The organism is Andreprevotia chitinilytica DSM 18519, assembly GCF_000711875.1.
GTDB lineage: Bacteria > Pseudomonadota > Gammaproteobacteria > Burkholderiales > Chitinibacteraceae > Andreprevotia > Andreprevotia chitinilytica.
Window position 1 is genome coordinate 57672 of the sequence record NZ_JONM01000006.1, and the last position, 56785, is coordinate 114456.

Sequence of the window (56785 nt, forward strand, 5' to 3'; positions counted from 1 at the left end):
TGGAACTGGAAGTGACCGAATCGGCGCTGCTGGAAGACCCGGAGAAGGCATTGGCCCGGCTCACGCGCATCCACGGCCTGGGCGTGACCTTGGCGATTGACGACTTCGGCACCGGCTATTCGTCGCTGGCCTATCTAAAGCGCTTGCCGGTGCAGGTGCTCAAGATCGACCGCACCTTCGTCGCACCGATGACCTCTAGCCAGCCAGACACGCTCATCGTGCAATCGACCATCGGCCTCGCGCACAGCTTCGGCCTACGCGTGGTGGCCGAAGGCGTAGAGGATGGGGCAACGCTCAACGCCCTGGCCGCGCTGGGGTGTGATCTGGTGCAGGGCTATTTCATCTCGCGGCCCCAGCCACCGGCAGAGCTGGAACATTGGTTGCGGGAGCGGTTGGCGGTGGTTTGATGGCGCTTATGTAGCCCGGACGCATTCTGCGGCCGGGGTTTCCGCCACGTGAGCCATTGCCGCCCCGGCCGCAAAAAACGCGTCCGGGCTACGTTCAACCCATCCGACGAATCTTGAGCCACGTAGGTTGGGTTGAGCATAGCGAAGCCCAATATATCGCAGCGTCACCCATGTTGGGCTTCATTTCATTCAACCCAACCTACGGATCACCAAGACTGTCTTTGGAACTTATGGAACCCACCCCCGACCCCGTCACCATCCGCTTTGTCGATGCGGCTGGCGTGCTGGTCACGCAAGCGCTGGCCGAGCGCGGCAGTCGCCTGATCGACCTGGTGCGCGCCCTGACGCGTGACGGCGAACTGGCCTTGTCATGGCGCTGCGCCCAAGGCACCTGTGGCGCGTGTGTCGTCTATCTGGGCAGCGATGGGGATGGCAGCGGCGATGAGGGTGGGCAGGTTGAACTCCCCGCCATCGAACGCAATGTGCTGGTGCGGCGGGAACTGCTGCCGGTGGATGCGCCGAGGTGGCAAATCGATTCGCCGACGCTACCGCGCTTGGCGTGTCATGTCCGCTGCACGGCGGATTTGTTTGTTTATATCTAAAAAGTATAAAATTCTAATTAGATATTATTTATAGTGCATAAGCACTGCTGGCAGACTCCGACTCATTGATCCCAATGCATAACGGAAACCGCCATGTCTGACCGCTCCTCGCCCTACCGCAAATTGTTCTGGAACGGCATTGCCGCCCTTGCCCTGACCGCAGCCGCCTCGTCGACTTGGGCTGCCACGGTTGAGCTGCTCAACGTCTCCTACGATCCGACCCGCGAGTTTTATCAGGACTACAACAAGGCTTTTGCCAAGTACTGGAAGGCCAAGACCGGCGACGATGTGGTGGTCAAGCAATCGCATGGCGGCTCGGGCAAGCAGGCGCGCTCGGTGCTCGATGGCCTGCAGGCCGATGTGGTGACGCTGGCGCTGGCCTATGACATCGACGAGCTCTCGACCAAGGGCAAGCTCTTGGGCGCGGACTGGCAGAAGAAGTACCCGGACAACGCCTCCCCCTATACCTCGACCATTGTGTTCCTGGTGCGCAAGGGCAATCCGAAGGGCATCAAAGACTGGAACGATCTGGTCCGCGCCGACGTAAAGGTGATCACGCCGAACCCGAAGACCTCCGGCGGCGCGCGCTGGAACTTCCTCGCCGCATGGGCATGGGCCAAACACACCTATGGTTCGGACCAGAAAGCGCGTGAATACGTGCAGAAGCTGTATGCCAACGTGCCGGTGCTGGATTCCGGCGCTCGTGGCGCAACCGTGACATTCACCGAGCGCGGTCAGGGCGACGTGCTGCTGGCGTGGGAAAACGAAGCGGTGCTGTCGGTGAAGGAATTCGGCCCGGACAAGTTCGATATCGTCGCCCCGAGCATCTCGATCAAGGCTGAACCGCCGGTCGCCGTGGTCGACAAAGTGGTCGACAAGCGGGGCACCCGCAAGGTGGCCGAAGCCTATCTGCAATATCTATACAGCAGGGAGGGCCAGGAAATCGCCGCGCAAAACTACTACCGCCCGATCGACAAGGACATCTACGCCAAGTACGCCAAGCAGTTCCCGAACGTGAAGCTGTTCGATATCGATGATGTGTTCGGTGGCTGGACCAAGGCGCAAGTGGCTTACTTCAATGACGGCGGGGTGTTCGATCAGTTGCAGGCTGCCATCGCGCTGGCCCGGAAATAACATAGCTGTAAAAGACGCGCGAAAAGTCATCTTCATATAGCCATACTGTGCGGGTGCGTCGCCCGGGTGGGCGATGCCTCGGAACCTGTTTACGATCTTGCTGCGAGGCCCTGATCGGGGCTCATGCGCTGCTCAAAATCCTCATGTACAAAAGTACACTCCGGTTTTTGCGCTGCTCTTCACCCCGCTGAGGGCCTCTCGCGACAGATCGTAAACAGGTTCTCAATACCAACGAACAAGGAGTCACACCATGAGCTTGCGTCTTGGCGATACCGCCCCGGATTTCACCCAGCAATCCTCCGAAGGCGAAATTCGCTTCCATGAATGGGCCGGCGATCACTGGATCGTGCTGTTCTCGCATCCGGCCGATTTCACCCCGGTGTGCACCACCGAACTGGGTTTCACGGCCAAGCTGGCCGACGAGTTCAAGAAGCGCAATGTGAAGCCGCTGGCAGTCAGCGTCGATCCGGTCGATTCCCACCACAAGTGGATTGCCGACATCAACGAAACGCAGAACACCCGCGTCAACTTCCCGATCATTGCCGATGCCGACCGCAAGGTGGCCGAGCTGTACGACATGATCCACCCGAACTCGCTGGCGAACCTGACCGTACGCACGGTGTTCATCATCGATCCGGCCAAGAAGATCCGCACCACGTTTACCTACCCGGCCAGCACCGGTCGCAATTTCAACGAAATCCTGCGCGTGATCGATTCGCTGCAACTGACCGATGGCTACAAGGTGGCAACGCCCGCCAACTGGCAAGACGGCGATGAAGTGGTGATCGTGCCGTCGCTGCAGGACGAAGCCGAAATCGCCCAGCGCTTCCCGAAGGGCTACCGCGCCGTGCGTCCGTATCTGCGTTTGACGCCGCAGCCGAACCGCTGATTGGTTCGACCTGGATCGCTTGAGCGATTCGGGTCGAGGCGGGGAAAAGGCCGGGGCGATGCTCCGGCTTTTTTGTCGCCTTAAATGCGGCTTCTGGGAGCTTTTAGTTCCCTCGCCCACTTGTGGGAGAGGGTTAGGGAGAGGGTGCTTGCAAGGAACGCGACACTTTGCACGACCCTCTCCCCCCACCCCTCTCCCACTGTCCCTGAACAAGGCAAAGCCTTGCACGGGATGTGAGAGGGGAGAAGACCACAACAACAACGAGAGAGAAAATGAGCTTCACGACCGAAGGCCTCGCCGAGAGGCTGCCTCTGCCGGTGCCCTTGCCGACGCTGGAAGACTGGCCCAACGCCGAATTCCACGTCGACCCGGCACGGGGCATTACCGTCAAGGCGCTGGGGCTGAGCCTGTCCAGCGCCTTCCAGCCGATTTTCGACGCACAAGGCCGCGTGGTGGGCGAGGAAGCCTTGCTGCGTGCGTTGACTCGCGGCAAGCCGCTGCCGCCCTTGCAAGCTTTTGCATGCGCAGCCGATCAGCAGCTGGTGGCCTTCGATCGTTTATGCCGCACCTTGCACCTGTTGAATTTCGCGACCTTCCAGCATGCCGCCTTCAAGCAGGATGCCGCGCGGCTGTTCCTGAACGTGCACCCGCAATTGCTGGTGCAGGTGGAATCACGCCACGGCGAGGCGTTCGGGCGGATTCTCGATAGCCTGGCGTGGTCGCCCAGGCAGATCGTGCTGGAGATCACCGAAGACGCCATTCCTGATTCGCGCGTCGGCCAGGTGCGTGCCGCCATCGAGAGCTACCGTGCACGCGGCTATGCCATCGCTATCGATGACTTCGGCTCGCGGCATGCCAATCTCGACCGGCTTTGGGTGTTTGAGCCCGATATCGTCAAGCTCGACCGCGAGCTGATTTTCCAGGCCGAACAGTCGCCACGCCTGCGCCGAGCGCTTCCCAAAGTGGTCGAGCTGCTGCACGAGCTGGAGGCGGAAGTGGTCGTCGAAGGGATTGAAACCGAGGTGCAGCAACAGATTGCGCTGGATGCCGGCGCGGATGCATTGCAAGGCTACCTGCTGGGCGAGCCACGCTTTTTTGGTTCATCTGGAGGAACGCGATGATGGACGTGATCGAACGTTGGCTGAGCGAAGGCAACAGCATCGTGATTGCGCCGGGCTGGCGCGATTCGGGCGATGAGCACTGGCAGACGCGTTGGTGCGCGCAATACCCGCAGTTCGTACGGGTGGCACAGCAAGATTGGGAAGAGCCGCGCGCGGTGGATTGGGTGCGCGGGTTGGAGGCCGCCGTTGCGGGCGCTGCCGGCCACGTCGTCCTCGTGGCGCATAGCCTGGGCTGCGTGACGGCCGGGCACTGGGCCGCGTTGTCCGCGCATCGGCACAAGATCGCTTCGGCGCTGTTGGTTGCACCGGCCGATGTCGCCCGCGAAGACGCTCCGCCCAGTTTCACCAGCTTCCTGCCGCTGCCGATCAACCGCTTGCCCTTCCCGGCGCTGCTGGTGGCCAGCGATAACGACTACGCATGTTCATTCGAGCGGGCGACGATGCTGGCCGAGAGCTGGGGCGGGCAGCTGCATACCATCGAGGGCGCAGGCCACATCAACGTGGAATCCGGCTATGGCGACTGGCCGGAGGGTTTGAAATTGCTTCGCACCTTGCTGCGGCGCTATCCGCGCTGACCCGCTCTCGTACCCCTGATGGATTGCAGACGCGCTATCGAGTGCTGGCTCGGCCTGCCGATTTCCGGGCCGCTGTCTGCGGACTCGCTATGTTTCAGCTAATTCTGCCAACGGGCGTTTGTGTAAAGATTTCGAAATTTTTTCACAAACAAACACAATTGCGTTTGCTGCTTTGATTTAAATTCTCGGTCGAGTCATCAATTTTCTTACAAATGACTGAGTCGGTGTTGAAGGCATCTTCGCCAGTCGATCATCGTGTTTGCCGGTCCGACGCAGCACACAAACTGATCCGACCTGGCCGATTTGCGGCTGCAGGCTTGCTGGTATGTGTCTGTCATATAACGGAAAACCGGATTGCGAGTGCGGGTGAACGCCTGACATTTGCTTGGCGTTGACGCGCTTTGCCTAACTTGTTTGTTACTGAATGTAAATCCCCGAAGAAACCGTCAACAAAACACGGCATCATCACGCCCGTGAGCTTTTTCGATTTCTTAACAAATACGTAGCACTTACTAAAATGATCGTTTTCTTATGAACTCGCCCCGCGAAATCCAGAAGCTGCAAGCGCTATTGCAACAGCAAAGCGCGCTTCAGCTCGGGTTCGGACTCTTGCTGGTCGGCGCGCTCTATTACTTCCTGCCGGGCCTGATTGGCCACGACCCGTGGAAGCAGGATGAAACCTATACCTTCAGCATGATCCTGCACCTGCTGCAGGACGGCGATTGGGTCGTGATGCGGGTGGCTGGCGAGCCCTTCATGGAAAAGCCGCCGCTCTATTACTGGAGCGCGGCGCTGATGGCGCGCCTCTTCGGCGGCTGGTTGCCGCTGCATGATGCGGCCCGGCTGACCAGTGGCTTGTACATGGTGGGTGCATTCGCTGCCGTGGCTACGGCTGTGCGCCACGCATGGGGACGCCACGCTGCACCGGTGTCTTGCCTCGCCTTGGCCGCTTGCCCGGCGCTGATGCTGCACGGGCACGGCATGATCACCGATGTCGCCCAGTTTTTCGGTGCAACCCTCGCGATATGCGGACTGATGCGCCTGCACGAGCCTGCCGTGCGTGGCAGCGTGATGCTGGGCGTTGGCTTGCTGGCAGCGTTTTTGTCCAAGGGCTTGTTGATTCCCGGCGTGCTCGGCGTGACCGGGGTGCTGTTGCCCGTCCTGTCATCGCAATGGCGTACGCGGGCTTATGCCACGCAATGGGCGCGTGCACTACTGATCGCCATCCCGCTGGGCCTGATCTGGCCGACCATGCTGTATCTGCGTGCGCCGGATTTGTTCACCGAATGGTTCTGGCTGAACAACATCGGCCGCTTCCTCGGCTTTGCAGTGCCGGTGCTGGGGGCGGGTACTGAACCCGGTTATTTCTTCAAGTCGATTCCCGGTTTTGCCTTTCCGGTGTTGCCGCTGGCGCTGTGGTCGCTCTGGTTGTGGCGCAAGCGTTGGCATGCGCCGCAGATCCTGGTGCCGGCGTTGTTTGCGCTGGTGTTGTTCGGCACCTTGTCGAGCTCGGCATCCGCACGGGCGCTGTATGCGCTGCCGATCCTCTCGCCGTTGGCGATGCTGGCCTATCCGGCGCTCATCGAGCACTCTGGTCGTGCCGATCGAGTGGTTCGCTACATCAGTCTGGCGTTGTTTGGTGGGTTGGCCGCTTTCGTCATCGGGGTATGGGGGCAGGGGCTCGTGACCGGGCATATGCCGACGTGGGCATGGCTTGCCCGCATGCTGCCGAGCGATTTCAAGCCTGAGTTGCAGCCAGTGGCTGGCGTGGTCGCAGCTGTGGCGATCGGTTTCTGGATCTATGTCGCCAAGGTATCGCGCGATCGTCTGGTTGGTGGTCTGATGTGCTGGACGACCGGGCTGATGCTGTTGTGGACGCTGGCAATGACACTCTGGTTGCCTTGGTTGAACGAGGCCAAGAGCTATCGCCAGGTCATGGAAGGCGTGCGGACCTCGCTGGCGGCCGAGCAAGGCTGCATCACGAGCGTGGGGCTGGGTGAGTCCGAGCGGGCGATGCTGCATTACTTCGGCAACAGGCTGACCGACCGGGTGGAGCTTGGCCACAAGCAGCAGTGCAATTACCTGTTGATCGAAGACTCCGCCAGCACCCCGACTCTGCTGCCGGCCGGCAACTGGCTGCCAATCTGGCGCGGCAATCGCGCTGGCGACAACGACGAACGCTTTCGTCTGTTCGAATCCGGCGAAACGGGCACGGCGTCGTTGATGCATCCGTTGTCACCCAAGGGCTGAGGCCGGGAAAGAAAGAACCGTAGCTGAGCGCTACTGTTCCTGCCTCACGCCTCCGCCGGCCGACGCAAGGCCGAGAATGCGGCAGGCTCCCACTCCCGCATCGCAATCAGCATGCCGGTGCCGCGCCGGAACGATAACGGCACGGCCAGACTATCGCGGTGCAGATCAGCAAACTCCTGCTTCAGCCGACGTAGCTTCTGCCGGAATTGCATCGCGGCAGCGGGCGTCAGCATGCCGTGCAGGAACAACATCGTCTCATCCGCCGCAGCAAAATTCGCATCCAGAAAATCCGGCCGGCCCTTATCCCGGAAAAACCCACGAATCGGCCCATCCGGCAGCCAATCGAAATCACGCGCAACCAGCAGGCGGATGCGATTGCCCGGCATGAGTGCAATCAGCCCGAGTTTGTCGAGGCGCAGCAGCTTTTGTACGCAGACTGTCTCACTCAGCGCATAGACGGTGATGATCTGTTCCACTGCCCAATGGTTGAGCGCACATACCGCCACCAGCAGCAGGTGAATATCTGCCACCAACTCCTGTTCCTGCTCGCCGTTCAAATGGTGCAACGACGGTTCGGCGAGGCTTTCTGCCGCCAGCTCTGCCAAGGTGAGATCAGCCAGCGCTGCCAATTCGCACAGGCGCTGCAGCGACATGTTGCCGGTGGAAAACAGCCGCTTGATGCTGGGCTCGGATAACCCAAGGGCGTCGCCGGCTTGGCGATAGGTCAGCCCGCGTGCCTTGAAACGGCGTTTGAGCGTGGCGAGCAATTGACGTGTTTCATTCATTTCTTGAAGTTGGGTATCAAAATTCGATACCGGTTAGCGTATTCAAGGCCACCAATACAATCAAGGTTTCTCTATCCGATTCTTGTTGGCATGCTTCATGCCATACAAATAAAGGAGCTGCCGATGAAACGCTTGCCGAACTATCTGCCCACCGTGCTGACCGTGGCCATCGCCATCGGGTTGCTGATCTATGGGCCGATTCCACAACTCGCGCACTACCACGAGTTCGCTGACCGCCGGCTCTGGCTCGGTATCCCGAACGCGGCGGATGTGTTGTCCAATACCGGGTTTGCGCTGATCGGGCTATGGGGATTGTGGCGGCTGTGGCCGTTGCGGCACCACCCGGCGCTGGCGGTAGGCTGGCCGGGGTGGTGTCTGTTCCTGGTGTCGTTGATCGCGACAGCCATCGGCTCCAGTTACTACCACCTTGCGCCGGATGATCTGCGTCTGGTCTGGGATCGCCTGCCGATTGCCTTTGCCTGCGCCGGCCTGCTCTCCGCCGTGCATGCGGAAGCGCGTGGCAAGGAGGCCGGGATGACTGCGGTGCTTCTGTCTGTCGCTGCTGTAGCGAGCGTGTTGTGGTGGCAAACCACTGCCGACCTCCGCCCCTACTTGCTGCTGCAGGGGCTGCCGCTGTTGCTGGTGCCACTCTGGCAGGCCGACGCGCCCAGCAAGGATCGCGTCGCCTTTGCCGTCGCGATTGGTCTCTATGTTGCGGCCAAGCTGGCGGAGTTGAGTGACCATCAGCTGTTGCATGTATTGGGTTTCGTCAGCGGGCATACGCTGAAACATCTGCTTGCCGTTGCCGCTGCAGTGGTCATCGTGACTCGGCTCAAGCAACGGGTCATGCCGGCCAGGCAGAATCAACCGGGCTTGGGCTATCCGAAGGCGCATTTGCAGGAGTGAGTGGTTGCAAGATAAAAAAGGGCGGGTCGGGATGAATGTCCCGCCCGCCCTTTGGCGATTTGGCCGCTTGATTACATCTTGAAGCGTGCTGCCGTCGCACGCAGGTCTTGCGCTAGCGTATCCAGCTTTTGCACCGCGCCGTGGGCGGCACTGACGGACATATCCGACTCTTCGACCATCCGCGCAATTTGCTCCACGTTGGTGGCGATGGCGTTGCTGGCCTGACTTTGCTCATGCGTGGCGCTGGCCACTTCGCGAATCTTGCCCAGCGTATCGGCCGCATGGCTGCGAATTTCTCGTAGCGCTTCGGCAGCGCGCTCGGTCAGCGAGACCCCGGTGTTTACCTGCGCGCTCACATCGTTGATCTTGCCGACGGCCAGATTGGTGTCGTTCTGCACCGCCTGAATGGTGCGGGTGATGTCCTGGGTGGCGCTGGCGGTGCGCTCAGCGAGCTTGCGCACTTCATCCGCCACCACCGCAAAGCCGCGCCCTTGCTCGCCGGCACGGGCCGCTTCGATGGCGGCATTCAGCGCCAGCAGATTGGTCTGGTTGGCGATGTCGTTGATGACTGCTGCGATACCGCCAATTTCCTGCGAGCGTTCCACCAGGCTGTGGATCAGCGAGGCCGCTTCGGTGATATCGCTGGAAATGCGCTTGATCTCGCCTGCGGCCTCAACGGCCATGTTTTCACCATCGACTGCCACGGTTGAGGCGCGTTGCGACTGCTCGGCGCTCTCGCCGGCGCTGCCGGAAACATGGCTGATGCTGACGGTCATTTCTTCGATGGCGGCGGCCGTGGACGAGGTCGCCTCCGACGAGCGTCGTGCGCCTTGGCTGATCTGCGTCATCTGCTCCTTGAGCGATGCGGCGGAATCCGCCAGCTGCATGGCGGCGCTGTTGAAGCGGCCGGCCATGTCGCGCAGGCTGGTCTGCATGCGCTGCATGGCGCCAAGCAGGCTGTCCGGCGGCCCGGAGAGCTTGATGGTCTGGGACAGGTCGCCGGCGGCGATATCGTTGGCGATGGATGCCGCGTAGGCTGGCTCGCCACCAAGCTGGCGCAAGATGTTCCGCGCCATTTGCAGGCCCAGCCCGGCCACGACGACCAATACGGCGATGCCGATACCGAGGAACAACACGGCGCGTTCCCAGAACGCTGCATTGATGTCGTCGATAAAGAAGCCCGTGCCGATGACCCATTGCCACGGCTCAAACGACAGCACGCCGTTGAGCTTGGGCAAGTCGACCTTGCCGCCCGGTTTGGAGGTCTGGATTTCCACGATGCCGATGTGACCTTTGGAGAGCGCTTCGGCATAGATCTCTGTGGCGTAGCGGCCGTCAGCGCCCTTGGTGCCTTTGTCGACCTTGCCGACGCGTTCGGTTTTCGGGTGGACGACCAGGATATTGCCGGGCGCACGGGCGAAGAAATAGACATCGCCATCGCGCAGATTCGCCAGCGCATCGGCAGCGCGCGTTTGCGCTTCTTCATGGGTGAGCTTGCCGCTGGTTTCGAGCTGCTGGTAGTGCTTCAGCATGTTCTCGGCTTCAACCAGCAACCGTGTGATCTGGCTCTCGCGTTCCTGCATCATGGTGTGGCGCAGGCTGACGAGCCCCACCGCTGAAATGATCACCATCCCCAGCATGGCCGCCGCGATGATGACCCAGACTCTGGTTGCCAGTTTCATTGTTTTTCCTTGTTGACCAGATGCGCACCCAGCTCCATCGCCGAATGGTGATGTCAGTGTATTACGGCGTAAGCATGGCCGGACATAGACTGAAGCACTAATACTGGGCGAGTTTGGCTCCCGCACGGGGCAGCGTTGCTTACGACCGGTCTTCTTGAATATGGCCGAACAAATGCCGCCGTGCAGCGGTATTGAAGACCATCAGCCCAGCCAGGGCGATGGCTGAGCCAACCAGCACATCCACCAGTCGGATGCGCAGCAAGCTGAGATCGCCGCCATTCGGCAGCCAGGCGATATCAAGCAGGATCATCACCATTGCCGTGATTGCCGCAGCATGTGCCCAATAGTTGCGTGCCATGCCTAGCGGGCGGAGGAAAGCGAATACGAGCACCCAAGCCAGCAGGTGGACAGGTTCATGGCTGAAACGCACCACCAGCCATGCCAGTGGCACACCGACGAGCGTCCCGACGGCGTATTGCAACAGGCGGCGCAGGCTATCCGCGCCGTCCGGGCGCAACACAAACAGCGTCACGGCGGTCAGCCAGGCCGGGCGCTGGAAGCCGAGCACTAACGCGATCCAGAGCGCAGCGGTACACGTCACCATGAAGCACAGCGCATGCAGCCAACCCGCGTTGCGCCCGGCCATGATGCGCAACATGCCCCGTTTCAGCCCGCGATGATCGCCTTCGTTTTTCCAGATCAGGCTGTCGACGCCGACCACGATCTGGCCGATCAGGAAGCCAACCAGCACGTAGGGCAGCAGGGGGAGCGGCAGGCCCGGCGTATAGGCGCATACCAGCAGGATCAGTGCCGCGAGGCGGAAGATGATCTCCAGCGCGGTGTCGTTGCCGTCGGTCCAGCCAATGGCGAAGGTCAACAACGCCAGCAATGGCAGGATCCAGGTAGCGTGATGGCCTAGATACAGCCCGAACGCGCCACAGCCAAAGATCAGTACCGCGCCAGCTAGTTGCGTGGTCAAGCGATAGCGGAAGGTACCGCCGAAATCAACCAGCGTGGCGTACATGCCGCCCAGCGTGGCGAACAGAATCCCGCCCGGTTGATGCAAGGCCAGTGCCAGCAGGGCGGGAATCCCGATCGCGAGCGCCGAACACCATGCCTTGCGCCACGGGTGATCGCCGGGTTTGAGTTCAAGCAGATGGAAGGGCAAGCGCATGGGAGATTGTGTCAGCCTTGAGGATCAGTCCGCGAACTGCACCGCATGCATCTGGCTATATGCGCCACCTTGGGCGATCAACTCGGTGTGCTTGCCGGTCTCGACGATGCGGCCTTGCTTCATCACCACGATACGGTTGGCGTTTTCGATGGTGGAGAGTCGATGCGCAATGACGAGGGTGGTGCGGTCTTGCATCAGGTTCTCCAGCGCGGCTTGCACCTTGCGCTCGGATTCCGTATCCAGCGCGCTGGTTGCCTCGTCCAGAATCAGGATCGGCGCGTTCTTGTAGACGGCACGGGCAATGGCGAGGCGCTGGCGCTGGCCGCCGGACAACCGCACGCCGTTTTCGCCCAGCATGGTGTCGAAGCCTTCCGGCATGGTTTCGATGAAGTCCGTGGCAAAGGCCGCTTCGGCCGCTTGGCGCACGCGGGCTGGGTCGGGCTCCGCATCGCCGTAGGCAATGTTGGCGGCGACGGTATCGTTGAACAGCACCACGTCTTGGCTGACCACGGCGAACTGGCGGCGCAGATCGGCCAGCTTGTAGTCCGGCAGGGGCACGCCATCGAGGCGGATCGAGCCGCCACTGGGTTCATAGAAACGTGGCAACAGATTGGCGAGCGTGGTCTTGCCGCTGCCGGAGCTGCCAACCAGCGCCACCGTTTCGCCCCGTGCAACATTGAGAGTGATACCCGACAACGCCAGCTGACTGGCTTCGCCGTAGTGGAAGTCAACGTGGTCGAACTCGATCCGCCCTTCGCTGCGGCCCAACGGCTTGCCGCCGCCGTCGTCCTCGATTTCCTCATCGAGCACGGCGAACACGGATTCCGCTGCCGCCAGACCACGATGCATCACCTGATTGATCTTGGTGATGTTCTTGATCGGTTGCTGCAGCGCCATCATCGCCGTCATGAAGACGATGAAGGCCCCGGCCGTCAAACCGCCGGACTGAGCACGCAGGCTGGCGAAGTAGACGATGACCGCCAAAGTCACGCCGATCAGCAGCATGATCAAGCCGGAGTTGAGTGCAGAGGTCGCGGCCTGCTTGGTGGTGAGGTTTTTTACGCCCCGGTTGCGGCTGGAAAAGCGACCTTCCTCATAGCTCGTTCCGCCGAACAGCTTCACCACACGCTGGCCGGCGAGGCTCTCGTCGAGAATGCGCGTCATCTCGCCCATTGCCGCCTGCGTTTCCCGCGAGATGCGCCGCTGGCGTTTGCCGACGATCGAGATCGACAGCGCCACGCCCGGCAGTAGGATCACGCACAGCATGGTGAGCCGCCAGTCGTTGAGTAGCATGATCGTGAGATAAACCGCCAGCGAGAGCGAATCGCGGCACAGCACGGTCAGCGTTTGCACGCCGGCTTCCATGATCTGGTTCACGTCGTAGGTCACGCGCGACAGCAGCACGCCAGTCGACGACTGATCGTAATAGCGCGTCGGTAGCCGCATATAGCGGGCGAACATTTTCTCCCGCAGATCGTGCATCACGCGGGCCGATAGCCACGTGCTGGTGTATTCGTTGCCGAAGTTGGATGCCAGTCGCAGCACAGCCAGCGCCAGGATTTGCGCCGGCAGAATCCACATGGCGCTCCGTACCAGCGCATCTTTGGACAGATTCTCGTCGACCAGCGGCTTGAGCAAGGAGAGCAGCGCACCGTCGACCAAGGCCGCAACAGCCATGCAGACAATGGTGATCAGGGCGATGGGCCAATAGGGTTTGATCTCGCCCAGCAGGCGAAGGTAAAGCGTGCGGCTGTTCATGCAGACTCGAAACAGGAGAGGGTGGCCGGATTATAACGGGCCGGATGGCTCCGCTCCTGCTTGGGGAAAATCATTCCCCGTTGGCTGCATCGTTGCGAACCGTGGACAGTTGCTTCAACAACGCCGGCAAAGCGGTCTGCACCGTATCCCATACCACTTCAAGGTTGATATCGAAGTAGCCGTGAGCGATGCGGTTACGCATGCCCCGCATGTTGCGCCACGGCAACTCAGAGTACGCTTGGGTGAACTCTGCGTAACCATCCATCACCTTCGTCGCCGCCTCGCCAATGATGATGAGGCTCATGATGACGGCTTGCTGCGTGCGCTTGTCCTGAAGGAAAGCATCCTTGTCCAAACCATCAACAAAGCTGCACGCATCCGTTGCGGCCTGCTGCATGTGGTCGAGATAGTCTGGAAGACGGCTCTCGCTCATACAGGCTGCGCCTCTGCGAGTACTTGGGCCCGAAACTTCTTGGGGAGGTCGTCGGGGGTCAACAGATCAACGTGGACGCCGAGCAAGGATTCCAGCTCGTCTTGCAGGCCACCCAGATCGAACAGCGTTGTGCCTGGGAGCGCATCGACCAATAGATCGAGGTCGCTGCCGTCCTGATCGGTGCCGTGCAGCACCGAGCCGAAGATGCGCGGGTTTGCCGTGCGAAAGCGGCTTGCCGCTTCACGGACGGCACTTCGCTTGAGGTCAAGCGCGAGTGAGGGTCGCATGAGCACCTGTCATTATCGAAACACATTGAAATGCATGAATGATTGAGCGTGGCATTTCAAGAATTTATCAATAATCGCCGTAACGCGCCTGCAGGATCGCGGCGATGGCCGGGCCGGCGGTTTCCGTGCGCAGAATGCGCGGGCCGAGGATCAGCGGCGTAAAGCCAGCGGCGCGTGCAGCGGCTTCTTCGGTTTCCGACAAGCCGCCTTCCGGGCCGACCAGCACGGCAGCGCTTTTCGCCTCAAGAGGCAGGCCGCCCGCACGGATCGCGCCGACTGGCGACAGCAGCAGCTTGAGGTCAGCTGTTTTGAGATCGGCGGGGGGGCTGGCGAGCAGCTTATCCAGTGCAATGACCGGTGCAATCTCCGGCACTCGCGTGCGTTCGCATTGTTCGCACGCGGCTTGTGCCACTGCCTGCCAATGTGTCAGCCGCTTTTCGGCCCGCTCGCCTGAGAGCCGCTGCTGACAATACTGGCTATACACCGGCACGATGCGGGCCACGCCCAGTTCGGTGGCTTTCTGAATGGTGTAATCCATCCGCTCCGACGCTGACACGCTCTGTATCAAGGTGATCTCGAACGGCGATTCGCGATCCGCCGCATCGAAGGCGTCGAGGGTTACATCGACATTCCGCTTGCCCATCGCGGTGATCGTGGCTTGGTACTCGCCACCACGCCCATTGAACAAGGTAATCGCCTCGCCCGGCTGCATGCGCAGCACTTGCACGTGACGGGCAACGCCTTCCGGCAAGGTGAGCGCGGTGCCAATGGCAAGGTCGGCATCCAGATAGAAACGCGGCATCAGTGCTCCAGGCGGTCGACCGCGAGGCCGATGAACATGATCAACAACGCGCCAAGCACGATGAAAATCGTCCAGCGGATCAGACGTAGCCAGTAACGATCACGCGTGCGCTGGTATTTGAATGTGCCGAAGCCGATGACGAGGACGGCGAGCAGGAAGAGAAGGCGGATCAACAGGAACATCGGATCGGCGAATCAGATCGAGAGCGGCGGCAATTCATGAAACGAACTCGGCACATCCTCGCGCCGGGTGAATGTCACCCGCTCAAAGCTCGATTCATCTGCCAGCAGCGCCCGCAACAGCTTGTTGTTCATGGCATGGCCGGATTTATAGCCGGAGAACGCGCCGATCAGCGGCTGACCGAGGATGTAGAGGTCACCAATTGCATCGAGCACTTTGTGGCGTACGAATTCGTCTTCGAAGCGCAGGCCGCCTTCGTTCAGCACGCGGTATTCGTCGATCACGATGGCGTTTTCCATGCTGCCGCCCCGGGCGAGGCCGTGCATGCGCATGTATTCCACTTCGTGGATAAAGCCGAAGGTGCGGGCGCGGGAGATTTCGGAGACGTAATTGGTATCGGCAAAATCGAGCGCAACGGTTTGCGCTGATTTCTTGAAGGCCGGGTGCTGAAAGTCGATGGTGAGGGCGATCTTGTAGCCGTTGTGCGGCTCCAGCTTCACCCATTTGTCGCCGTCACGCACTTCGACGGTCTTGAGGACGCGCACGAAATGCTTGGGGGCATCCTGGTCGATGATGCCGGCGGACTGGATCAGGTAGATAAAGGGCGCGGAGGAGCCATCCATGATCGGCATCTCGGGCGCATCGACTTCCACCAGCACGTTGTCGATGCCCAGGCCGGCAAAGGCGGACATCAAGTGCTCGATGGTGCCGACGCGGACATCGCCATCAACCAGCGTTGAGGAGAGACGCGTGTCGTTGACGAGTTCCGGCCCGACCTTGAAGAGCCGCGAGCCGGGCAGGTCGCTGCGGACGAACACGATGCCGTGATCGACCGGGGCCGGCTTCATGACAAGCGTGACGCGCTCGCCCGAATGCAGGCCGACCCCAACCGCGCGGACCGCGCTCTTCAATGTGCGTTGCGAAAACATGGTGTCCCACCTTCAATCATGAACTGCTTAGAACTTGTCCATCGTCTTGCTGCTCGGCCCTGATCGGAGCTCATGCGCTGCTCGGAATCCTCATGTACGTTCGTACACTCCGGTTCCTGCGCTGCTCTTTACTCCGCTGAGGGCCGCTCGCGACAGACGCTGAACACGTTCTTACGATTTTAGCAGCCGCGGGTCATCGACTGGATTGATCGTTGCAATGTTCGCGATTGGGCGGCTTTATCTACCTGTGCGACAGTCCACCGATCCCGTTGATCGGGAAGGCGGCCGTAGCGAGCCTGTGCGGGGCGCGAAGCGGAGCGGGCGAGGCACCGGAATGGACTTGATGTCCATGAGGATGCCGAACCCGTTTCGCGACAAAGCCATGCGCAGGCGCAGTAGGCCGAGGCCCGATCAATCCGCCTGACGACGCAGGAACGCCGGAATATCCATATCCACGTTCGAAATCGCCGGACGAACCGCTTGCTCCGTCTGTGCAGCTGCGCCGCGGCGCGAGCGCCAGATGGCCGGCGTGTCGTAGTCTTCGGCATTGAAGCCGGCTGCGTTGTCGGTGCCGGTTTTCAGCGTTTGCGTTTGCACGACGGACAGCTCGGGCTTGCCCTTGCTGTTCAGGCCGGTGGCGACCAGCGTGACGCGAATCGAATCGCCCAGGCTTTCGTCGTACACCACACCGTGCTTGACCAGCGCGCCGTCGGCCACGCCCGCTTCGATGATTTCCAGCGCCTGGCGGATTTCCGACTTCTTGAGCGTGGCACGGCTGGCGGAGAAGTTCACCAGCACGCCGCGTGCGCCCTTGAAGTTGATGTTGTCCAGCAGCGGGCAACGGATCGCTTCTTCGGTCGCCACGGTGGCGCGGTCTGCGCCGGATGCGTGGGCGGAGCCCATCATCGCCATGCCCATTTCGCGCATCACGGTCTTCACGTCGGCAAAGTCGACGTTGATCAGGCCCGGGTAGTTGATGATCTCAACGATGGAGCCGACCGCGTTGCGCAGCACGTCATCGGCGGCGCGGAACGCTTCGTCGATGGTCACGTCTTCGCCCAGCACTTCTTCCAGCTTCTGGTTGGAGACGACGATCAGCGAATCCACGTAGCGAGACAACTCATCGATGCCCTGTTGCGCGACTTTCTGGCGGTTGCCTTCGTCCAGCCCCGGCTTGGTGACGACACCGACGGTCAGGATGCCTTTCTCACGCGCCACTTGCGCGATCACAGGGGCTGCACCTGTGCCGGTGCCGCCACCCATGCCGGCGGTGATGAAGAGCAGGTCCGCGCCGTCGATCAACTCGGAGAGATGATCGCGATCTTCTTCGGCGGCGGCACGGCCGATATCCGGGTTGCAACCGGCGCCAAAGCCCTTGGTGAGTTCATGGCCGAGTTGCACCACGTCCTGCGCCTTGGAAAGCTTCAACACCTGGGCATCGGTATTGGCCGAGATGAACTGAACACCGTTCATCGCGTGCTCGATCATGTTGTTGATTGCGTTGCACCCTGCACCGCCAACACCGATGACCTTGATGTTGACGTGATGGGCGACCTCTTGAACTTCGATAGTGAGTGCCATGCTGTTTCTCCTCTTGACCCGTTACTGCACTTGCAACTGAGTTGATGAACTTGATAAATGAATGACTGAAACTGAATCACTGAACCGGTATTAAAAATTGTTCTGGAACCACGATCTCATGCGGCCCAGGATGTCGCCGAACGATCCATCCCTCTGTCGTCCGGTCGGATTTTTCTGGTACTGCTCATGCGCCAGCAGCAACAAACCCACTGCCGTTGAATAACGCGGATTCTTGACCACCTCTGCCAGACCGCCGACGTACTTCGGCAGGCCGATACGCACGGGCATGTGGAAAATCTCTTCCGCCAGGCTGGTCATGCCCGGCATCAGGGCTGCGCCGCCAGTGATGACCACACCACTCGACAGGCGATCTTCGAATCCGAAACGGCGCAGTTCTGCTTGCACCAATCCATACAGTTCTTCCACGCGTGGCTCGATCACTTCGGCCAGCGTGTGGCGGCTCATTTGCCGCGCACCGCGCTCGCCCACGCCGGGGACTTCGATCATGGCCTGCGGGTCGGTCATGTGGCGCTGGGCCACGCCGTGCTGCAGCTTGATCGTTTCCGCTTCCGACGTTGGCGTACGCAACGCCATCGCAATGTCGTTGGTGATCTGGTCGCCGGCAATCGGGATCACGGCCGTGTGGCGGATCGCACCGTTGATGAACACCGAGATATCCGTGGTGCCGCCGCCGATATCGACCAGACACACGCCCAGGTCTTTCTCGTCCTCGGTCAGCACCGCGTTGGCCGATGCCAGCGGCTGCAGGATCACTTCGGCGATTTCCAGTCCGCAGCGGCGTACGCATTTGGTGATGTTCTGCACCGCCGATACTGCGCCGGAGACGATGTGCACGTTCACGTGCAGCCGCACGCCGGACATGCCCAGCGGCTCTTTCACGCCTTCCTGGCCGTCGATCATGTATTCCTGCGCCAGGATGTGCAGCACCTGGTGATCGGTCGGGATGTTCACCGCGCTGGCAGTTTCGATCGCGCGGTCGACGTCGGCCTGCGTGACTTCCTTGTCCTTGATCGCAACCATGCCGTCCGAGTTGATGCCCTTGATGTGGCTGCCGGCCACACCGGTGAACACCTCGCGGATCTTGCAGTCCGCCATCAATTCGGCCTCGCCCAGTGCGCTCTGGATCGCGCTGACTGTCTTTTCGATGTCGACGACGACCCCGCGCTTCAACCCGCGCGACGCGGCCGAGCCGAGCCCCACCACGTTGAGCGTGCCGTCGTCCTGCACCTCGGCCACGACGGCCACGACCTTGGACGTCCCGATGTCGAGCCCGACGATGAGATTTTTTGCGTCTCTAGTCACTGACAGCCTCTTTACAATACTTGATATTTTGCTTGAAAAAACACAGATAACCTACTGGTTTTAAGTGCTTTCTCGATTCAATTGATTTCAATTCGTTCAATTTGAAATCTTGTTTAAGCCTTTCCGGGCTTCTTTTTCCCTTCGCCGGCTGGCTGATAACCCGGCAAGCGCACTGCAAATCCGTTCGGATAACGCAAATCCACGTATTCGAATGGGTGCTTTTCTGCGATCAATGCCAATGAATTCGGATAGGCATCGACAAACCGTTCCACCCGCGCCATGGCATCATCGCGACCCACTTCCACCGTCAACTGGTGGTCCAGCTCAAGCCGCCATGCGCGGCGCGGCGATAACCACAAATGCGTCGCCGCTTTCTTCAGCGGCAGCAAAATGCCCTGCAATTGGCGGTAGCCATCCACCATCTTTTTCTCGGTGCCTTCCGGGCCTTCCAGCACCGGCAACGCCTCATTGCTGGCGGCGTCGAAACGCTCGCCATAGGTATTCAACAGTGCGATCGATCCCCAACGGGCGATCGCTTTATGTTCTTCAACACTCACTTCCAGCCGATCCGGCCAGCGGCGGCGCACGCTCACCTGGCGCACCCACGGCAGCTTCTCGAACGCTTGCCGGGTCTTGTCCAGATCCAGCGTGAAAAATGTGCCCTTCAACTCGTTCTTGATCACGTACTGCAGCTGCTCGCGCGTCACATGCGTCAGCTCGCCATCGACCTTGATCGCGCGCACCGGGAACAGCGGCGAATGCACGCCCAGAAAGACGACCGAATAGAACAGCAGCAACACGGCCAGTGCCGTGAGCAGGTTTGCAAACCAAAGTAACAGTTGCGGCTTATCCCACATTCGAACCTCGCCAGAGCTACTGCGCGACCGCGATACTGCGTCGCGCGCTGCTCGCCATCCTCACGTACTCAGGTACGTTCCGGTGGCTGTGCTGCTGACTCCTTGTCTCGCGCCCGCTCGCTACGCTCTGACAAGGTTCTCTCATCGCTTTATTCATGCTTCCTTTGTTCAGATCGCTCAAAGCGTCGTATCCAGCACTTTCAGCACGAGGTCTTCGTAACTGATGCCGACTGCACGTGCTGCCATGGGGAACAGGCTATGGCTGGTCATCCCCGGCGCGGTGTTCACTTCCAGCAGGTAATGCTTGCCGGCTTCATCCATCAGGAAGTCGACGCGGCCCCAGCTCTTGCCGCCGATGACCCAGAACGCTTTCTTCACGTCGGCCACGATCTGTTCGGTCGTGGCGGCAGGCAGATCGGGCGGGCAGCGGTAGACCGTGTCGTCGCGGATGTATTTGGCTTCGTAGTCGTAGAACTCGGTGGCCGGCTCGATCTTGATCATCGGCAACACGTTGTCGCCCAGCATGGCGGCGGTGTATTCGCCACCACCGACGAATTGCTCGGCGATCACGAGCGGATCGAAACGGTTCGCCTCTTCAAAGGCTGCCTTGAGGCCGCCAGCTTCTTTCACCTTGATCACGCCAACGCTGGAGCCTTCGGTCGCCGGTTTCACGAACAGCGGCAGGCCGAGTTTTTTCTCGACGGCGGCAAAGTCGCTCTTGGCGTCGATCAGCTCGAAGGCCGGAATCGGCAGGCCGACCGCTTGCCACAGCAGCTTGGTACGCAATTTGTCCAGGCCCACGGCCGAGGCCATCACGCCGCAGCCGGTGTAGGGAATGCCGAGCACTTCCAGCGCGCCTTGCACGGTGCCGTCTTCGCCGAACGGGCCGTGCAGGATCAGGAAGACGCGGTCGAATTGTTCCGACTTCAGTGCGGAGAGCGGTTTCTCGCTCGGGTCGAACGGATGGGCGTCAACGCCGCGATCCAGCAGCGCGGTCAGCACGCCACTGCCGCTCATCAACGACACTTCGCGCTCGCTGGAGGTGCCGCCCATCAGGACGGCAACTTTGCCGTATTTCTGCTTCATATCCACTTGTTCCACTTCACGCACCCCCGGCCAGTTTTGCGGGGATGCTGCCAATCGTGCCGGCACCCATGGTGATCACCACATCGCCGTCTTGCGCGGCGGCGAAAACGGCGGCCGGCATGTCGGCGATGTCTTCAACGAACACCGGCTCGACCTTGCCAGCCACGCGCACGGCGCGGGCCAATGCCCGAGCATCGGCCGCGATGATCGGTGCTTCGCCGGCGGCATAGACTTCGCCCAGCAGTAGGCCATCAACGGTGTTGAGCACCTTCACGAAGTCTTCGAAGCAATCGCGGGTGCGGGTATAGCGGTGCGGCTGGAATGCCAGCAGCAGGCGGCGGCCGGGGAACGCGCCCCGTGCCGCGGCGAGCGTGGCGGCCATTTCGACCGGGTGGTGACCGTAGTCATCCACCAGCGTGAAACTGCCACCGGCTTGCAGGGCAATTTCGCCATAACGCTGGAAGCGTCGACCAACGCCCTGGAAGCCTGCCAGCGCTTGCTGGATCGCGGCTTCGGATGCGCCGACCTCGAGCGCGATGCCAATGGCGGCCAGTGCGTTCAGCACGTTGTGCATGCCAGGCATATTGAGCACGACCGGAATGCGGCGGGTCTCGCCGTTTTCCCACACCGCGTCGAACTGCATCTGGCCGTTGGCGGCGACGATGTTCTCGGCGCGCAGCATGGCGTCTTCCGACGTGCCATAGGTGGTGATCGGGCTGGTCACTTGCGGCAGGATCGCACGCACGTTCGGGTCATCCACGCACAGCACGGCACGGCCGTAGAACGGCAGGTGATAGAGGAACTCGACGAACGCCTGCTTGAGCTTCTCGAAATCATGGCCGTAGGTGTCCATGTGGTCGGCATCGATATTCGTCACCACCGAAATCACCGGGGTCAGCAGCAGGAAGGAGGCATCGCTCTCGTCCGCCTCGGCAACGAGGAAATCGCCGTGGCCCAAGCGGGCATTCGAGCCCGCGGCATGCAGCTTGCCGCCAATCACGAAGGTTGGATCAAGGCCGGCGGCTTCCAGAATCGAGGCAGTCAGGCTGGTGGTGGTGGTCTTGCCGTGCGTGCCGGCGATGGCGATGCCTTGCTTCAGGCGCATCAGCTCGGCCAGCATCATGGCGCGTGGCACCACCGGGATCTTGCGGCTGCGCGCTTCGATCACTTCCGGGTTGTCTTCCTTCACCGCGCTGGAAATCACCACCACGTCGGCGTTCTGCACGTATTCCGCACCATGCCCTTGATGGACGACCGCGCCCGCCGCAGCCAGACGCTGCGTGGTCGCGTTGCTGCCCAGATCGGTGCCGGAGACTTCAAAGCCGAGGTTGAGCAATACCTCGGCAATGCCGCTCATGCCGACGCCGCCGATGCCAACGAAATGGATGCGTTTTACTTTGTGTTTCATCTGGCTGTGAGGAGTGAGGTGAGAGGGGTTAGGGGTAACACCTTGCTCATTCGCTCCGTTTCCTCATGTGTATCCGTGTTCAAACAAATTTATTAAGAGGAGGGCTTTGACGCCTCTTCCGGTCTTCATTTCAAAGCGAGTCGTTCATGGATTGGCGGGTTTTCACCTCACACCTAACCCCTCACGCCTCACTCAACGATTCAATCACCGCCACGACCCGTTCGGTCGCGTCGGGTTTGGCAAGCAGCCGGGCCTTTTCGGCCATATCGAGGCAGCTTGCGCGATTCGTTTGTTGCAGCAGCGCGGCGAAACGCTCGGCGCTGAATTGGGTTTGCGGCAGCAGGATGCCTGCGCCGGCGTCAGACAGATATTTGGCGTTGCCCGTCTGGTGGTCGTCCACGGCAGACGGGAACGGCACCAGCACGCTGGCCGCACCGACGCAGGCGATTTCCGACACCGTGAGCGCGCCAGCGCGGCACAGCACCAGATCGGTATCGGCGTAGGCTTTGGCCATGTCGCCGATGAAGGCGACGCATTCGGCATTGACGCCCGCAGCGGCGTAGTTCGCCTTCAAGGCTTCGATATGCTTTTCCCCTGCTTGGTGAATCACCTGCGGGCGTTCGTTCTCCGGCAGCATGGCGAGCGCTTTGGGCACTTGTTCGTTGAAGACCAGCGCGCCGAGGCTGCCGCCGACGACCAGCAATTTCAGCGGGCCGCTGCGGTTGGCGAAGCGCTCGATCGGCGGCGCAATGGCGGTGATTTCGTCCCGCACCGGGTTGCCCACACAGCCGTTGCGACCGGGGAAGGCGCTCGGGAAGGCGAACAGCACGCGGCTGGCGATCTTCGCCAGCACCTTGTTGGTCAAGCCAGCGACCGAGTTTTGTTCATGGATGACCAGCGGTTCCCACAACAAGCGGGCGGCCAGCCCACCAGGGAAGCCGGTAAAGCCGCCGAAGCCGATGGTGACGTCCGGGCGGTAACGGAAGATGACGTTGAAGGCCATGCACAGCGCCTTGAACTGCACCCACGGCTGGGCCAGTTTTTTCAGCAAGCCCTTGCCGCGCACGCCGGTAATGGCGAGGGTTTCCAGCGTGATGCCGTGCTGCGGCACGATGCGCGTTTCCATCGCATCTTTCGCACCTAGCCAGACCACGTCCCAACCCTTGGCACGCACGGCATTTGCCACCGCCAGTGCCGGGAAGATGTGACCGCCAGTACCACCGGCCATGACCAGAAGGGTGCGGCGAGTCATTGGCCGTATCCTCTAATCAACTGACGATTTTCATAGTCGATCCGCAGCAGCACGCCCAGCGCCAGCAGGTTCGCCACGATGCCGGAGCCGCCGAACGATAGCAGTGGCAGCGTCAGGCCCTTGGTCGGCAACACGCCCATGTTTACGCCGATGTTGATCACGCTTTGCACGCCAATCCAGATGGCGATGCCTTGGGCCACGAGCGCCTGATAGGCGCGGTCGAGCTTGGCGGCTTGCACGCCGATCATGAAGGCGCGGAACACGATAAAGGCGAACGCGGCCACGACGCCGGCCACGCCGATAAAGCCGAGTTCTTCGGCAATGATCGCCATCAGGAAGTCGGTATGCGCTTCCGGCAGGTAAGAAAGTTTCTCGACGCTGGCACCCAGGCCCACACCATGCAATTCGCCCCGGCCGAATGCGATCAGCGAGTGCGATAGCTGATAGCCCTTGCCATACGGGTCTTGCCACGGATCAAGGAAGCCGAGCACGCGGGCGCGGCGATACGGCGAGCTGGCGATCAGGCCGACAAAGCCGATGGCGAGGAACACGATCAGGCCGGCGAACAAGCGCCAGTTGAAGCCGCCAAGGAACAGCAGCCCCATGGTGATGGCGGTGATGACCGCGAATGCGCCGAAGTCCGGCTCCAGCAGCAGCAGGCCGCCGACCACCAGCATCACTACCAGCATGGGTAGCAGGCCCTTGGTGATGCTTTCCATGAAGTCGCCGCCCATGAATGCGGCCTTGCGCACCGTGTAGTCGGCGGCGTAGATGCAAGCCACGAACTTCATCAGTTCGGACGGCTGCAGGTTGATCACGAACAGGCTCAGCCAGCGCTTGGAGCCGTTCACTTCCTTGCCGACGTGCGGCACCAGCACCAGCGTCAACAGGATGACGGCGAGGATGAACAGGGTCGGCGCATATTGCTGCCATGCCTTGGTCGGCACCGTGAACGCGGCGAAGCCCGCCGCCAAGCCCACGGTGAGGAAGGCGGCGTGGCGGATCAGGAAGTAGGTGGCGCGGTAGCCGGAGCTCTTGTCCACTTCGGCCATCGCGATCGAGGCCGAGTACACCATCACCAAGCCAAAGGCGAGCAGCAGCAGCACGCACCACAGCAGCGCCCGATCGTAGGGCTGCATGGTGGGGCGGGCGCGCTTGAGGGCCTGGTAGAAGAGCTGCTTCACGCTGCCAGCTCCTTCACCGCTTTGATGAATACTTCAGCGCGGTGATGATAGTTGCGGAACATGTCGAGGCTGGCGCAAGCCGGCGAGAGCAGCACCACATCACCGGCTTCGGCCAGATTCGCCGCCATCTGCACGGCCATTTCCAGCGTCGGCACTTGCAACACCGGCAGGAACGCTTCGTCTTCGTCGTTGGCGTCGACCAACTCGGATTGGGCATCGTTGAGCACTTCGGCGATCAGCGGGCCATCGCGGCCGATCAGGACGACGGCGCGGCAGATGCGCTCGCAAGCGGCAAGTAGTGGGCGGAAATCCTGGCCCTTGCCATCGCCACCGGCGATCAGCACCACCGGCCGGGTCATGCCCTTAAGCGCGGCTTCGGTTGCGCCGACGTTGGTGCCTTTCGAGTCGTCGTAGTAGGCAATGCCGTTCACTTCAGCGACGAATTCGACCCGATGTGGCAAGCCCTTGAAGGACTTGAGCGCGCCGACCAATGGGCCGGTCGGCAGGCCGATGGCCTTGCACAAGGCAATCGCGGACAGCGCGTTGACGGCGTTATGCAAGCCAGCGAGCGGTAGTTCGGATGCTTTTAACAGCTCGAAATCGCCGAGCCGCAGGCTGACATCATCGCCAACCGGCACGAGACCATATTCGCTGCCATTGCGCGGCGCATCCTGACCGAACCACGCCAAGTCACGGCCGGCTTGGGCCATGCCACGGCAATAGCCGTCTTCACGATTGAGCACCATCACGCCCAGACCGTTGAAAATGCGCGCCTTGGCCGCGGCGTAGCCCTTCATGCCGTCGTAGCGGTCGAGGTGGTCTTCGGAAACGTTGAGCACCGTCGCGGCGTGCGGCGTGAGCGAGTGGGTGGTTTCGAGCTGGAAGCTGGAGAGTTCGAGCACGAACACGTCAGCGTCCGGGCTTTGCGTCAGTGCATCGAGTACCGGCAGGCCGATATTGCCGGCGACGACGGTCTTGAGGCCGGCGGCTTCGCACATCTGGCCGACCATGGTGGTTACCGTGGATTTGCCGTTGCTGCCGGTGATGGCGATGACTTTGGCCGCTTTTCCGGCCAGGGCGCGGGCGAGCAGCTCCACGTCGCCGGCATAGGGCACGCCACGTGCAATGGCGGCGGCGATGGCCGGCGTGGCAATGGGTACGCCGGGGCTGACCACCAAGAGGTCAGCGTCAGCGAAGGTGTTGGCGTCGAACGCACCGGCACGCACCGCCACATCCGGCAACTCCGATTTCAGCGTATCGAGATTCGGCGGTGTAGCGCGGCTATCGGCCACGGTCACGCGCGCGCCTTGCTTCACCAGCCAGCGCGCGGCCGAAAGCCCGGTTTCCCCGAGGCCGACGACGATGATGTGTTGTCCCGCGTAACCCATGATTCCTCAGCGCAACTTCAACGTGGCAAGACCGAACAGCACCAGCAGCATGGTGATGATCCAGAACCGGACCACCACCTGCGTTTCCTTCCAGCCTTTCAGTTCGTAGTGGTGATGCAGCGGCGCCATGCGGAACACGCGCTTGCCGGTCATTTTGAAACTGGCGACCTGGATCATCACCGACAGCGCTTCGACCACGAACACGCCGCCCATGATGAACAGCACGATTTCCTGCCGGACCACCACGGCCACGATGCCAAGGCCCGCGCCGAGTGCCAGCGCGCCGACGTCGCCCATGAACACTTCGGCCGGATAGGCGTTGAACCAGAGGAATCCCAGCCCGGCCCCCGCCATTGCGGCGCAGAAGATCACCAGCTCACCTGCGCCCGGCACATGCGGTATGCCGAGGTAGGTGGCGAATTTCACGTTACCGGCCACATAGGCAAAGATGCAGAACGCGCCGGAGACCAGCACGGTCGGCATGATGGCGAGGCCATCCAGCCCGTCGGTGAGGTTGACGGCGTTGCTGGTGCCGACGATCACGAAATAGGTCAGCACGCAAAAGCCGATCGCCCCGAACGGATAAATGATTTCCTTGTAGAACGGGATGATGAAGCCGGTATGCGACGGCAACTGGCCGGCGTTCACCAGGAACAGGCCCGCGCCGATGGCGATGGCCGATTGCCAGAACATCTTGGCCTTGGCGGACAGGCCTTTCGGGTTCTTGAGCGCGACTTTCTTGTAGTCGTCGACGAAGCCGATGATGCCGGTCGCCATGGTGACGATCAGCACCAGCCACACGTACTTGTTGCGCAGGTCGCCCCACAGCAAGGTGGTCAGGCCGATCGACAGCAGGATCAGCGTGCCGCCCATGGTCGGCGTGCCGGCTTTGACGAGGTGTGTCTGCGGGCCATCGCTGCGTACGGCTTGGCCGACCTTGAGTTCGGTCAGCTTCTTGATCACCCACGGGCCGAGCACCCACGAGATGCCCAGCGCAGTCATCGTGGCGAGCACGGCGCGCAGGGTGATGTAGTTGAAGACGTTGAAGGCGCGGATCGTTTCGCCTAGCCATTGCGTCAGGAGCAGCAGCATGTCAGGCCTCTCCTTGTGGCTGGCCGGATGCCAAAGCCTCGACGACCCGTTCCATGCGCATGAAGCGGGAGCCTTTGACCAGCACGGTCGAATCGGCCGACAGGTTCGGGCGCAGTGCGGCGACCAGCGCCTCGACGCCGGCAAAGTGTTGGCCACGCGGCGGTTCGCCGTCGAAGGCTTCTGCGGCGAGCTTCATTTGCTCGCCCAGCGTGTACAGCGCGCCGACACCTTTTTCCTTGGCATAAACGCCGATTTCACGATGCAAGGCCGGACCATCGCTGCCGATCTCGCCGATGTCACCCAACACCAGCACGGTGTTGCCGCCGCAATTCACCAGCACGTCCACCGCGGCTTTCATCGAATCCGGATTGGCGTTGTAGGTGTCGTCGATCAGCGTTGCGCCGTTGAAGGCGGTCTTGGTCTGCAAACGGCCTTTCACGCCGGTATAACTTTCCAGCGCAGCGGCAATGTCGCGCACCTCAAAGCCAAGCGCATAGCCGATGGCCGCAGCGGCAGTCGCGTTGCTGACGTTGTGTTTGCCCGGCACGCCGAGGCGCGTGTGGACGCCGCCCAGCGGAGTGGTGAGCACAAAACGGGTATCGACGCCGCCCAATTCAATGGCATGGCCGGCCACTTCCGCCGTGCGCAGGCCAAAGGTGATTTGCTTGTAGCCGTTGGCGATCTGGCCCCACAGCGAAGCAAATTCGTCGTCGGCGTTGATGATGGCGACGCCACCCGGTTTGAGCCCGGCGAAAATTTCGCCCTTGGCGCGTGCCACGCCTTCGACCGAGCCGAGCGATTCCAGGTGGGCGCTGCCGGCGTTGTTGACCAGTGCCACATCCGGCCGGACGAGGCGGGTCAGATAGTCGATTTCGCCAAAATGATTCATGCCCAGCTCGACCACCGCGTAGCGATGCTCCGGGCGGATCGACAGCAGCGTCAGAGGGACGCCGATGTGGTTGTTCAGGTTGCCACGCGTGGCCACGACGGCATCGGCGCCAACCTGGGCGGCTAGCACGGTGGCGGTCATTTCTTTCACGGTGGTCTTGCCGTTGCTGCCGGTGATGGCGACGACGGTCAGGTCGGTCTGCTTGTTGCGCCAGTATTGGCCGAGCTGGCCGAGCGCGGCGAGGGTGTCGGTCACGATGATGCGCACGCCGGCACCGGTGCTTTCCGACAACACGGCGACTGCGCCCTGCGCCAAGGCTTGAGCGGCGAAGGCGTGGCCGTCGAAGTTCTCGCCGCGCAGGGCGACGAACAGGTCGCCGGGGCGGATGTCGCGGCTATCGGTGGTGACCCGTGAAAACGCGATGTCCCCGTTCCCGAGCAGTTGACCGGATACGGCAAGCGCGGCTTCACGCAGACTCAACATCATGCTTTTTTCCTTTGCAGCGCCTTTTGCGCTTGTTCGACGTCGTCAAAGTGGTGCCGGACGCCGGCAACTTCCTGATATTTCTCGTGGCCCTTACCGGCGATCAGCACCACGTCGTTCGGGCCGGCCAAGGCAATCGCATCGGCAATCGCGTCGCGGCGATCCGATTCGATGGTGTAGTTGTCGGTGCCGGTGCCCGGTACGCCACGCACACCCTTCACGATGTCGAGAATGATGTCGCGCGGGTTTTCCGAGCGCGGGTTGTCGCTGGTGATCACCACGGAATCGGCAAGCCGGCAGGCGATTTCGCCCATGATCGGGCGTTTGCCCGGATCACGGTCGCCGCCGCAGCCAAACACGCAGTAGAGCCGGGTGCCCTGCGGCATCGCCGCCTTGAGCGTCAGCAGCACTTTTTCCAGCGCATCGGGCGTGTGGGCGTAATCGACCACAACCACGGGTTTGCCTTCGCCGCCGATGCGCTGCATGCGCCCCGGTGCGGATTCGATCTGTTCCAGCGCTGCTACGGCTGCGGCCAGCGGCACATCCGCGGCGATCAGCGTGGCAAGGCAGGCGAGCAGGTTGTAGGCGTTGAACTGGCCGACCAGCTTGGAGCGGATCGTGATCTCGCCGAGCGGTGTGGCGACGTCGAGCTTGAGGCCGGCAAGGTCGTTGGCGATGCGCAGGGCGCGCACGTCGCCGCCGGTGATGCCGTAGCTCAGCACGCGTGGCGCAGTTGTTTTGCCGATGAGGGTCTGGCCGAAGGCATCGTCGGCGTTGATGACGGCGACTTGCAGGCCTTCCCAGTCGAACAGCTTGGCTTTTGCCGCGCCATAACTGTCCATGTCACCGTGATAGTCGAGATGATCACGGGTCAGGTTGGTGAAGATCGCGACATTGAATGTCGCGCCGTTGGCGCGATCCTGCGCCAAACCGTGCGATGACACTTCCATCGCAACATGGCTTGCGCCTTCATCGCGGAACTGTGCCAACCAGCCTTGCAAGGCCAGCGGGTCGAGCGTGGTGTGGGTCGATTCTTCCAGTGCGCCATAAAGGCCGTTACCCAGCGTACCCAAGACGCCGGCCTTGTGGCCGAGCTGGGTGAACGCCTGACCGAGCCAGTTGGCGATCGAGGTCTTGCCGTTGGTGCCCGTCACGCCAACGACAAACAGTGCCTGGGATGGATCGCCGAGCAGATGGCTGGCCACGATACCGGCCTGCGCGCGCAATTGCGGCACGGCGAGGTTGGGCACGGTCCAGACCGGATTCCACTTGAAGTCTTCGGCTTCCCAGATCACGGCGCTGGCACCGGCCACGATGGCGGCATCGATATAAGTGCGGCCATCGGCGTATTCGCCCTGGAAGGCCAGGAATACGTCGCCGGGCTGCACCTTGCGGCTGTCGCTGGTAAAACGACGACCGGCTGCCAACGCATCGATGGCAGCCAGATCAAGTTTGGGAAGGATCAAGCGCTTCGGCTTCATCTAGGTTTCTTCCTTCACGTCTTCGTCCTCAGTCGGGCCGGGCAAGAGGATGCTGGTGGTGGGGGCGTCGGGCGGTACACCCAACAAGCGCAGGCTACCGGCGACCACATTGGCGAATACTGGGGCGGACACCATGCCGCCGTAGTAGCTTTTCTCGACACTGGGTTCGTCGATCATCACGGCGATGATCAGACGGGGATCGGACACTGGCGCGAAGCCGACGAAGGAGGCGACGTATTTGCGTTCGCCATAGCCGCCGGCCGTTTGTTTGAGGGCGGTGCCGGTCTTGCCGGCGATGCGGTAGCCGACGACTTGCGCCCGGGTGGCAGTACCGCCGGGCTGAGTGACTTTTTCCAGCATGCCGCGCACTTCCTGGGCCAGTTCAGCCGGAATGATCTGTTTGCCCGGCAGCGGGGCGATCTGCTTGGTGAAGGTGATCGGGCGGAGTTGGCCGTCGGTGGCGAAGATCTGATACGCCTTGGCCATTTGCACCAGGCTGACCGAGATACCGTAGCCATAGCCGATGGTGGCTTGTTCGATCGGATACCAGGTCTTCCACGGGCGCAGGCGACCGTAGGCTTCGCCGGGGAAGCCGGTTTGCGGCTGCTGGCCGAAGCCCACCGAGTTGAGCATGGTCCACTGCACTTCACGCGGCATGGTCAGCGCGACCTTGGCCGCGCCGATGTTGCTCGACTTCACCAGAATGCCTTCCGGGGTCAGCGTGCCGTAGTTATGCGTGTCCTTGATCACATAGCCCGCCATCGGCAACTGACCGCCCGTGGTGAACGACGAGGTGTCCTTGATCGAGCCGGAGTTGAGCGCTGCCGAAATGGTGAACGGCTTCATGGTCGAGCCGGGTTCATACAGATCGGTGAGCGCACGGTTGCGCTTGCGGGCGGCGTCGATCTTGTTGCGGCTGTTCGGGTTGTAGGACGGGGCGTTGGCGAGCGCCAGCACTTCGCCGGTGCGCGCATCGAGCACGACGATGCCGCCGCCGGCTGCGTGGTAAGCCTCGACCTGCGCCTTGAGTTCGCGATAGGCCAGATACTGGATACGACTGTCGATTGACAGTGACAGCGTTTCGCCATCGCGCGGCGGCACGATGGTCGAGATGTCTTCGACGATGTAGCCACGGCGGTCGCGGATCACCGTGCGGCTGCCGGCCTTGCCTTCCAGCATGGCGTTCTTGGTCAGCTCGAAGCCTTCCTGGCCGCGCCCGTCGATGTCGGTGTAGCCGACGATATGGGCCATCACTTCGCCGGCCGGGTAATAGCGGCGGTATTCAGTCTGCGAATAGATGCCGGGGATGTTGAGCGCCATGACAGCCTTGGCGTCGTCAGGCGTCATCTGGCGCTTGAGCCAGACGAAATCGGGCAGCTTGGCATCCGGCTTGTCGGTCTTGCGGGTGTCGCCGAGCTTGCCGGCCAACTCGTCCGTGGGCATGCCGAGCGCCTTGGCGAGCTTGGCGATTTCAGCGCGTGATACCGGCACCGGGTCTTTCTCGTTGGCGGGTTCCCAGTCTTCCGGGCGGGTCTGATCACCGGTCAAGAGCTTGATGCCGCGCGGGCTGGCCCAGATCGATTGCACCGGGGTGGAGATGGCTAGTGGTTCGCCATTGCGGTCGGTGATCTTGCCGCGGTCAGCCTCCAGCCGGAGCGTGCGGGTGTAGCGCGCATCGCCCTGTTCTTGCAGGAAGCCTTCGTTATAGGTTTGCAGGTATAGGCCGCGCACCAGCAGCGCCCCGAACAGCGAGAGCAGACCGGCGATCAGCAGCCAGACGCGCCAGCGCTCCAGCTTGAGCTGCTGCACGTACCGTTGCCGGCCGCCTGGGGGGCTGGCCGGACGCGTCGTCGAGGGGGCTGTGGAAAAACGCTTCATCCTCATTCCGACGTCACGGTAGGTTTGGCCACGGCTTGCCCATGCGGCAGGATGGCTTGGGTGCGGTTGGCGCCCGGCAATTGCATGCCAAGCCGCTTGGTCGCCTCGGATTCGATGCGCGAATGCATCGCCCAGGTGCTTTGTTCGAGCTGCAGCTGACCCCATTCGACGTCGAGCTGCCGTGCCGATTGCGCTTCTTTCTGCAGCTCGCCATAGAGCTTGCGCGCCTTGTGCTGGCTGGTGACGACCGACAGTGCGCACAGCACGAGAATGCCCAGCAGCAGCAGATTGAGGCGCGTCATGCCGCAGCCCCAGTGCGTTCGGCCACACGCAGGATGGCGCTACGCGCGCGCGGGTTCGCCGCGACTTCGTCGCTGCTGGCGCGCACGGGCTTGCCAACCGGTTTGAGTGGTGGCTCCGGGATATCGGCTGCGCGCACCGGTAGCCGATCCGGCAGATCGTTCTTGCTGGCATCCTGAATGAAGCGCTTGACGATGCGATCTTCGAGCGAATGGAAGGCGATAACGCTTAGACGCCCGCCGGGTGCCAGCAGTTTCAGGGCTTGCGGCAGAATTACCGCGAGCTCCTCAAGCTCCCGATTGATGAAAATCCGTACAGCTTGGAAGGTACGCGTCGCCGGGTCCTGGCCCGGCTCACGGGTGCGGACGGCCGTTGCCACGACCGTGGCAAGTTCCCTTGTAGTGGTGAATGGCCGCTCGTCCCGACGCGCAACAATCGCTGCTGCAACCTGTTTAGCAAACCGTTCTTCGCCGTAGTCACGCACTACCTCCGCTATGTCTTTTTCTTCCGCCTGGTTGAGCCATTCGGCGGCAGTCATGCCGCGCGTGGTGTCCATGCGCATGTCGAGCGGGGCATCAAATCGGAAACTGAAGCCCCGGCTGGCATCGTCGAGCTGCGGCGATGAAACGCCGAGGTCCAGCAGCAGCCCGTCGATGTGTTGGATGCCAAGGCCGGCAAGGGCCGTGGCGAGTGTCTGGAACCCGTCGTGCACGATGGTGAAGCGCGGGTCGTCGATGCTTTCGGCCTCGGCAATCGCGGCCAGGTCCTTGTCGAACGACACCAGCCGGCCATTCGGGCCGAGCCTGGAGAGGATGAGACGCGAGTGACCGCCGCGGCCAAAGGTGCCGTCGACATATAAACCGTCGGGATTGATTGCCAGTGCGTCGACCGCCTCGTGGAGCAGGACGGTGCGATGTTCGAAGTTCACAGCACCACACCTTCCATCAATTGCTCGCGATCCTCATCGGTGATCGCCAGCACCGAGAGGTCTTTCTCGGTCCACTTGGTTTCGTCCCACAGCTCGAATTTGTTGCCGATGTCGACGAAGGCAATCGTCTTTTCCAAACCGGTGAGCTGGCGCAAGCGCTGCGGCACGAGAATGCGGCCGGCGGCGTCCATTTCCAGTTCTTCGGCATTACCGACCACGAAGCGGCGCAATTGGGTTTGCGCGCCAGAGAGTTGATTGAGCCGGTCGCGAACCGGCAGCCAGTCAGGCTCTGCATAGAGCAGCAGGCAACCGGCGGGGTCGATGGTGAGGACGAGGCGGCCGGCACTCTTTGCGGACAGCAGTTCGCGATGCTTGGCCGGAATCGCCAAACGCCCCTTGCTGTCCAGATTGAGAGTTGCCACGCCCATGCGTCAAACCACCTTTGTTCGGGAGAAATAATCCACTTTTACCCACTTTCCCCCACTGCACCCCACTATAGAGCAAATAAAAAACCGCCACAAGAGGCGGTTTTGGGAAAACTGTTTTGATACAATCACTTAGCTCGCAAATGCTTTCATTTGCCGCAAAAAAATAAATCTCAATGAAATGAGAGGGGAATCGTCAATACTTAAAGTAACACTTTAAGTGTGATGGCGATCACGCTGCCGATTCCCATCTCACTACCCCGCCGCATCTATTCAGACTGCCCAATTCCCCATGATTGCCAAATTATTGCGCTTGCTGCCGTGGCTTTTGCTGGGCTGGTTGTTATGGCGCGCGATTTCGTCGCAAACCCGTAGCAATATCGATTACGGCATCCGTGTGGCTGCAGTTGTACTGCTGACCAGTGCTGCCGGTGCACTGGCGTGGCATCTTTTACGTTAAGCGTTGTCATATCTCGTTCGTTGTTCCGACTACAACTGGTAAGAAGGCGCGCATCGCGCCTCACCCCGAGGAATGCCGCCATGCCCCGCTTCTCCCGTTTGTTCAATCCGCCTGCTCGTGACATCTTGCCGTCCGAGATCACGCCTGAATCCCTTTACCTCAATCGCCGGCAGCTGATGACAGCCGGTGCCGGGCTCGCCGCAGCCAGCCTGCTGCCAAGCGCGTTTGCGGCTGGCGATTTGGTGACCAAGCCCAGTCGTTACAACGTTGGCAATGAAGAGAAAAACACCTTCGAGCAAATCACCCATTACAACAATTACTACGAATTCGGCACTGATAAGGATGATCCGGCACGCAATGCCGGCACTTTGAAAACCCGGCCCTGGAACGTGGTGGTGGAGGGGGCTTGCGAGAAACCGAAAACATTCGATATCGATAGCCTGCTGAGACTCGCGCCACTGGAAGAGCGGCTATATCGCCTGCGCTGTGTCGAGGCGTGGTCGATGGTGGTGCCGTGGGTGGGGTTTCCGTTATCGGAATTGCTGAAGCAAGTGGTGCCGACCTCGAAAGCCAAATACGTTGAATTCACCTCGCTGGCCGATAAAAAGCAGATGCCTGGCGTGACGATGCCGGTTCTGGATTGGCCGTATACCGAAGGTCTGCGGATTGATGAGGCGATGAATCCATTGGCGATTCTCGCCGTCGGCCTTTATGGCAAGGTGCTGCCGAATCAGAATGGCGCGCCGATCCGCTTGATCGTGCCATGGAAGTATGGTTTCAAGAGCGCCAAATCGATTGTGAAAATCCGTTTGCTGGAAAACCAGCCGGCTACGGCCTGGAATAAAGCGGCGCCACAGGAATACGGCTTCTATTCCAATGTGAACCCGGAAGTGGATCATCCGCGCTGGAGTCAGGCCAGTGAGCGGCGCATCGGCGAATTCCTGCGTCGCAAGACATTGATGTTCAATGGCTATGCGAATGAAGTGGCCGGGCTCTATAAGGGCATGGATTTGCGCAAGTTCTATTGATGCCACGGTTGCGTAGGACGGGTTGAGCGTAGGCAATAAAAAACCGGACATCGAGTCCGGTTTTTTATTGCCCGTCGCTAATGTCAGGTAGCGATCTTAGTAACGATAGTGCGCCGGCTTGTACGGGCCTTCCTTCGGCACGCCGATATAGGCCGCTTGCTCGTCCGACAGCACGGTGAGCTTGGCGCCGAGCTTTTGCAGGTGCAGGCGGGCGACCATTTCGTCCAGATGTTTCGGCAGCACATACACGCCGACCGGGTATTGTGCGGTCTTGGTGAACAGCTCGATCTGCGCCAGCACCTGATTGGCGAACGAATTGGACATCACGAAGCTTGGGTGGCCCGTGCCGCAGCCCAGGTTCACCAGACGGCCTTCGGCCAGCAGGATGATGCGCTTACCGTCAGGGAACACGATGTGATCCACCTGCGGCTTGATGTTGTCCCACTCGTACTGGCGCAGGCTGGCGACTTCGATTTCAGAGTCGAAGTGGCCGATGTTGCAAACGATGGCGTTGTGCTTCATCGCCTTCATGTGCGCGTGGGTGATCACGCCGACATTGCCGGTGGTGGTGACGAAGATATCGGCTTGGCCGGCGACGTCATCGATGGTCACGACGCGATAGCCTTCCATCGCCGCTTGCAGCGCGCAGATCGGGTCGATTTCGGTGACCCACACCGTCGCGCCCAGACCACGCAGCGATTGCGCGCAGCCCTTGCCCACGTCGCCATAGCCGAGCACGACAGCGACCTTGCCGGCGATCATCACGTCGGTAGCGCGCTTGATGCCATCGACCAGCGATTCGCGGCAGCCGTACAGATTGTCGAACTTGGATTTGGTGACCGAATCGTTGACGTTGATGGCCGGGAAGGCGAGCTTGCCTTGCTCGTGCATCTGGTACAGGCGATGCACGCCAGTGGTGGTTTCCTCGGTGACGCCGATGATCTTCGAGAGGCGGGTCGAGTACCACGTTGCATCTTTGGCGATCTGCGCCTTGATGGCGGCATAGAGCACGGTTTCTTCTTCGTTGGTCGGGTTGCCGACCAGCGAGATGTCCTTCTCGGCGCGGGCACCCAGATGCAGCAGCAGCGTAGCGTCGCCGCCGTCATCCAGAATCATGTTGGCGTATTCGCCATTCGGCCATTCGAAGATCTGGTGCGTGAACTGCCAGTATTCCTCTAGCGATTCGCCTTTGAAGGCGAAGACCGGAATGTTTGCGGCGGCAATGGCGGCGGCGGCGTGATCCTGAGTCGAGAAGATATTGCACGATGCCCAGCGTACTTCAGCACCGAGCGCCTTCAACGCTTCGATCAGCACACCGGTCTGGATGGTCATATGCAGCGAACCGGCGATGCGCGCGCCTTTCAGCGGCTGCTTGGCACCAAATGCGTCGCGCACGCTCATCAGGCCCGGCATTTCGGTTTCGGCAATGTTCAGTTCCTTGCGGCCCCAGGCGGCAAGGGAGAGATCGGCAACTTTGAAGTCTTTGAATTCAGCCACAGCAGGATTCCTTTGCATGTGGCCGGGAGGGACGCGGCTCATCTAGCGCCCCGTGCCCCGGCACGGGTTGACTAAGATGAGCGCCGTTGAAACTGATCCGAGCCTGGGGCCATGTAGAAACGGGGCCTCGCAGCGCTCCTCGGAAACCGAAGATTATAAGAGTTATAGAGCTGCCAACAAAGCCCAGCGTAGCGGTGCTGGCAAGACGTGCGAGCGCAGACAGTACAAGTCGTACGGCAAGCGAGCACAACGAAGTCAGCAGGGGTTTGTTGGTGGCTTTGAGTCAGCTGCTGATCGGCAGGCGAGTGACCAGTACCTGATCGATCTTGTGGTGGTCGATATCGACCACTTCGAAACGGTAGCCGTCCCAGTCGATGGCCTCAGCCTTCTTTGGCAGGCGCTTGAGTTGCATCATCAGAAAGCCGGCCACCGTTTCGAAGTTTTCTTCCTGTGGTAATTCATCCAGCTCCAGTGCGCGTTTCAGGTCTTCGATGGGTGTTACGCCGTCCACCAGCCAGGAGTTGGCATCGCGCCGCACGATTTGTTCGTCGTCACTCGGGGCAATCAAGCCACCCATCAATTGGCTGGTGACGTCGTTGAGCGTGATCACGCCGACCGCTAACGCGTATTCATTGATGATCAGCGCGAAATCTTCGCGGGCTTCCTTGAAGCGGTCCAGCAATTCGGACAATGACAGCGTATCCGGCACCACCAGCAGGTTCTTCACCGCGATGCGGCGCAGGTCGGCCAGCAGGTCTTTCGAGGGGGCCAGTACGATCAGTTGCAGCAAGTCCTTGGCGTCGACATAGGCAAACGCGCTGTCGATGCCGGTTTCGCACAGCAGGTATTTCGAATGCGGATGGGCGGTGATGGTGTTGTGGACGGCGGTTTCCGATGCGGCCAGCGAGAAATACGCGACCTGCTCACGCTGGGTCATCGCCGAGGTAACGGATCGATCGCCAAGCTCGAACAGGTTTTCGATCACGTGGTGATCTTTGCGCTGCACCGTGCCCGCCTCGGCGCCGGCATCCATCAGCGCGATGATTTCGTCGGAGGTCACCGTATCGGCGCGCCTGGTCGGCAGGCCGAACAGACGGAAAAACAGGTTGGCGACGCCATCGAACAGCCAGACCAGCGGGCGCAGCATGCGGGTGCAGATCAGCATCGGCCCGACAATCTTCACCGCCACCCGTTCCGCTTGCAGCATGCCGATCCGCTTCGGGATCAAGTCGGCGAACTGGATGAAGAATGCCGTGGTGATCAGAAAGGCGGCCAGAAAACCGAGCTGGCCGGCCAATTCACCATTCGCACCCATCGCCGTGAAAGTGCTGGTCATCGCGGGGGTGAAGGTGCTCTCGCCGACGATACCGCCAAGAATCGCGACCGCGTTGACGGCTACCTGCACCACGGTAAAGAAATCGCCGGGTTTTTCCTGCAATGCGATCACGCGCAGCGCATCGGCGTCGCCCTCGTCGGCAAGCATCTGCAATTTGAATTTGCGGGCGGCAGCGAGCGAGATTTCCGACACCGAGAAAAACGCGCTCACGATGATCAGTAGCAAGAGAACGAACAGGCCGGTCGATAGATTCATGGCAAAACACCCAGTCGGGACGTGATTTCATTATCGGTGATCGGCCGCGTGGCTGGCATGCATCGTGCCAGTTCTCTGCCATTTTTGCCGTTATCGGGCGTCAATTTGACATGCCCTTTCGATATTCCATGGCCCTAGAGTGGGTTCTATCGGGCAATCACCCGGTACATCCAAAGAGAGGTACATCCCATGTTGATCAAAAATACGTTGATTGCTGCTGCTTGCAGTATGTCGTTCGCACTGTCCCTCCCTGCATTTGCCGAGAACGCAACCGGTGAGGGCCAAGCCACCTCACCTACCACGGAGCAAGGGCCGCAGAAGTCGCCGGCCGAGCGCCGTACCAACATTCGTAACATGGCTCAGCAGACGCTGGAAGAGATTCACAAGAAGTATCCGGAGTCGGAGCAGTCGATTGAAAAAGCCGCTGGCTATGCCGTCTTCAACACCGGTAGCGTGCAGTTCATCTTTGCTGGCGCGGGCGGTGGCGATGGTGTCGCCGTCAGCAAGGGCAAGGAAACCTTCATGGGCGTGGCGCAGGTCAAGGGTGGCCTGGGCCTGGGCGTGAAGAATTCGCGCCTGGTGCTGGTGTTCACCAGCCAGAAGGCTTTCCACAAGTTCGTGACGTCCGGCTGGGCGTTCAGCGGCGATGCCACCGCTGCCGCCAAGGTTGAAGGCAAGGGCGTGGGTTTGTCTGGCGCTTCACTGATTGCGCCGGATGTGTACGCCTACCAGATCACCGAAAGCGGTCTGACTGCCGAGGTGACGGTGGCCGGCACCAAGTACTTTGTCGACAAGCAGCTGAATGCCGGCAAGTCTTGATCTGATCTGTTGATGATTAGTCAGGCACGATGAGAAAGGGCGCTTAGGCGCCCTTTCTCATGCCTGCAGAATGCGTCGCGCTGCTTGGTCACCCCACCAGGCCGCTTCTTCAAAAATCGAAAACCCCGAGAGGTCGCTGTGGGCAAACAGGATGGGGCCATCTGCTTGTTGCAATGCCCGCAGCCCGGCATTGCTGCGAAAGCCCGGCGTGGGCGATGCCATCGCGTGGCCGCGCAAGGTGATTTCGACCCGGCTGGCGTTATGCCATAGCTTCCAGCCATAGACGGTAGCGAGATCACCCGTGGCCAGCGCGTACAGGTCATCGTCACTGGCGGAGGCAAGCCAACGCCGACCCGCTTCGGGCGTGCTATCGGCGAGCGCGTGGTAGGCACTGAACACTGTTGTTTCAGGGCGGGCGGCGCGGATCAACTGGTGGGTTGCCACCACATAGCCCAGGCTCTTGCTGCCGTACACCACGTTATCCCACGACAGCGGTGCGCCTTGCGCTTCGGTCGGGAAATGATCGAACAGAAAATTGGCGACCAGCCAAGGTGCGTGCGGCGGCATGTGCTTGCCGGCATCAAAGCCATATTGCGGCAGCGCTTTGACCACGTGGCTGGCGACATGCAGCGGCATGGCGCAGATGGCTTTGCGCGCGTGGATCAGCACGGTGCGTTGTTGCTCCGGCTGCCAGACCAGTGCTTCGACTTTTCCGTTGCGCTCAGTCACACGGGCTGCCATGCCGGCCAACATGCGCTTGGGGCCAACCTTGGCGGCAAGATGGCGGGTGACGGGCGACAAGCCATCCGGCCAGGTCAGCACCGCCTCATCGGCCGCGTTGGCGGCCTGCCCGATCCGGCTGGCGAAATAGTGCAAACCGGCCCACGCTGACGCACGGGCGGAGGTCGTGCCGAAATCGTCGCGGCAGGCGTAATCGAGATACCAGCGCAGGCGCGGCGCGGTGTAGCCGTTGCGATCCAGCCAGGCATCGAAGGTGAGCAGATCGAGCGCCAGCCACGCGGGGTCTTGCGACGACAAGGCGCTGGGAATTTCGAACACGCGCCGGCCATCGTTGCCGCGTTGTTGTTTCAGCTGATCGACGTAGGCGAAGAAACGCCGATGTTGTGCTTCTTCTTCCGTGTTGGCACCGGGCGGGACCAGTCCCTCGTGCCATTGGCCGTCGAAGTAAAGTCGTTCCTCCGGCGAATGCACCAGCACACGCTCGTCGTAATACGGGCGAGCTTGATCCGTACCGGATTCAATCACGCCCATCTCGGCCAGTATCTCCCGCACGTAGCCCAGACTCGGCCCCGGTAGCGGCAGGTAATGCGCGCCACGCGGATAGGCCACCCCGCCCAGTTGCCCGCCAGTGGCGTTGCCACCCAACTCAGGCCCGGCGACCAGCATGAAGTCGTTGAACCCCTCACGAGCCAGCCGCCAACCCGCAGTCAGCCCCGCTACGCCGCTACCAAGGATGACGGTGTCGATACTGATTTCCGCCGACGGTGCAGGCAGAACAGGGTGATCGCGGAGCGCATGCCCCTCGGCCATGCCCGGTGCGTAGCGGTTGACTGCCACACCGGGGCGGAAGGTGCAGGCCGCCAGCGAGGCGGCAGAGAGAGTGAGAAAGCCGCGACGGCTGAGTTCGCTCATCGACGCCCGCTCACCGGATCACGTTATGCCAGTCGGCTTCGAAGTAATGCACCAGCGATTGGGTATTGAGCCGGTTCGGCTCGACCTGGCGGCGCTGCATATCCGGCGGAAACAGGAACATCAGTTGCGTGCTGGTGGCATCGAGAAACTGCATCTTCAACGCGTACTGTTCAGGCGGCCGGTAGTGATCATGTTTGGCCGCCAGGATGAAGCCCCACTCACCGAATGACGGCACATAGGCGTGATACGGCCAGGTGTGGAAGCCGGCTTCATGCAGGGTCACATCCACGCACCAATAGCTGTTGGGCGCGAAGTAGGGCGAGGTCGATTGCACCACGGCCAGACCGTTCTCGCTCAGGTGCCGCGCCACCAGCCGATACATCGGCACCGAGTAAAGCTTGCCCAGCGCGAAATTGGTTGGATCGGGGAAGTCGATGATGATGGCGTCGAAGACCTCGCTATTGCTCTCCAGCCATTGCGCCGCATCGGCATTGATCACCGTGGCGCGTGGATTCTTCAGCGAGCCTTGATTGAGCGCCACCAGCGGGGCGGCGGAGGAAAACAGCTTGGTCATCGCCGGGTCGAGATCGACCAGCGTCACGTGTTCGATATTCGGATAGCGCAGGATTTCGCGCAGCGCCAAGCCGTCGCCACCGCCAAGCACCAGTACCCGTTTGGCCCACGGCATGGCGGCCAATACCGGATGCACCAGCGCCTCGTGATAACGGTGTTCATCGCGGCTGGAAAACTGCAGATTGCCGTTCAGATACAGGCGCATGTCATCGTGCCATTTGGTGACGACGATGCGCTGGTAGGGCGTGGTTTCGGCGTGGATGGTGTCATCGCCAAACAAGCCCTTCTCGGCCAGCGTGGTCATTCGATCGGAGAAGGCAAAAGCCACGACCAGCACCAACAGCACAACGGCCGCGCGGGTGAGCTTGCCGGCCATGCCGATGACTTCATGGCGGAACGACCAACAGGTCCACAGCGCCACGGCGGCGTTCAGGGCACCGAACAACAGGCCGGTGCGTGCCAGACCCAGATGCGGCGCGAGCACCAAGGGGAACAGCAAGGACACGGCCAGCGCCCCCAGGTAGTCGAAGGTGAGCACCCGGCTGACCAGTTCCTTGAATTCAGCCTGCCGCGTATTCAGCACCCGCATCACCAGCGGAATCTCCATCCCGACCAATACGCCGATCACGAACACCAGCGCATACATCACGCTGCGGAACGGCGTAGCAGCCCAGGCGAAGACCAGAAACAGCAGCGTTGCCGATAGTCCGCCAATCAGGCCGACCAGCAGTTCGATCTCCACAAATGCCGTCAGCGCCCGCTCTTCTTTCACATACTTGGAAAAATGCGAACCGACGCCCATCGCGAACAGGTAGCAGCCGATGATGGTGGAGAACTGCAGTACCGAATCGCCCAGCAGATAGCTGGTCAGCGCCCCGGCGATCAACTCGTAGGCCAGCCCGCACGAGGCGACGACGAAGACGGAAAGGATGAGGATGCGGTTCAAGGGTGGTCCCAAGTTATATGTCTGCAGCATTTTGGATGCTGCCGGGAAAACTGACTATCATTGGCGGGATTTTCTTTGAATCCTCGCAAGGAAGACGGAATGCTACAGCTCGATTCGCTCTACAACTACCTGATCTATCTGTTGACTATTTTTGCCTTGCTGGGGGTGTTCTCCGCCATCTACCTGTGGGTGACGCCGTTCGATGAAATGGCGCTGATCAGGCAAGGGCGCGCTGCAGCGGCCTTGTCGTTTGGTGGGGCGATGCTTGGCTTCACCTTGACCCTGGCTGCGGCGGCCATGTACCACGCGGCTTATTTGCCCTTCCTTGCATGGTCCGGCACAGCGATGGTGGTGCAGCTGCTGGCCTACGTGGTGCTCTCCCGCGTGATTCCCGATCTGAATCAGTCACTTGAAAACAATAATGTGGCGATGGGTGCGTTTGTCGGCACCGTGGCGCTGGTGGTGGGTATCGCCAATGCGGCCTGCCTGTCTTAAGTATTCAATTTCCCGTATTTGCATCCAGGAGCACGTCATGAGTTTCGGTTCATTCATCAAGAAGCAGTTTATCGACATCCTGCAATGGAACGAGGATGAGGACGGCGTACTGGCATGGCGCTTTCCGATGCAGGATATGGAAATCCAGAACGGCGGCAGCCTGACCGTGCGCGAGTCGCAAATGGCCGTGTTCGTCAACGAGGGCAAGATCGCCGATGTGTTCGGCCCCGGCATCTACAAACTCACCACCCAGACGCTGCCAGTGCTCACTTACCTGAAAAACTGGGACAAGCTGTTCGAATCGCCCTTCAAGAGTGACGTGTACTTCTTCAGTACGCGCACCCAGTTGGGCCGCAAATGGGGTACGCCGCAGCCGATCACCATTCGCGATGCGGATTTCGGCATGGTGCGGATGCGCGCCTTCGGTATCTACTCCTACAAGCTCACCGACCCGAAGCTGTTCTTTACCGAAATCAGCGGTACGCGCGATACCTACACCCGCGACGATCTGGAAACGCAGCTGCGCAACCTCGTCGTCTCGTCGATGACCAGCGCGCTTGGCGCAAGCGGCGTGCCCTTTATCGATATGGCCGCCAATCAAGGCCTGATGGGGCAGAAGATTTCTGAGGCATTGCTGCCCACCTTCACCAAATACGGCCTCGCGCTCGATAACTTCGCGGTCGAGAACGTCTCGCTGCCGGAAGAGCTGCAAAAAACGCTCGATACCCGGATCAGCATGGGCATGGTTGGCGACATGCAGAAATACACCCAATACCAGACTGCCCAAGCCATTCCCTTGGCGGCACAAAACGAAGGTGGCTTGGCCGGCATCGGCGCGGGCCTGGGTGTTGGCGTTGGCGTCGGACAGGCGATGGCGGATGCGATGCGCACGTCGCTCAATCCCGGCGCGGCCCCGGCTCAGCCCGCAGCGGCGCAGCCTGCCCAGGCCGCGCCTGTTGCGGCTGCTGCCGATCCGCTGCAGGCCAAACTGGCGCAGCTCAAGGGCTTGCTGGATCAAGGGCTGATTGCGCAGGCCGATTACGATGCGGCCAAGGCGGAAGTCATCAAGAAACTCATCGGCGGTTAACGAGCGGATAGGGCGAGCATGTATCGAACTGCCTGCCCCTCGTGCGGGGGCGAAGTCATCTTCAGATCAGCGGCCTCGGTCATGGCCGTGTGTGAGTACTGTCGCAGCACCTTGCTGCGCGATGCCGATACGGTGCGCGATCAGGGCAAGATGAGCGCGGTGCTGGAGGATTACAGCCGCATTCGCATCGGCACGGCCGGGAACTGGAAAGGCAAGGCGTTCTCGGTCGTCGGCCGCATTCAGCTGCGTTACGACGCCGGCCTGTGGAACGAGTGGTATGTGCTGTTCGACGACAACACGGCTGCGTGGCTGGCGGATGCGTCTGGCCAGTATTTGATGACGACCGACCTGGGCCCGGCTGCCGATGCGCCCGTCTTTGAAAATCTGCGCCCCGAGCAACGTTATACGCACGATGGCAAATCCTTCGCCTTCAGTGATGTCCGCACCGCCCGCTGTACCGGCGGCGAAGGTGAGCTGCCGTTCAAGGTGGGCGAAGGCTGGGAAGCGAAAGTGGCTGATGCCCGTGCTGGCTCATCCTTCCTCACCCTCGATTATTCGGATGGCCCGGCGCACCTCTATGTGGGCGAGGCGGTCACGCTGGAAGGGCTGGCCTGCCAGCTCTTGCGCGAGCCGGAACAGATCGCCGAAACCGCCGGCCGCTTGCCCGGCCGCCCGAATGTGCTGGATTGTCCGAGCTGCGGCAGTCCGCTGACCTATGCGGCAGGGATGGCGACGCAGCTGGTCTGCCCGGCCTGCCATGCCGAGGTCGATTGCACGGGTGACAAGGCAGAGGTGCTCAAGAAGCACACTGAACTGAGCCACGTCGTCACCACGCTGTCGCCAGGCGACGAAGCCAAGATCGATGGTATCAAGTGGTCGATTCTCGGCGTAATGCAGTGTGCCGAGCGCGACGATGAAAGCTCGCAATGGACCGAATACCTGCTCTACAACACCAATCGCGGTTTCCAGTGGCTGGTGGAAAGCAGCGAAGGCTGGGAGCGGGTGATGGTGCTGGACGACTGGCCGGAGCGCTTCACCGCCGAGTCCGCCACGTTCAAGGGCAAGGAATTCCACAATCTGTACAACTACGCGGCCGTGGTGCGTTATGCAGCCGGGGCGTTCAATTGGCGCGCATCGGTGGGCGACGTGACCTGGATCGCGGATTACAAAGGCGCGGATGGCAAGCTGACCAAAGAGGCGACGCCCAATGAAATCGGCTGGTCCCGCTCGATGCCGGTGCCGGCGCAGCAGGTGGGGCAGTGGTTCGGCAAAAAAGAGAAGTTGCCCGAAGCGGCATCGCAGGCCGATGAGGGCAGCCTGCTCTGGCCGGCCGTGATCGCCATCATCGTCATGGTGTTGTTCAATCTGCCGATGCTGATCAAGTCCGATGACAGTGAAGGCATCTGGATTGTCATGTTTATCGCTGGCGGGCTGCTGTGGTGGCCGGCCAGCAGGAAAAAGAAGGATTGACGTGTCCCGCTTCGTCTACTTGATCTACGCGCTGGTTGTCACAACCGTTGCCACCGGCGTCGACCTGGCACAAGTCCGCTCCAGTAGCGGCAGCAGTGCGCGCGGTTGGGGCAGCTCGGGTTACCACAGTGGTGGCAGTGGCTGGGCCGGTGGGGGCGCCCACAAATGAGTCTCGGCGCAGGAGAGGCGATCGGCCGGCATGTATTGCTGGATATCTACGGCATCGCCGCCGCACGGCTATCCGACGGGCAGATGCTGGAGCAAAGCTTGCGCACCGCCGCTGATGCCGCTGGTGCAACTGTGTTGTTCGCGCACTTTCATGGGTTTGGCGAAGGCTTGGGCGTAACGGGTGTGCTGCTGTTGGCGGAGTCCCACATCAGCATCCACACCTGGCCGGAACATGGTTTTGCAGCGGTCGATATTTTCATGTGCGGGCAAACGCAGCCGGAAACGGCGGCCACTGCCATTGTCGAGTGCCTGGGGGCGGAGCGCGTCACCCAGCGGCCCCTGCAGAGAGGTGGCGATGCTTACTGAATCACCGCGCGAATTGCCGAGCGATCTCGCGTTTTTGCCGGCGACGCAGGCTGACTTGCCGGCGATCCTTGCTCTGCAGCGCATTGCGTATCAAGACGAGGCCGAGCTTTACAACGATTGGTGCTTGCCGCCATTGCAACAATCGCTGGCCGAGCTGCAAAGCGAGTGGCACTACAGCGTGATGATCAAGGCGGTGACAGTCGGCCAGATCGTCGGCTCAGTCCGGGCGACTTGTGTGGACGGCGTGTGCCGCATCGGCCGCCTGATTGTCGATCCCGCCTATCGTCGGCGCGGCATTGGTGAGCAGTTGCTGGCGCATGTGGAAGCGTGTTTCAGCGATGCCGCGAGCTTCGCGCTGTTCACCGGCCACCTGAGCGTGGACAACATCCGGCGCTACCAGCGTGCCGGTTACGCCATCGCGCGTCACGAGCCGGTTTCGCCGGCAGTGACGCTGGTGCATCTGGAAAAAACGGCTGGCGTTTGAGAAGCAAGCCGTATCGCATTACCCCTTTCCACTCGTCCCGCCGGGCTATCTGTTGATTGCCGCGATTTGAACTTGGGGTGCGCTGCATTCGCGGGCTGGATTGCTGACGCCGCTCATTGAGCTTGCATGCCGGTTAAACAATTAAAAAGTTAGAAAAGGCTTGGCATGAATCTGGATCACTACCTCCTGGCGCTAACACTGCGCATGAAAAAAGCGCAGGGCGGCAAGGACGCCGCCATTGTCATGAAGAACGGCCGCTGCGTTGCGATTGGCATTGCCAGCGCCAAGGCGTATGAAACGGCGATCGTCAACGTGATGCACAACGTGGACACCCGCGGCTGCAATGTCTACGCCAGCTACGATCCGACCGAAATGTGCCTGGGATTGTGCTGGCAGCGGAATGTGAACCGCATCGTGTATGTGGAAGGGTTCGCCCCCAAGACGGTCTGCCCGGATGACGACAACATCCATTCGCCGATCGATCTGGTCACCGACGGCAACTACGCCATTCCGTACCGGATCGACCTGCCGGGCTGGCAGGCGAAGAAGGTCTTGCTGGATACCTTTCCCACCGATAATACAAAGCTGGACACCTGGATCGACTTATACAACTCGTCCAAGGTCACCCTGACCCATTCGGCGCAGAACGTCTACAACGACCTCGATGGCTGCGGGTACGTCTATACCTCCCGCGTCAGCGATGTGAATGAAAAGAGCATGCTGGGACGCATCGCAGATAGCTTGCCGGTGCAGGACGGCGCCTGCGTGACCGAGCAAAGCAAGAAAGACTACCTGTGGATGAAGATCGCCTACGCGCTGGCGGGGGCGGCGCTGCCGGATACGCGCGTGGGCCTCACGACGGGGCATAACGTGGCGGCCGTCATGGTGAGCAGCACGGACACCATTCTGGGCTGGGGGGTCAATATGAATCGCTTGAATGGCTGTTTTCATGCCGAGACGAGCATGATATTGGCGTATCTGGCCAAGAATAACGTCACCGCCTTGCCGGCCGGCGTGCGGGTCTATTCAACGTTGGCACCGTGTCATATGTGTGCGGGGCTGATCACCACCTTGGGGACGGATGTGCCGGTGGTGGTGGGGCATATCGATCCGCGTATTCAGGACAGCGCGTTGGATCTCAAGCGCAATGGCTCCATTCAGCGGCTGACCGCCATGATGCCGATCGTGCAAAAGCCGATTGTCGAAATCCCGGAGCTGCGCGCTTACGCGGAGAGCGTACGAAAGGGCTTGCCGACGCCAAAGAGTTTTCCCTCGCTGGCCAAGACGCCCTATCCCCATCCCGGCGGTCGCGGCGTCAAGCCGGATTCATTGACCAGGCCATTCGAATTTGCCAACTGGATGAACAGAAAGGGGGCGGATTTGGGGCGCACCCCGACCACCGGGGACTGGCTGGATGCCCACCACAAGGAAGACCGGGTCAACAACGGGGTGACCACGTTTTTGCGCAAGAACACCGCACCGACCGTGCTGTTCAAATACAGCCTGAACAGCCTGAAAGAGCTGCTCGATTCCTTGGTGGCCGATCCGGGTGAAACCGTGATCCTCAAGCGCGGCATTGCCCTGATCGAGAAAATCAGGTCAAAGGGGTTGATCCGCTGAGGGCGGGGCCCGCCCGAGAGGCAGTTACGCACTTGAATGTTTGATTTACCGAGACCCGATTCGAGCCCCCGATTTCGAACCATCGAGGAGTGCTAGCGAGGCTCCCTCGCGGTGGCGAGGGCGGGGGGAGTGGAATCGAACAGGGAGAGCCGCTGTTTCAGCCTCAACAACAGATGAGTGCCCGGCTTTGCCGGGCGCTTGATGCTGTTGATCTGTAGCAACGGTCTGTGGGTGCAAACAGGCGCTCAGTAGCGCGGAAACGCCGGATCGACCTCATCCGCCCACCCCGCCACGCCGCCGGCGAGGTTATGCAGCGCGGTAAAGCCGGAGCGCTCCAGAAAGATGCCCACCTGATAACTGCGCATGCCGTGATGGCAGATCACGACCGTTTCGGCATCCGGGTCCAGCTCTTGCTGGCGGGCCGGAATCTCGTTCATCGGGATATGCGTGATGCCATCAAGATGGCAATGCGCCACTTCCCAACCTTCGCGCACATCGAGCAGGACCGGTTTGGGGCGGGATTCGTCGGCAAGCCAGGCGGCGAGGTCGGCGGGGCGGAGTTGTTGCATGGTGTTTTCCAGTTGTTCCAACAAATAACGGGGTGGCAAGCCACCCCGTTATGTTTGCTACTTACCGATTACAGGCCAGCGTCAGCGCGCAGCGCTTCGGCCTTGTCGGTGCGTTCCCAGGTGAAGTCCGGCTCTTCGCGGCCGAAGTGGCCGTAGGCGGCGGTGCGGGTGTACACCGGGCGCAGCAGATCGAGCATCTGCACGATGCCCTTCGGGCGCAGGTCGAAGTGCTTTTCGATCAGCTTGACGATCTGGTCGTTGGACAGCTTCGAGGTGCCCCAGGTATCGACCATGATTGACACCGGGCGGGAGACGCCAATCGCGTAGGAAACCTGCACCAGACATTGCTTGGCGATGCCGGCAGCGACGATGTTCTTGGCGACATAACGGCCGGCATAAGCCGCCGAGCGGTCGACCTTGGACGGGTCCTTGCCGGAGAACGCGCCACCGCCATGTGGGGCTGCGCCGCCGTAGGTATCGACGATGATCTTGCGGCCGGTCAGACCGCAATCGCCCATCGGGCCGCCGATGACGAAACGGCCGGTCGGGTTGACCAGGTATTTCGGGTTCTTCAGCCACTCGGCCGGCAGCACCGGCTTGATGATCTCTTCGATCACGGCTTCGGACAATTGCGCGTGGCTCACGTCCGGGTGGTGTTGGGTGGACAGCACGATGGTGTCGACTTCGAGCACGCGGCCGGTGTCGGCGTCATAGCGCAGGGTGACTTGCGATTTGGCATCCGGGCGCAGCCACGGCAGGCGGCCGTCCTTGCGCAGTTCGGACTGGCGCTGCATCAGGCGGTGCGCGTAATAGATCGGGGCCGGCATGAATTGCGGCGTTTCGTCGCAGGCATAGCCGAACATCAGGCCCTGGTCGCCCGCGCCTTGATCGAGGTCGAGACCCGCGCCTTCGTCCACGCCTTGGGCGATGTCCGGGCTTTGCTTGTCGTACGCGACCAGCACGGCGCAGGTCTTGTGGTCGAAACCGATGTCGGAATGGTCGTAACCGATGCGCTTGATGGTGTCGCGCGCGATCTGGATGTAATCGATGTTGCCGGTGGTGGTGATTTCGCCGGCGAGCACCACGAGGCCGGTATTCACCAGTGTTTCGGCCGCCACGCGGGCGTTTTTGTCCTGGGTGAGGATCGCATCGAGGATGGAGTCGGAGATCTGATCGGCGACTTTGTCCGGGTGGCCTTCGGAGACCGATTCGGAGGTAAACAGGAATTCTTTCATCGTGGTTCCTTGGTGGCACCTTGGCGGGAGCCATCGTGTTCAAAGTGACGCGGGATGTATTTGTTGGTGGTTCCAGACACAGGCTGGCGGTGAAAGCCGCTAGAATTCAGTCCCTGTCATCGATTCGCCGCCGTCATGCTCGTTGCGCTGTGCCGACCTTTTGCCTACCTGCCGCTTGCCTTGATGCATGCTGCGGGTGTTTTGCTCGGCTGGCTGGTCTGGGCGGTATCGCCGACCTACCGGCGTCGGCTGCGGGCGAACCTTATGCAATCGGGGCTGGTTCAGGGCGGTAATTATACCCAATTGCTGCACTCAAGTATTGCGGCGCACGGCCAAGGCGCGTTGGAGCTGCCAGCGGCCTGGCTACGCCGCCCGCTGGACGTCGCCGATCTGGTGCGCGAGCGCGTGGGCTGGGCCCATGTCGAAGCTGCGCTGGCCAAGCCCAATCCGGTGATTTATGTCTCGCCGCACCTGGGCGGCATCGAAGTGTGCGGCATTCATCTGGGCTGGCACAGCCCGCGCATTTTCGCCGCCTTGTACCGGCCACCGAAGCTCAGATGGCTGGAGCCACTGATGCTCGCCTCGCGCAACCGCGAGAACGGCCGCGCCGCGCCGGCCAATGCACAGGGCGTGCGCATGCTGCTGAAAACGCTCAAGCAAGGCCAGTCCATCTACATCCTGCCCGACCAGGCCCCCGGTGGCGGTGAGGGCATCTGGGCACCGTTCTTCGGCAAGCCCGCGTACACGATGACGCTGTTGCCCCGACTGGCGCGACAGTTCGATGCCACGGTGCTTTTTTGTTTTGCTGAACGCTTGTCCTGGGGGCGCGGCTACCGCCTGCACATTGAACCGATGCAAGGCGAGTTCACCGGTGATGCCGTCGCAGATGCCACCACGATGAACCGCAATCTCGAGGCGCTGATCGCACAAGCGCCGGCGCAATACCTGTGGAGTTATAACCGCTACAAGCACCCGGCTGGTGCGCCGCCGCTGCCGGAGGACGTTGCATGAGTACGTCTTCCCACGAGCCGACGCCAAGTCTTGGCTGGCAGGCGCAGCTGCTGTCTATCCCGTTCCGCCTGCTGGCATTGTTGCCGCTGCCGGTATTGCGTTTGCTCGGCGGCGGCATCGGTTCGCTGCTGTATGCGCTGCTCAAGCGCCGGCGGCGTATCGGCCTCGTTAATCTGGGGCTGTGTTTCCCGGAATGGGACGAAGCCCGTCGTCGCGCCGTGCTGCGTGAGCATCACCAGCTGCTGATCACCTGCCTGCTGTCCTACGGCAAACTGTGGTTTTCCAGCCGAGAGGGGGTGGAGAAACTGGTGCGCCGCGAAGGCTACGAGCATTACCTCGCCGCCATGGCCGCGCATCCTGATCAGCCCATCATCGTGCTTGCGCCGCATTTCATCGGCCTCGATTACGGTGGCGTGCGCCACACGATCAATCATCGCGGGGTCAGCATGTATTCGGCTTCGCACCAGAATGCGCTGGATGCCTTGCTGCTGATGGGGCGCAGCCGCTTTAGCGATCCTTTGCTGATCCGTCGCAACGACGGCATTCGCGGCGTCATCAAGGCGCTACGGCAAGGGCTGATGTTTTACTACCTGCCCGATCAGGATCTCGGCCCGCGCGAGTCGATTTTCGTGCCGTTCTTCGGTGTGCAGACCGCGACGGTGCCGGCGCTGGGCAAGCTGGCGAAGCTGGCCGGCGCGGTGGTGGTGCCGATGGTGACGACGCTGGAAAAAGACGGTTTCGTCAGTCGCCTCTACCCGGCCTGGGAGAGTTTTCCGAGTGGTGACGATATAGCGGATACCACGCGGATGAACGCCTTCATCGAAGCGCGGGTGCGTGAGTATCCGGCCCAGTATTACTGGCTGCACCGCCGCTTCAAGACCCGCCCGGAAGGCGAGACGGGCTTCTATTGAGCCGGTCTGATTCACTCGCTGATTTTCTGATTACGTTGTCATGACGGTTTCGCATCTCATGGTCTATTCTTGCTGCACCGCAATGAATAGGCAGGATGAACCATGAGCAAATCCAAGACCGCGCTGGTGATTGGTGGCGGCGCGCCAAACATGCCGTTGATGGCGGGTGCACTGGCCGCGATGATCCGGCAGAACGTCGAATTCGATGTGATTTCCACCTCTGGCGCGGGTGCGCTGATCGGCCTGCTGTATGCCGCCCCGAAAGCGGCATCCCCGCTGGAAGCATTGGCCAACATCGTCCAGATGGGCGTAGCCGACCCGATCTATAACGCCTTTCCGGTCAACTACAAGATTTTCAACAAGCCGGGCGTGCTGGCCGACTTGTTTCGCCAGCAGTTGAATACGTCGCCCTATGCGCAGCTGGTCGAGCAACTGCATGCGATCAGCCCGGGCTTGCGGCTGTGGAGCGATTGGCAGCAATTCCTATGGGCGATCGCCACGCCATCCGACCTCGGTGCAGAAAGTCTTGGCCTGTGTGCGCACGTGCCTTTCGTCGAAGAAGTGGTCGACTTTTCCAAGGTGCGGGATGCCGGCGATTTCTATCTGAACGCCTACAACCTCGACAAGCACGAGATGGCGCTCTGGCATGGCCGCGATGTCGATCTGCAGCACTTCCGTGCGGCCTTGTCGTTCCCCTTCCTCTATCCGCCCACCGAAATCGATGGTCAGAACTACATCGAAGGCGCGGCGATCGATACCCTGAATTTCAAAGCCTTGATCGGCGACCACGGGTGCGAGAAAGACATCGAGACGCTGGTCGTGTTCGATGTGCTGGGCGCGGAACAACTGCTGCGCGCGCCGACCAGCCTCTATGACGCCTGGGTGATGTCCATCATTACCCCGCTGACCGAAATCGCCAAGGACGACCTGAAGCTGTTCGAGCTGGTGCATAACCGCAAGCCGGATGGCAGCGCCAAGCGCACCTTGCTGAAGGTGCCGCTGCTGTCGAAGAACCTGCCGCCGGAGCGTTGGGCGCAGATGTTCGAATGGTCGTATTCGAACCTGCACACGCTGTTCCGCATCGGGTTCGACGTCGGTTTGCTCTTCTGCGGCGAGCATGCCAAGCGCTTGGGCATCGAGTTCGACCCGACCGTGCAGCCATTGCCGGAGGATTGGACGACGGCGGACGTGGTGGGCAACGGTGCAACGGCCAAACCGTTCGCGACCAAGAAGCCGGCGGCGAAGGCACCAACCCCGGTGGCTCCGGCCAAAGCCGCTGCCAAGGCGCAGCCCGCTGCTGTGAAGCCGGTTGCGAAACCCGTGACCGCGAAACCGCCAGCGACGAAAACCGCTGCGGCAAAGCCAGCGCCTGTCAAAGCGGCCGCCAAACCGGTAGCCGCCCAACCAGCAGCCAAGCCGGCCGCAGCTCAATCCGTTGCCGCTAAGCCTGCAGCAACGGCCAAAGCGACGGCCGTAAAACCAGCGGCTAAGCCCCCAGTGGTTAAAGCCACGGCCAAGCCTGTAGCAGTCAAACCTGCTGCGGTGACCAAGCCGGTTGCCGCTAAACCTGTCGCCGCCGCCAAGCCGGCTCCAGCTACTGCCGCCAAGCCCGTTGTCGCGACAGCTAAACCAGCGGTTGCTGCCAAGCCAGTGGTGGCCAAAGCTAAGCCCGTAGCGAAACCGGCAGCCAAACCTGCTGCCAAGCCAGCCGCTGCAGCGAAGTCAGCCAAGCCGGTTGCTGCCAAACCGGCTGCCGCCAAATCCGCTGCAAGCAAACCGGCCGCGCCAACACAGCCGGTCGCGGCGAAACCCGTGGCTGCCGCCGCGCCGGTGGTCGCTCCGCCGGTCGCTGCCAGCCCGAGCAAGACGACGGATGCGGAGCCGGTGTAAAGCTCAGTTCTAGAAATCGGTGAAGTGCACCAAGGCGGCCAAATGGCCGCCTTGGTGCATTCTGGATGTGCTTATCCCCATTCACTCGCGTACAAGGCTTCTAGCCTTGCTCTGGGAAAGTGGGAGAGGGGGCTTCCAAAGAGCGCGGCATGTTGCCGCACCCTCACCCCCGGCCCCTCTCCCACAAGTGTGAGCGGGGAGGAGACTTCCGGGCGGGGATGACGCCTGCTCCGTAGGGCGGATCACCCCGTGCGGGGCGATCCGCCGTTTACCGCGTGAGTGCGGCGGAACGCCCGTTGGGTGTTCCGCCCTACGGTGACGCGACTCCGCTAGCAGGGAGAGGCGAGGGTGTGCCGCCAAAGGGCCAGCGCTAACGCTTGCTCAGCACCGTCAGCCCATCCCCAAGTGGCACCAGGCAGTGCTCGACCCGCTCATCGTCGCGTAGCCGGTCGTTCAGGCTACGGATGACGCCGACTCCCGGTGGTTCTCCATCCGATGGCGTTGCCACACGGCCGCTCAGCAGCATGTTGTCCAGCAGGATCAGCCCGCCGGGGCGTATCAGTTGCAGGGCGGCTTCGTAGTAGTCGGGGTAGGCGGGTTTGTCGGCGTCGATGAACACGCAGTCATAGGTTCCTGCCGCGCCTTGCTCCAGCAGCGTGGTCAGCGTCCGCAATGCCGGTTGCAGGATCAGTTCGATCCGTCCAGACACACCAGCGACTTGCCAGTGTTCACGGGCAAGTCGTGCGAATTCATCACTAATGTCACAGGCGGTCACCCGGCCTTGTTCGCCCATGGCCAAGGCGGCGGCGAGCGCGCTGTAGCCGGTAAAGGTGCCGACCTCGAGGTAGCGTTTCGCGCCGATCAGTCGCAGCAGGAACATCAACAGCGTGCCTTGTTCGGGGGCGAGCTGCATCTTGGCCAGCCGGTGCTGAGCGGTGGCGGCGCGTAGTTGCGCCAGCGCGGCCGGTTCGCGGGAAACGTGCTGCCAGTAATCGGCCAGCTTCGGGTCGAGCGGGAGGGTGGTTCTGGTCATCGATGGGGGGTGATTGGGCGGATGGATCAGCGGGGAAGCAGGGTCGCCTGCCGCATGCGGACCCGTTCCAGGTGCAGGCGCAGATCAAGTTGCTTGAGTTGTTGCGTGGTGGTCTTGGCCAGCCGCAGGCCGCCGCCCTGCTTGCGATTGCGTTCGCGCACGGCGGCGTGCAGGCGCTTGTGGTGTTCCAGTGCAAGCTTGAATTCGCCGACGTCGAGATACAGCTGTGAGAGCAATTCTTCGGTTTGCAGGACGAAATTGGGCAGATTGGCTTCGTCGCTGACCCGGTTGGCGGTCTGCAGGCATTCCAGCGCCGCCTTGGGTTGGCCGAGTTTCTGGTAGGTACGGCCCAGGTTGAGCAGCACATGGCTTTCGCCCCAGGCGTTCTTGGCATCGCGGTAGATGCGATACGCGTCGTTCAGATAACGCTCGGCGCTTTCGAATTCGCGTTGTTCGAAATGGATCAGGCCGTAATAGCTGGTGACTTCGGCCGCCCAGCCCGAGTGCTGCACACCCCGTTCCATCAGGCCGGTGGCGGCGTCCAGTGCGGTGAGCGCGGTGCCGTGGTCGTGCAAGCGGTAGGCATCGGCGGCGAGGTTGATCTGGATCGCGCAGGCCAGCCGGTCTTCGCCGAGCGGCAGAACGATCTGCTCGGCAATGCGATGGAAATGCAGTGCGTTGATGAAGTCGTCAAAGGCGAAGTAGACCTTGCCGATGCCCATATAGGCATGGGCGCAGTACAGCATGTCGCCACGTTCGCTGGCGGTTTCCAGGCATTTGATCCAGGTATCCAGCGCAGCGTGGTAATCGGCGGCAAAGTAGTACAGCTCGCCCAGTTCATTGAGTGACCAGGTGAGCAGGGCCGGGTGTTTTTCGCGCTCGATCAGCCGGACCGCATCTCGCAGGGTGGTGATGGCCGCACGGGATTGGCCCAAGTGCGACAGGGCGCGGGCGTGTTCCTTGTGCGCTCGGGCGATCAGCGGTGTGTCGCCCAGCCCCTTGGCATTTTGCAGCAGTGTTTCGGCGCGGCTGAGCCAGTTGGGGCGGTCGATGCCTTGCGTGATCGCGATTTGCAGCTCATAGAGCGCATTTTCAAGGACTTTGGGGGTGACTGGGCTCATCGGTGCCTCACACGATCAGCGCTTCGCGCACGCGATTGCGCCCGCTGCGTTTGGCGACGTAAAGCGCCTCGTCAGCGTGGCCGATGAGCTGCTCGCCGGCATCACCGGGGCGGAGCGGCGCACAGCCGATGCTCACGGTGACCTTGAGGCCGGGTGCGATGTGCTGCGGCCAGTCGTAATCGGCGATGCGATGGCGGATGCGTTCGGCCACCTGCATGGCGATGGCGGCCGGTGTGCCGGGCAGCACCAAGGCGAACTCTTCGCCACCGTACCGCGCCAGCAGGTCGCCATCCCGAATGCCGTCCAGCAACAAGCCCGCGCCGGTTTGCAGTACGCGGTCGCCGATCAGATGCGAAAACCCGTCGTTGATGCGTTTGAAGTGGTCGAAATCGATCACCAGCATGGACAGCGGCTGGCCGGTGGCATGGGCTTGTTGCACCATGGCCGGCAGCCGCTCGTCGAGGGCGCGGCGGTTGTAGATGCCGGTCAAGGCATCGCGGTAGGCCGCGGTTTCCAGTTTCTTCATCTGCTGGCTGTGTACATCGCGCTGTTGCCGCAGGCGAATCACTTCCAGCTCGGAGGACATCAGCCGCAGCTTGATCTCGACATTGGCCAGCCGGCGGGCCGAGCGCGAGGATGCCCGTCCGGCCGCCCCTTCGTTGGCGATCAACAGGTAGTGATCGTGGTAGCCGATGTAATGCATGAGTGCGCGGGCATGGTCGCCGCGTGCCTCATACAGGCTGGAGAGTTCCTCGTGGATCTGCATCGTCAGGTTGGCCGCACCGAAGCGGGAGACCACTTCGAGCGCTTGCTGCAGAAATTTCTCCGCCTCGATGTCGTTGCCGGCTTTGAGGGTCATCCGCCCCAGGCCAAGCAGGGTCACCGTCCGACCCCACAGGAAGCCCGGCTCCAGATTGATTTCGTAGGCGCGGTCGAAGTAATGGCGGGCCAGCACGAATTCGCCTGCCTCGCTGTAGATCAAGCCGAGGTAGTTACAGATTTCCGCCAGCCAATCACGGCGTAGCGGCAGGATCAGGTATTGCTCGGCCTGCATCAGGATGGCTTTGGCAATATCGAAACGCTTGAGCTGGATCAGGTCGGCCGCAAGGTGCAGCGAGGATTTGGCGCGCAGGTCGACATCGTCGTGGAGTTCGGCGAATTCGTGGGCGAGTGCGTTGTAGTAGAACGATTGCTGCCGGTCATCCTGGGCGACGTGCAGGTTGCCCATCCCAAGACAGGCTTCGATGTAGCAATCGACCGCGCCGATGTCGACGGCGAGGTCGAGGCAT

At 61.4% G+C, this 56785-nt stretch carries 54 protein-coding genes and 1 riboswitch (2 of these 55 only partly in view); of the genes, 21 read left to right on the forward strand and 33 right to left on the reverse strand.

From position 1 onward, the window contains the following. The 7 genes from BR41_RS22850 to BR41_RS09625 all read left to right on the forward strand — a co-directional run. On the forward strand, positions 1–407 hold the final stretch of the coding sequence (locus BR41_RS22850) for a putative bifunctional diguanylate cyclase/phosphodiesterase (RefSeq protein WP_051710597.1). Its footprint begins 2233 nt before the window's first position; only the last 407 of its 2640 coding nucleotides appear in the window; the start codon falls outside the window, past its left edge; the stop codon is at positions 405–407. 230 nt (positions 408–637) lie between these two features. Then, on the forward strand, positions 638–1009 hold the full coding sequence (locus BR41_RS09600) for a 2Fe-2S iron-sulfur cluster-binding protein (protein ID WP_035055718.1): 372 nt from the start codon (positions 638–640) through the stop codon (positions 1007–1009). 93 nt (positions 1010–1102) lie between these two features. Further along, positions 1103–2143 carry a sulfate ABC transporter substrate-binding protein gene (locus tag BR41_RS09605; RefSeq protein ID WP_051710599.1) on the forward strand — a complete coding sequence of 347 codons (1041 nt, stop codon included), beginning with the start codon at positions 1103–1105 and terminating at the stop codon, positions 2141–2143. Positions 2144–2393: 250 nt separating this feature from the next. Next, entirely contained in the window at positions 2394–3032 is a 639-nt protein-coding gene (locus BR41_RS09610) for a peroxiredoxin (RefSeq protein WP_035055720.1), read from the forward strand. A 272-nt stretch (positions 3033–3304) separates the two neighbouring features. Continuing rightward, positions 3305–4153: an EAL domain-containing protein gene (locus BR41_RS09615; protein ID WP_051710601.1), complete on the forward strand. Its 849-nt coding sequence runs from the start codon at positions 3305–3307 to the stop codon at positions 4151–4153. Beyond that, positions 4150–4728 carry an RBBP9/YdeN family alpha/beta hydrolase gene (locus BR41_RS09620; protein ID WP_211251710.1) on the forward strand — a complete coding sequence of 193 codons (579 nt, stop codon included), beginning with the start codon at positions 4150–4152 and terminating at the stop codon, positions 4726–4728. Before BR41_RS09615 ends, BR41_RS09620 begins: the two co-directional genes overlap by 4 nt. 531 nt (positions 4729–5259) lie before the next feature. Next, on the forward strand, positions 5260–6978 hold the full coding sequence (locus BR41_RS09625) for an ArnT family glycosyltransferase (protein WP_051710603.1): 1719 nt from the start codon (positions 5260–5262) through the stop codon (positions 6976–6978). 44 nt (positions 6979–7022) lie between these two features. Here the strand turns inward: BR41_RS09625 and BR41_RS09630 are convergent, their stop codons facing one another. Continuing rightward, positions 7023–7763, reverse strand: coding sequence for a hypothetical protein (locus BR41_RS09630; RefSeq protein ID WP_035055722.1), 741 nt, complete (start codon positions 7761–7763; stop codon positions 7023–7025). A gap of 123 nt (positions 7764–7886) precedes the next feature. Between BR41_RS09630 and BR41_RS09635 the strand changes: the two genes are divergently transcribed. After that, positions 7887–8669, forward strand: coding sequence for a hypothetical protein (locus BR41_RS09635; protein WP_051710606.1), 783 nt, complete (start codon positions 7887–7889; stop codon positions 8667–8669). Between the two features lie 71 nt (positions 8670–8740). Here the strand turns inward: BR41_RS09635 and BR41_RS09640 are convergent, their stop codons facing one another. The 23 genes from BR41_RS09640 to mraZ all read right to left on the reverse strand — a co-directional run bounded on the left by BR41_RS09640 (position 8741) and on the right by mraZ (position 33472). After that, positions 8741–10351, reverse strand: coding sequence for a methyl-accepting chemotaxis protein (locus BR41_RS09640; RefSeq protein WP_035055724.1), 1611 nt, complete (start codon positions 10349–10351; stop codon positions 8741–8743). A 139-nt stretch (positions 10352–10490) separates the two neighbouring features. Further along, on the reverse strand, positions 10491–11525 hold the full coding sequence (locus BR41_RS09645; RefSeq protein ID WP_035055726.1) for an FUSC family protein: 1035 nt from the start codon (positions 11523–11525) through the stop codon (positions 10491–10493). Between the two features lie 24 nt (positions 11526–11549). Further along, positions 11550–13283, reverse strand: a complete 1734-nt coding sequence (gene msbA / locus BR41_RS09650; RefSeq protein ID WP_035055728.1) for a lipid A export permease/ATP-binding protein MsbA — start codon at positions 13281–13283, stop codon at positions 11550–11552. A gap of 70 nt (positions 13284–13353) precedes the next feature. Then, complete coding sequence (locus tag BR41_RS09655; protein ID WP_035055730.1) at positions 13354–13716, reverse strand: HepT-like ribonuclease domain-containing protein; 363 nt, start codon at positions 13714–13716, stop codon at positions 13354–13356. Next, positions 13713–14003 carry a nucleotidyltransferase family protein gene (locus tag BR41_RS09660; protein ID WP_035055732.1) on the reverse strand — a complete coding sequence of 97 codons (291 nt, stop codon included), beginning with the start codon at positions 14001–14003 and terminating at the stop codon, positions 13713–13715. Before BR41_RS09660 ends, BR41_RS09655 begins: the two co-directional genes overlap by 4 nt. 67 nt (positions 14004–14070) lie before the next feature. Beyond that, positions 14071–14805: a 16S rRNA (uracil(1498)-N(3))-methyltransferase gene (locus BR41_RS09665; RefSeq protein ID WP_035055734.1), complete on the reverse strand. Its 735-nt coding sequence runs from the start codon at positions 14803–14805 to the stop codon at positions 14071–14073. Further along, positions 14805–14978, reverse strand: coding sequence for a hypothetical protein (locus tag BR41_RS09670; protein ID WP_169741279.1), 174 nt, complete (start codon positions 14976–14978; stop codon positions 14805–14807). The genes BR41_RS09665 and BR41_RS09670 overlap by 1 nt, the downstream gene beginning before the upstream one ends. 21 nt (positions 14979–14999) lie before the next feature. Next, entirely contained in the window at positions 15000–15914 is a 915-nt protein-coding gene (gene lpxC, locus BR41_RS09675; RefSeq protein ID WP_035055737.1) for a UDP-3-O-acyl-N-acetylglucosamine deacetylase, read from the reverse strand. Positions 15915–16325: 411 nt separating this feature from the next. Next, positions 16326–17495 (reverse strand): cell division protein FtsZ, encoded by a 1170-nt coding sequence (gene ftsZ, locus BR41_RS09685; protein ID WP_051710608.1) that lies wholly within the window; start codon positions 17493–17495, stop codon positions 16326–16328. A gap of 90 nt (positions 17496–17585) precedes the next feature. Then, positions 17586–18818 carry a cell division protein FtsA gene (gene ftsA / locus BR41_RS09690; protein ID WP_211251711.1) on the reverse strand — a complete coding sequence of 411 codons (1233 nt, stop codon included), beginning with the start codon at positions 18816–18818 and terminating at the stop codon, positions 17586–17588. Between the two features lie 113 nt (positions 18819–18931). Further along, the gene (locus BR41_RS09695; protein WP_035055743.1) at positions 18932–19675 is read right to left on the reverse strand and encodes a cell division protein FtsQ/DivIB; all 744 of its coding nucleotides are present in this window, start codon (positions 19673–19675) and stop codon (positions 18932–18934) included. 177 nt (positions 19676–19852) lie between these two features. Beyond that, a complete protein-coding gene (locus tag BR41_RS09700) occupies positions 19853–20761 on the reverse strand; it encodes a D-alanine--D-alanine ligase (protein ID WP_035055982.1) in 909 nt (302 codons plus the stop codon). 16 nt (positions 20762–20777) lie between these two features. Then, a complete protein-coding gene (murC, locus tag BR41_RS09705; RefSeq protein WP_035055745.1) occupies positions 20778–22169 on the reverse strand; it encodes a UDP-N-acetylmuramate--L-alanine ligase in 1392 nt (463 codons plus the stop codon). A 181-nt stretch (positions 22170–22350) separates the two neighbouring features. Beyond that, the gene (murG, locus tag BR41_RS09710; RefSeq protein ID WP_211251712.1) at positions 22351–23421 is read right to left on the reverse strand and encodes an undecaprenyldiphospho-muramoylpentapeptide beta-N-acetylglucosaminyltransferase; all 1071 of its coding nucleotides are present in this window, start codon (positions 23419–23421) and stop codon (positions 22351–22353) included. Beyond that, positions 23418–24605: a putative lipid II flippase FtsW gene (ftsW, locus tag BR41_RS09715; protein ID WP_245615846.1), complete on the reverse strand. Its 1188-nt coding sequence runs from the start codon at positions 24603–24605 to the stop codon at positions 23418–23420. Before ftsW ends, murG begins: the two co-directional genes overlap by 4 nt. Further along, entirely contained in the window at positions 24602–25993 is a 1392-nt protein-coding gene (murD, locus tag BR41_RS09720; protein ID WP_035055747.1) for a UDP-N-acetylmuramoyl-L-alanine--D-glutamate ligase, read from the reverse strand. Before murD ends, ftsW begins: the two co-directional genes overlap by 4 nt. A gap of 6 nt (positions 25994–25999) precedes the next feature. Then, complete coding sequence (gene mraY, locus BR41_RS09725) at positions 26000–27082, reverse strand: phospho-N-acetylmuramoyl-pentapeptide-transferase (RefSeq protein WP_444541688.1); 1083 nt, start codon at positions 27080–27082, stop codon at positions 26000–26002. Positions 27083–27086: 4 nt separating this feature from the next. Further along, positions 27087–28460, reverse strand: coding sequence for a UDP-N-acetylmuramoyl-tripeptide--D-alanyl-D-alanine ligase (locus tag BR41_RS09730; protein WP_245615847.1), 1374 nt, complete (start codon positions 28458–28460; stop codon positions 27087–27089). Further along, positions 28457–29938 (reverse strand): UDP-N-acetylmuramoyl-L-alanyl-D-glutamate--2,6-diaminopimelate ligase, encoded by a 1482-nt coding sequence (locus tag BR41_RS09735; protein ID WP_035055750.1) that lies wholly within the window; start codon positions 29936–29938, stop codon positions 28457–28459. Before BR41_RS09735 ends, BR41_RS09730 begins: the two co-directional genes overlap by 4 nt. Then, positions 29939–31816 carry a peptidoglycan D,D-transpeptidase FtsI family protein gene (locus tag BR41_RS09740; RefSeq protein ID WP_156970636.1) on the reverse strand — a complete coding sequence of 626 codons (1878 nt, stop codon included), beginning with the start codon at positions 31814–31816 and terminating at the stop codon, positions 29939–29941. A 2-nt stretch (positions 31817–31818) separates the two neighbouring features. Then, positions 31819–32118: a cell division protein FtsL gene (gene ftsL / locus BR41_RS09745; RefSeq protein WP_035055752.1), complete on the reverse strand. Its 300-nt coding sequence runs from the start codon at positions 32116–32118 to the stop codon at positions 31819–31821. Further along, entirely contained in the window at positions 32115–33044 is a 930-nt protein-coding gene (gene rsmH / locus BR41_RS09750) for a 16S rRNA (cytosine(1402)-N(4))-methyltransferase RsmH (RefSeq protein WP_035055754.1), read from the reverse strand. Before rsmH ends, ftsL begins: the two co-directional genes overlap by 4 nt. Then, on the reverse strand, positions 33041–33472 hold the full coding sequence (mraZ, locus tag BR41_RS09755) for a division/cell wall cluster transcriptional repressor MraZ (RefSeq protein ID WP_035055756.1): 432 nt from the start codon (positions 33470–33472) through the stop codon (positions 33041–33043). Before mraZ ends, rsmH begins: the two co-directional genes overlap by 4 nt. 289 nt (positions 33473–33761) lie before the next feature. Here mraZ and BR41_RS24140 point away from each other — a divergent pair, with 289 nt between their 5' ends. Then, positions 33762–33929 carry a protein MIGRI gene (locus BR41_RS24140; protein WP_156970637.1) on the forward strand — a complete coding sequence of 56 codons (168 nt, stop codon included), beginning with the start codon at positions 33762–33764 and terminating at the stop codon, positions 33927–33929. Positions 33930–34009: 80 nt separating this feature from the next. Then, complete coding sequence (gene msrP / locus BR41_RS09760; RefSeq protein ID WP_051710610.1) at positions 34010–34957, forward strand: protein-methionine-sulfoxide reductase catalytic subunit MsrP; 948 nt, start codon at positions 34010–34012, stop codon at positions 34955–34957. 96 nt (positions 34958–35053) lie between these two features. On the opposite strand, the gene ahcY is transcribed toward msrP, so the two are convergent. Both ahcY and paeA read right to left on the reverse strand, forming a co-directional pair. Continuing rightward, positions 35054–36454 (reverse strand): adenosylhomocysteinase, encoded by a 1401-nt coding sequence (ahcY, locus tag BR41_RS09765; RefSeq protein WP_245615848.1) that lies wholly within the window; start codon positions 36452–36454, stop codon positions 35054–35056. Between the two features lie 71 nt (positions 36455–36525). After that, a riboswitch (S-adenosyl-L-homocysteine riboswitch) is annotated at positions 36526–36601 on the reverse strand. 136 nt (positions 36602–36737) lie between these two features. Beyond that, a complete protein-coding gene (gene paeA / locus BR41_RS09770) occupies positions 36738–38045 on the reverse strand; it encodes a polyamine export protein PaeA (protein WP_035055760.1) in 1308 nt (435 codons plus the stop codon). Positions 38046–38234: 189 nt separating this feature from the next. On the opposite strand from paeA, the gene BR41_RS09775 reads away from it, so the two are divergent. Continuing rightward, a complete protein-coding gene (locus BR41_RS09775; RefSeq protein WP_051710612.1) occupies positions 38235–38864 on the forward strand; it encodes a lipid-binding SYLF domain-containing protein in 630 nt (209 codons plus the stop codon). Positions 38865–38921: 57 nt separating this feature from the next. Here BR41_RS09775 and BR41_RS09780 read toward each other — a convergent pair whose 3' ends face one another. Next, positions 38922–40517, reverse strand: coding sequence for an NAD(P)-binding protein (locus BR41_RS09780; RefSeq protein WP_035055762.1), 1596 nt, complete (start codon positions 40515–40517; stop codon positions 38922–38924). A 10-nt stretch (positions 40518–40527) separates the two neighbouring features. Continuing rightward, positions 40528–42066, reverse strand: a complete 1539-nt coding sequence (locus BR41_RS09785; RefSeq protein WP_035055763.1) for a polyamine aminopropyltransferase — start codon at positions 42064–42066, stop codon at positions 40528–40530. Between the two features lie 69 nt (positions 42067–42135). On the opposite strand from BR41_RS09785, the gene BR41_RS09790 reads away from it, so the two are divergent. The 7 genes from BR41_RS09790 (at position 42136) to BR41_RS09815 (ending at position 47726) form a co-directional block, all read left to right on the forward strand. Further along, a complete protein-coding gene (locus tag BR41_RS09790; protein ID WP_035055765.1) occupies positions 42136–42531 on the forward strand; it encodes a DUF350 domain-containing protein in 396 nt (131 codons plus the stop codon). A 37-nt stretch (positions 42532–42568) separates the two neighbouring features. Beyond that, complete coding sequence (locus BR41_RS09795; RefSeq protein ID WP_035055767.1) at positions 42569–43618, forward strand: SPFH domain-containing protein; 1050 nt, start codon at positions 42569–42571, stop codon at positions 43616–43618. Between the two features lie 81 nt (positions 43619–43699). Continuing rightward, positions 43700–45088, forward strand: a complete 1389-nt coding sequence (locus BR41_RS09800; RefSeq protein WP_051710614.1) for a DUF4178 domain-containing protein — start codon at positions 43700–43702, stop codon at positions 45086–45088. A gap of 1 nt (position 45089) precedes the next feature. Further along, on the forward strand, positions 45090–45257 hold the full coding sequence (locus BR41_RS24625) for a hypothetical protein (protein ID WP_169741280.1): 168 nt from the start codon (positions 45090–45092) through the stop codon (positions 45255–45257). Beyond that, the gene (gene speD, locus BR41_RS09805) at positions 45254–45622 is read left to right on the forward strand and encodes an adenosylmethionine decarboxylase (RefSeq protein WP_035055769.1); all 369 of its coding nucleotides are present in this window, start codon (positions 45254–45256) and stop codon (positions 45620–45622) included. Before BR41_RS24625 ends, speD begins: the two co-directional genes overlap by 4 nt. Next, positions 45612–46106, forward strand: coding sequence for a GNAT family N-acetyltransferase (locus tag BR41_RS09810; RefSeq protein ID WP_051710616.1), 495 nt, complete (start codon positions 45612–45614; stop codon positions 46104–46106). The genes speD and BR41_RS09810 overlap by 11 nt, the downstream gene beginning before the upstream one ends. 165 nt (positions 46107–46271) lie before the next feature. Then, positions 46272–47726: a Bd3614 family nucleic acid deaminase gene (locus BR41_RS09815; RefSeq protein ID WP_035055777.1), complete on the forward strand. Its 1455-nt coding sequence runs from the start codon at positions 46272–46274 to the stop codon at positions 47724–47726. A gap of 245 nt (positions 47727–47971) precedes the next feature. Here the strand turns inward: BR41_RS09815 and BR41_RS09820 are convergent, their stop codons facing one another. Further along, complete coding sequence (locus tag BR41_RS09820; RefSeq protein WP_035055999.1) at positions 47972–48295, reverse strand: rhodanese-like domain-containing protein; 324 nt, start codon at positions 48293–48295, stop codon at positions 47972–47974. A 68-nt stretch (positions 48296–48363) separates the two neighbouring features. Further along, on the reverse strand, positions 48364–49530 hold the full coding sequence (metK, locus tag BR41_RS09825; protein ID WP_035055779.1) for a methionine adenosyltransferase: 1167 nt from the start codon (positions 49528–49530) through the stop codon (positions 48364–48366). Positions 49531–49665: 135 nt separating this feature from the next. Here metK and BR41_RS09830 point away from each other — a divergent pair, with 135 nt between their 5' ends. The 3 genes from BR41_RS09830 (at position 49666) to BR41_RS24870 (ending at position 53342) form a co-directional block, all read left to right on the forward strand. Further along, positions 49666–50541 carry a lysophospholipid acyltransferase family protein gene (locus tag BR41_RS09830; RefSeq protein WP_035055781.1) on the forward strand — a complete coding sequence of 292 codons (876 nt, stop codon included), beginning with the start codon at positions 49666–49668 and terminating at the stop codon, positions 50539–50541. Then, entirely contained in the window at positions 50538–51452 is a 915-nt protein-coding gene (locus BR41_RS09835) for an LpxL/LpxP family acyltransferase (protein ID WP_051710618.1), read from the forward strand. Before BR41_RS09830 ends, BR41_RS09835 begins: the two co-directional genes overlap by 4 nt. 102 nt (positions 51453–51554) lie before the next feature. Then, positions 51555–53342: a patatin-like phospholipase family protein gene (locus BR41_RS24870; RefSeq protein ID WP_211251713.1), complete on the forward strand. Its 1788-nt coding sequence runs from the start codon at positions 51555–51557 to the stop codon at positions 53340–53342. Between the two features lie 370 nt (positions 53343–53712). Here the strand turns inward: BR41_RS24870 and BR41_RS09850 are convergent, their stop codons facing one another. The 3 genes in view from BR41_RS09850 to BR41_RS22855 are tightly spaced (at most 26 nt apart) and all read right to left on the reverse strand, a layout consistent with a single transcriptional unit that may run on beyond the window. Further along, positions 53713–54375: an O-methyltransferase gene (locus BR41_RS09850; RefSeq protein ID WP_035055783.1), complete on the reverse strand. Its 663-nt coding sequence runs from the start codon at positions 54373–54375 to the stop codon at positions 53713–53715. Positions 54376–54401: 26 nt separating this feature from the next. Then, the gene (locus BR41_RS09855) at positions 54402–55496 is read right to left on the reverse strand and encodes a tetratricopeptide repeat protein (RefSeq protein WP_035055784.1); all 1095 of its coding nucleotides are present in this window, start codon (positions 55494–55496) and stop codon (positions 54402–54404) included. A gap of 7 nt (positions 55497–55503) precedes the next feature. Next, positions 55504–56785 carry the 3' portion of a tetratricopeptide repeat-containing diguanylate cyclase gene (locus BR41_RS22855; protein ID WP_051710620.1) on the reverse strand. The gene runs 347 nt beyond the window's last position, so 1282 of the gene's 1629 nt are visible here — the last part of the coding sequence; the start codon falls outside the window, past its right edge; it ends in the stop codon at positions 55504–55506.

Bases quoted from the DNA above. Each gene is read 5' to 3' on its own strand.
- BR41_RS09730 (WP_245615847.1), bottom strand. From the start codon at position 28,460: ATGATGTTGAGTCTGCGTGAAGCCGCGCTTGCCGTATCCGGTCAACTG.
- BR41_RS09625 (WP_051710603.1), top strand. From the start codon at position 5,260: ATGAACTCGCCCCGCGAAATCCAGAAGCTGCAAGCGCTATTGCAACAG.
- ftsZ (WP_051710608.1), bottom strand. From the start codon at position 17,495: ATGGCACTCACTATCGAAGTTCAAGAGGTCGCCCATCACGTCAACATC.
- msrP (WP_051710610.1), top strand. From the start codon at position 34,010: ATGCCCCGCTTCTCCCGTTTGTTCAATCCGCCTGCTCGTGACATCTTG.
- BR41_RS09600 (WP_035055718.1), top strand. From the start codon at position 638: ATGGAACCCACCCCCGACCCCGTCACCATCCGCTTTGTCGATGCGGCT.
- BR41_RS09780 (WP_035055762.1), bottom strand. From the start codon at position 40,517: ATGAGCGAACTCAGCCGTCGCGGCTTTCTCACTCTCTCTGCCGCCTCG.
- BR41_RS09855 (WP_035055784.1), bottom strand. From the start codon at position 55,496: ATGAGCCCAGTCACCCCCAAAGTCCTTGAAAATGCGCTCTATGAGCTG.
- BR41_RS09700 (WP_035055982.1), bottom strand. From the start codon at position 20,761: ATGAAGCAGAAATACGGCAAAGTTGCCGTCCTGATGGGCGGCACCTCC.
- BR41_RS09640 (WP_035055724.1), bottom strand. From the start codon at position 10,351: ATGAAACTGGCAACCAGAGTCTGGGTCATCATCGCGGCGGCCATGCTG.
- BR41_RS09630 (WP_035055722.1), bottom strand. From the start codon at position 7,763: ATGAATGAAACACGTCAATTGCTCGCCACGCTCAAACGCCGTTTCAAG.
- BR41_RS09645 (WP_035055726.1), bottom strand. From the start codon at position 11,525: ATGCGCTTGCCCTTCCATCTGCTTGAACTCAAACCCGGCGATCACCCG.
- BR41_RS09665 (WP_035055734.1), bottom strand. From the start codon at position 14,805: ATGCCGCGTTTCTATCTGGATGCCGACCTTGCCATTGGCACCGCGCTC.
- BR41_RS09615 (WP_051710601.1), top strand. From the start codon at position 3,305: ATGAGCTTCACGACCGAAGGCCTCGCCGAGAGGCTGCCTCTGCCGGTG.
- BR41_RS09820 (WP_035055999.1), bottom strand. From the start codon at position 48,295: ATGCAACAACTCCGCCCCGCCGACCTCGCCGCCTGGCTTGCCGACGAA.
- ftsL (WP_035055752.1), bottom strand. From the start codon at position 32,118: ATGACGCGCCTCAATCTGCTGCTGCTGGGCATTCTCGTGCTGTGCGCA.
- BR41_RS09775 (WP_051710612.1), top strand. From the start codon at position 38,235: ATGTTGATCAAAAATACGTTGATTGCTGCTGCTTGCAGTATGTCGTTC.
- BR41_RS09810 (WP_051710616.1), top strand. From the start codon at position 45,612: ATGCTTACTGAATCACCGCGCGAATTGCCGAGCGATCTCGCGTTTTTG.
- metK (WP_035055779.1), bottom strand. From the start codon at position 49,530: ATGAAAGAATTCCTGTTTACCTCCGAATCGGTCTCCGAAGGCCACCCG.
- BR41_RS09655 (WP_035055730.1), bottom strand. From the start codon at position 13,716: ATGAGCGAGAGCCGTCTTCCAGACTATCTCGACCACATGCAGCAGGCC.
- BR41_RS09785 (WP_035055763.1), bottom strand. From the start codon at position 42,066: ATGCTGCAGACATATAACTTGGGACCACCCTTGAACCGCATCCTCATC.
- BR41_RS09795 (WP_035055767.1), top strand. From the start codon at position 42,569: ATGAGTTTCGGTTCATTCATCAAGAAGCAGTTTATCGACATCCTGCAA.
- BR41_RS24870 (WP_211251713.1), top strand. From the start codon at position 51,555: ATGAGCAAATCCAAGACCGCGCTGGTGATTGGTGGCGGCGCGCCAAAC.
- BR41_RS09740 (WP_156970636.1), bottom strand. From the start codon at position 31,816: ATGAAGCGTTTTTCCACAGCCCCCTCGACGACGCGTCCGGCCAGCCCC.
- BR41_RS09830 (WP_035055781.1), top strand. From the start codon at position 49,666: ATGCTCGTTGCGCTGTGCCGACCTTTTGCCTACCTGCCGCTTGCCTTG.
- BR41_RS09850 (WP_035055783.1), bottom strand. From the start codon at position 54,375: ATGACCAGAACCACCCTCCCGCTCGACCCGAAGCTGGCCGATTACTGG.
- BR41_RS09835 (WP_051710618.1), top strand. From the start codon at position 50,538: ATGAGTACGTCTTCCCACGAGCCGACGCCAAGTCTTGGCTGGCAGGCG.
- BR41_RS09790 (WP_035055765.1), top strand. From the start codon at position 42,136: ATGCTACAGCTCGATTCGCTCTACAACTACCTGATCTATCTGTTGACT.
- murG (WP_211251712.1), bottom strand. From the start codon at position 23,421: ATGACTCGCCGCACCCTTCTGGTCATGGCCGGTGGTACTGGCGGTCAC.
- BR41_RS09660 (WP_035055732.1), bottom strand. From the start codon at position 14,003: ATGCGACCCTCACTCGCGCTTGACCTCAAGCGAAGTGCCGTCCGTGAA.
- BR41_RS09800 (WP_051710614.1), top strand. From the start codon at position 43,700: ATGGCCGTGTGTGAGTACTGTCGCAGCACCTTGCTGCGCGATGCCGAT.
- murC (WP_035055745.1), bottom strand. From the start codon at position 22,169: ATGAAACACAAAGTAAAACGCATCCATTTCGTTGGCATCGGCGGCGTC.
- paeA (WP_035055760.1), bottom strand. From the start codon at position 38,045: ATGAATCTATCGACCGGCCTGTTCGTTCTCTTGCTACTGATCATCGTG.
- msbA (WP_035055728.1), bottom strand. From the start codon at position 13,283: ATGAACAGCCGCACGCTTTACCTTCGCCTGCTGGGCGAGATCAAACCC.
- BR41_RS09620 (WP_211251710.1), top strand. From the start codon at position 4,150: ATGATGGACGTGATCGAACGTTGGCTGAGCGAAGGCAACAGCATCGTG.
- BR41_RS09695 (WP_035055743.1), bottom strand. From the start codon at position 19,675: ATGTGGGATAAGCCGCAACTGTTACTTTGGTTTGCAAACCTGCTCACG.
- BR41_RS24140 (WP_156970637.1), top strand. From the start codon at position 33,762: ATGATTGCCAAATTATTGCGCTTGCTGCCGTGGCTTTTGCTGGGCTGG.
- BR41_RS09735 (WP_035055750.1), bottom strand. From the start codon at position 29,938: ATGAAGCCGAAGCGCTTGATCCTTCCCAAACTTGATCTGGCTGCCATC.
- speD (WP_035055769.1), top strand. From the start codon at position 45,254: ATGAGTCTCGGCGCAGGAGAGGCGATCGGCCGGCATGTATTGCTGGAT.
- BR41_RS09815 (WP_035055777.1), top strand. From the start codon at position 46,272: ATGAATCTGGATCACTACCTCCTGGCGCTAACACTGCGCATGAAAAAA.
- BR41_RS09610 (WP_035055720.1), top strand. From the start codon at position 2,394: ATGAGCTTGCGTCTTGGCGATACCGCCCCGGATTTCACCCAGCAATCC.
- BR41_RS09635 (WP_051710606.1), top strand. From the start codon at position 7,887: ATGAAACGCTTGCCGAACTATCTGCCCACCGTGCTGACCGTGGCCATC.
- BR41_RS09605 (WP_051710599.1), top strand. From the start codon at position 1,103: ATGTCTGACCGCTCCTCGCCCTACCGCAAATTGTTCTGGAACGGCATT.
- murD (WP_035055747.1), bottom strand. From the start codon at position 25,993: ATGGGTTACGCGGGACAACACATCATCGTCGTCGGCCTCGGGGAAACC.
- mraZ (WP_035055756.1), bottom strand. From the start codon at position 33,472: ATGGGCGTGGCAACTCTCAATCTGGACAGCAAGGGGCGTTTGGCGATT.
- lpxC (WP_035055737.1), bottom strand. From the start codon at position 15,914: ATGTTTTCGCAACGCACATTGAAGAGCGCGGTCCGCGCGGTTGGGGTC.